The 57,671-nt window shown below is 42.7% G+C and carries 53 protein-coding genes and 2 tRNA genes (3 of these 55 only partly in view); 28 read left to right on the forward strand and 27 right to left on the reverse strand.

Features of this window, described 5'->3' with window-relative positions:
- Window positions 1–751, forward strand: partial view of an esterase/lipase family protein gene (locus EL162_RS08090; protein ID WP_126331357.1) — the end only. 1,385 nt of this gene lie to the left of the window's left edge; the window shows 751 of its 2,136 coding nt (coding positions 1,386–2,136); the start codon falls outside the window, past its left edge; its stop codon occupies window positions 749–751.
- A 60-nt stretch (window positions 752–811) separates the two neighbouring features.
- On the opposite strand, the gene adk is transcribed toward EL162_RS08090, so the two are convergent.
- From adk to EL162_RS08120, 6 genes are all read right to left on the reverse strand, one after another.
- Window positions 812–1,465 (reverse strand): adenylate kinase, encoded by a 654-nt coding sequence (gene adk / locus EL162_RS08095; protein WP_197719017.1) that lies wholly within the window; start codon window positions 1,463–1,465, stop codon window positions 812–814.
- A gap of 277 nt (window positions 1,466–1,742) precedes the next feature.
- Window positions 1,743–2,999, reverse strand: coding sequence for a c-type cytochrome biogenesis protein CcmI (ccmI, locus tag EL162_RS08100; protein WP_126331358.1), 1,257 nt, complete (start codon window positions 2,997–2,999; stop codon window positions 1,743–1,745).
- Between the two features lie 8 nt (window positions 3,000–3,007).
- The gene (locus EL162_RS08105) at window positions 3,008–3,529 is read right to left on the reverse strand and encodes a cytochrome c-type biogenesis protein (RefSeq protein ID WP_126331359.1); all 522 of its coding nucleotides are present in this window, start codon (window positions 3,527–3,529) and stop codon (window positions 3,008–3,010) included.
- A gap of 9 nt (window positions 3,530–3,538) precedes the next feature.
- Window positions 3,539–4,117 (reverse strand): DsbE family thiol:disulfide interchange protein, encoded by a 579-nt coding sequence (locus EL162_RS08110; RefSeq protein WP_126331360.1) that lies wholly within the window; start codon window positions 4,115–4,117, stop codon window positions 3,539–3,541.
- Between the two features lie 2 nt (window positions 4,118–4,119).
- Window positions 4,120–6,120 (reverse strand): heme lyase CcmF/NrfE family subunit, encoded by a 2,001-nt coding sequence (locus EL162_RS08115; RefSeq protein ID WP_126331361.1) that lies wholly within the window; start codon window positions 6,118–6,120, stop codon window positions 4,120–4,122.
- A 155-nt stretch (window positions 6,121–6,275) separates the two neighbouring features.
- Window positions 6,276–7,598, reverse strand: coding sequence for a DUF445 domain-containing protein (locus EL162_RS08120; RefSeq protein WP_076555068.1), 1,323 nt, complete (start codon window positions 7,596–7,598; stop codon window positions 6,276–6,278).
- Window positions 7,599–7,817: 219 nt separating this feature from the next.
- Here EL162_RS08120 and rsmD point away from each other — a divergent pair, with 219 nt between their 5' ends.
- The 5 genes from rsmD (at window position 7,818) to infA (ending at window position 12,519) form a co-directional block, all read left to right on the forward strand.
- Entirely contained in the window at window positions 7,818–8,435 is a 618-nt protein-coding gene (gene rsmD, locus EL162_RS08125; protein WP_126331362.1) for a 16S rRNA (guanine(966)-N(2))-methyltransferase RsmD, read from the forward strand.
- A 396-nt stretch (window positions 8,436–8,831) separates the two neighbouring features.
- Window positions 8,832–9,950 (forward strand): aspartate-semialdehyde dehydrogenase, encoded by a 1,119-nt coding sequence (gene asd, locus EL162_RS08130; RefSeq protein WP_126331718.1) that lies wholly within the window; start codon window positions 8,832–8,834, stop codon window positions 9,948–9,950.
- A gap of 452 nt (window positions 9,951–10,402) precedes the next feature.
- On the forward strand, window positions 10,403–11,389 hold the full coding sequence (locus tag EL162_RS08135) for an asparaginase domain-containing protein (RefSeq protein ID WP_126331363.1): 987 nt from the start codon (window positions 10,403–10,405) through the stop codon (window positions 11,387–11,389).
- A complete protein-coding gene (truA, locus tag EL162_RS08140; protein ID WP_126331364.1) occupies window positions 11,386–12,213 on the forward strand; it encodes a tRNA pseudouridine(38-40) synthase TruA in 828 nt (275 codons plus the stop codon). Before EL162_RS08135 ends, truA begins: the two co-directional genes overlap by 4 nt.
- Window positions 12,214–12,297: 84 nt before the next feature.
- Window positions 12,298–12,519: a translation initiation factor IF-1 gene (gene infA / locus EL162_RS08145; RefSeq protein ID WP_029102801.1), complete on the forward strand. Its 222-nt coding sequence runs from the start codon at window positions 12,298–12,300 to the stop codon at window positions 12,517–12,519.
- A gap of 129 nt (window positions 12,520–12,648) precedes the next feature.
- On the opposite strand, the gene EL162_RS08150 is transcribed toward infA, so the two are convergent.
- Window positions 12,649–13,620: a porin gene (locus tag EL162_RS08150; protein WP_126331365.1), complete on the reverse strand. Its 972-nt coding sequence runs from the start codon at window positions 13,618–13,620 to the stop codon at window positions 12,649–12,651.
- A 559-nt stretch (window positions 13,621–14,179) separates the two neighbouring features.
- On the opposite strand from EL162_RS08150, the gene EL162_RS08155 reads away from it, so the two are divergent.
- Window positions 14,180–14,869, forward strand: a complete 690-nt coding sequence (locus EL162_RS08155) for a MiaE family protein (protein ID WP_227516547.1) — start codon at window positions 14,180–14,182, stop codon at window positions 14,867–14,869.
- A gap of 377 nt (window positions 14,870–15,246) precedes the next feature.
- On the opposite strand, the gene EL162_RS08160 is transcribed toward EL162_RS08155, so the two are convergent.
- The 3 genes from EL162_RS08160 to EL162_RS08170 form a co-directional block, all read right to left on the reverse strand.
- Window positions 15,247–17,229, reverse strand: a complete 1,983-nt coding sequence (locus EL162_RS08160) for an iron ABC transporter permease (protein WP_126331366.1) — start codon at window positions 17,227–17,229, stop codon at window positions 15,247–15,249.
- Between the two features lie 225 nt (window positions 17,230–17,454).
- Complete coding sequence (locus EL162_RS08165; RefSeq protein WP_126331367.1) at window positions 17,455–18,408, reverse strand: TroA family protein; 954 nt, start codon at window positions 18,406–18,408, stop codon at window positions 17,455–17,457.
- A 38-nt stretch (window positions 18,409–18,446) separates the two neighbouring features.
- Entirely contained in the window at window positions 18,447–19,208 is a 762-nt protein-coding gene (locus EL162_RS08170; RefSeq protein WP_078310009.1) for an ABC transporter ATP-binding protein, read from the reverse strand.
- Between the two features lie 297 nt (window positions 19,209–19,505).
- Between EL162_RS08170 and EL162_RS08175 the strand changes: the two genes are divergently transcribed.
- Window positions 19,506–21,680: a TonB-dependent receptor gene (locus EL162_RS08175; RefSeq protein ID WP_126331368.1), complete on the forward strand. Its 2,175-nt coding sequence runs from the start codon at window positions 19,506–19,508 to the stop codon at window positions 21,678–21,680.
- Window positions 21,681–21,760: 80 nt separating this feature from the next.
- Window positions 21,761–23,374 (forward strand): multidrug ABC transporter permease/ATP-binding protein, encoded by a 1,614-nt coding sequence (locus tag EL162_RS08180; RefSeq protein ID WP_078310006.1) that lies wholly within the window; start codon window positions 21,761–21,763, stop codon window positions 23,372–23,374.
- A gap of 72 nt (window positions 23,375–23,446) precedes the next feature.
- Here EL162_RS08180 and metH read toward each other — a convergent pair whose 3' ends face one another.
- Window positions 23,447–27,208 carry a methionine synthase gene (gene metH / locus EL162_RS08185; protein WP_126331369.1) on the reverse strand — a complete coding sequence of 1,254 codons (3,762 nt, stop codon included), beginning with the start codon at window positions 27,206–27,208 and terminating at the stop codon, window positions 23,447–23,449.
- Window positions 27,209–27,420: 212 nt separating this feature from the next.
- Between metH and truD the strand changes: the two genes are divergently transcribed.
- Entirely contained in the window at window positions 27,421–28,569 is a 1,149-nt protein-coding gene (gene truD, locus EL162_RS08190) for a tRNA pseudouridine(13) synthase TruD (protein WP_126331370.1), read from the forward strand.
- Window positions 28,570–28,596: 27 nt separating this feature from the next.
- On the opposite strand, the gene EL162_RS10040 is transcribed toward truD, so the two are convergent.
- Complete coding sequence (locus tag EL162_RS10040) at window positions 28,597–28,764, reverse strand: hypothetical protein (protein ID WP_170161438.1); 168 nt, start codon at window positions 28,762–28,764, stop codon at window positions 28,597–28,599.
- Window positions 28,765–28,885: 121 nt separating this feature from the next.
- Entirely contained in the window at window positions 28,886–30,175 is a 1,290-nt protein-coding gene (locus EL162_RS08195; protein WP_126331371.1) for an adenylosuccinate synthase, read from the reverse strand.
- 552 nt (window positions 30,176–30,727) lie between these two features.
- On the opposite strand from EL162_RS08195, the gene EL162_RS08200 reads away from it, so the two are divergent.
- Complete coding sequence (locus EL162_RS08200; RefSeq protein WP_375537699.1) at window positions 30,728–31,987, forward strand: magnesium and cobalt transport protein CorA; 1,260 nt, start codon at window positions 30,728–30,730, stop codon at window positions 31,985–31,987.
- A gap of 43 nt (window positions 31,988–32,030) precedes the next feature.
- Here EL162_RS08200 and EL162_RS08205 read toward each other — a convergent pair whose 3' ends face one another.
- Window positions 32,031–32,321, reverse strand: a complete 291-nt coding sequence (locus tag EL162_RS08205) for a YeaC family protein (RefSeq protein WP_076555082.1) — start codon at window positions 32,319–32,321, stop codon at window positions 32,031–32,033.
- A 7-nt stretch (window positions 32,322–32,328) separates the two neighbouring features.
- Window positions 32,329–33,303 carry an NAD(+) kinase gene (locus tag EL162_RS08210; RefSeq protein WP_076555095.1) on the reverse strand — a complete coding sequence of 325 codons (975 nt, stop codon included), beginning with the start codon at window positions 33,301–33,303 and terminating at the stop codon, window positions 32,329–32,331.
- A gap of 277 nt (window positions 33,304–33,580) precedes the next feature.
- On the opposite strand from EL162_RS08210, the gene EL162_RS08215 reads away from it, so the two are divergent.
- From EL162_RS08215 to EL162_RS08245, 8 genes are all read left to right on the forward strand, one after another.
- Entirely contained in the window at window positions 33,581–34,303 is a 723-nt protein-coding gene (locus EL162_RS08215; protein ID WP_126331372.1) for a Bax inhibitor-1/YccA family protein, read from the forward strand.
- Between the two features lie 179 nt (window positions 34,304–34,482).
- Window positions 34,483–34,866: a TonB-dependent receptor plug domain-containing protein gene (locus EL162_RS10325; protein WP_259772320.1), complete on the forward strand. Its 384-nt coding sequence runs from the start codon at window positions 34,483–34,485 to the stop codon at window positions 34,864–34,866.
- 17 nt (window positions 34,867–34,883) lie between these two features.
- Complete coding sequence (locus tag EL162_RS08220; protein WP_259772321.1) at window positions 34,884–36,827, forward strand: TonB-dependent hemoglobin/transferrin/lactoferrin family receptor; 1,944 nt, start codon at window positions 34,884–34,886, stop codon at window positions 36,825–36,827.
- Window positions 36,828–36,895: 68 nt separating this feature from the next.
- The gene (locus EL162_RS08225; protein WP_126331373.1) at window positions 36,896–37,477 is read left to right on the forward strand and encodes a biliverdin-producing heme oxygenase; all 582 of its coding nucleotides are present in this window, start codon (window positions 36,896–36,898) and stop codon (window positions 37,475–37,477) included.
- A gap of 398 nt (window positions 37,478–37,875) precedes the next feature.
- Window positions 37,876–37,951: transfer RNA gene (locus EL162_RS08230), tRNA-Val, on the forward strand.
- Between the two features lie 4 nt (window positions 37,952–37,955).
- Window positions 37,956–38,032: transfer RNA gene (locus EL162_RS08235), tRNA-Asp, on the forward strand.
- A 201-nt stretch (window positions 38,033–38,233) separates the two neighbouring features.
- Window positions 38,234–39,736, forward strand: coding sequence for a 30S ribosomal protein S12 methylthiotransferase RimO (gene rimO, locus EL162_RS08240; protein WP_126331374.1), 1,503 nt, complete (start codon window positions 38,234–38,236; stop codon window positions 39,734–39,736).
- A gap of 165 nt (window positions 39,737–39,901) precedes the next feature.
- Window positions 39,902–41,107 (forward strand): sugar transporter, encoded by a 1,206-nt coding sequence (locus EL162_RS08245; protein ID WP_076555365.1) that lies wholly within the window; start codon window positions 39,902–39,904, stop codon window positions 41,105–41,107.
- A gap of 270 nt (window positions 41,108–41,377) precedes the next feature.
- On the opposite strand, the gene EL162_RS08250 is transcribed toward EL162_RS08245, so the two are convergent.
- A complete protein-coding gene (locus tag EL162_RS08250; protein ID WP_126331375.1) occupies window positions 41,378–42,685 on the reverse strand; it encodes an aminotransferase class V-fold PLP-dependent enzyme in 1,308 nt (435 codons plus the stop codon).
- A 45-nt stretch (window positions 42,686–42,730) separates the two neighbouring features.
- Window positions 42,731–43,375: a 2OG-Fe dioxygenase family protein gene (locus EL162_RS08255; protein WP_126331376.1), complete on the reverse strand. Its 645-nt coding sequence runs from the start codon at window positions 43,373–43,375 to the stop codon at window positions 42,731–42,733.
- Window positions 43,376–43,639: 264 nt separating this feature from the next.
- Here EL162_RS08255 and EL162_RS08260 point away from each other — a divergent pair, with 264 nt between their 5' ends.
- From EL162_RS08260 to EL162_RS08290, 8 genes are all read left to right on the forward strand, one after another.
- Window positions 43,640–44,389 (forward strand): YebC/PmpR family DNA-binding transcriptional regulator, encoded by a 750-nt coding sequence (locus tag EL162_RS08260; RefSeq protein WP_126331377.1) that lies wholly within the window; start codon window positions 43,640–43,642, stop codon window positions 44,387–44,389.
- 93 nt (window positions 44,390–44,482) lie between these two features.
- Complete coding sequence (locus EL162_RS10045; protein ID WP_170161439.1) at window positions 44,483–44,623, forward strand: hypothetical protein; 141 nt, start codon at window positions 44,483–44,485, stop codon at window positions 44,621–44,623.
- Between the two features lie 93 nt (window positions 44,624–44,716).
- The gene (locus tag EL162_RS08265) at window positions 44,717–45,553 is read left to right on the forward strand and encodes a DNA-methyltransferase (RefSeq protein WP_197718972.1); all 837 of its coding nucleotides are present in this window, start codon (window positions 44,717–44,719) and stop codon (window positions 45,551–45,553) included.
- On the forward strand, window positions 45,553–46,332 hold the full coding sequence (locus tag EL162_RS08270; protein ID WP_126331378.1) for a DNA-methyltransferase: 780 nt from the start codon (window positions 45,553–45,555) through the stop codon (window positions 46,330–46,332). The genes EL162_RS08265 and EL162_RS08270 overlap by 1 nt, the downstream gene beginning before the upstream one ends.
- 10 nt (window positions 46,333–46,342) lie before the next feature.
- Window positions 46,343–47,599, forward strand: coding sequence for a hypothetical protein (locus EL162_RS08275; protein ID WP_126331379.1), 1,257 nt, complete (start codon window positions 46,343–46,345; stop codon window positions 47,597–47,599).
- Window positions 47,600–47,613: 14 nt separating this feature from the next.
- Window positions 47,614–49,155: a threonine ammonia-lyase, biosynthetic gene (ilvA, locus tag EL162_RS08280; protein ID WP_126331380.1), complete on the forward strand. Its 1,542-nt coding sequence runs from the start codon at window positions 47,614–47,616 to the stop codon at window positions 49,153–49,155.
- Between the two features lie 132 nt (window positions 49,156–49,287).
- The gene (locus tag EL162_RS08285; protein ID WP_126331381.1) at window positions 49,288–49,737 is read left to right on the forward strand and encodes a hypothetical protein; all 450 of its coding nucleotides are present in this window, start codon (window positions 49,288–49,290) and stop codon (window positions 49,735–49,737) included.
- A gap of 67 nt (window positions 49,738–49,804) precedes the next feature.
- Window positions 49,805–50,206 carry an Hsp15 family ribosome-associated heat shock protein gene (locus EL162_RS08290; protein ID WP_126331382.1) on the forward strand — a complete coding sequence of 134 codons (402 nt, stop codon included), beginning with the start codon at window positions 49,805–49,807 and terminating at the stop codon, window positions 50,204–50,206.
- A gap of 57 nt (window positions 50,207–50,263) precedes the next feature.
- Here EL162_RS08290 and EL162_RS08295 read toward each other — a convergent pair whose 3' ends face one another.
- Entirely contained in the window at window positions 50,264–50,965 is a 702-nt protein-coding gene (locus EL162_RS08295; RefSeq protein ID WP_126331383.1) for an IS1 family transposase, read from the reverse strand.
- A 142-nt stretch (window positions 50,966–51,107) separates the two neighbouring features.
- Between EL162_RS08295 and EL162_RS08300 the strand changes: the two genes are divergently transcribed.
- A complete protein-coding gene (locus tag EL162_RS08300; protein WP_126331384.1) occupies window positions 51,108–51,458 on the forward strand; it encodes a hypothetical protein in 351 nt (116 codons plus the stop codon).
- 419 nt (window positions 51,459–51,877) lie between these two features.
- On the opposite strand, the gene EL162_RS08305 is transcribed toward EL162_RS08300, so the two are convergent.
- The gene (locus tag EL162_RS08305) at window positions 51,878–52,321 is read right to left on the reverse strand and encodes a hypothetical protein (RefSeq protein WP_126331385.1); all 444 of its coding nucleotides are present in this window, start codon (window positions 52,319–52,321) and stop codon (window positions 51,878–51,880) included.
- Between the two features lie 3 nt (window positions 52,322–52,324).
- Complete coding sequence (locus tag EL162_RS08310; RefSeq protein WP_126331386.1) at window positions 52,325–53,605, reverse strand: hypothetical protein; 1,281 nt, start codon at window positions 53,603–53,605, stop codon at window positions 52,325–52,327.
- Between the two features lie 83 nt (window positions 53,606–53,688).
- Window positions 53,689–54,186 carry a hypothetical protein gene (locus tag EL162_RS08315; RefSeq protein WP_126331387.1) on the reverse strand — a complete coding sequence of 166 codons (498 nt, stop codon included), beginning with the start codon at window positions 54,184–54,186 and terminating at the stop codon, window positions 53,689–53,691.
- A 3-nt stretch (window positions 54,187–54,189) separates the two neighbouring features.
- The gene (locus EL162_RS08320) at window positions 54,190–55,053 is read right to left on the reverse strand and encodes a VENN motif pre-toxin domain-containing protein (RefSeq protein WP_170161440.1); all 864 of its coding nucleotides are present in this window, start codon (window positions 55,051–55,053) and stop codon (window positions 54,190–54,192) included.
- Window positions 55,054–55,142: 89 nt separating this feature from the next.
- The gene (locus EL162_RS10050; RefSeq protein WP_170161441.1) at window positions 55,143–55,436 is read right to left on the reverse strand and encodes a hypothetical protein; all 294 of its coding nucleotides are present in this window, start codon (window positions 55,434–55,436) and stop codon (window positions 55,143–55,145) included.
- A 9-nt stretch (window positions 55,437–55,445) separates the two neighbouring features.
- Window positions 55,446–56,501, reverse strand: a complete 1,056-nt coding sequence (locus EL162_RS08325; RefSeq protein ID WP_126331389.1) for a VENN motif pre-toxin domain-containing protein — start codon at window positions 56,499–56,501, stop codon at window positions 55,446–55,448.
- A gap of 311 nt (window positions 56,502–56,812) precedes the next feature.
- Window positions 56,813–57,262: a hypothetical protein gene (locus tag EL162_RS08330; RefSeq protein ID WP_126331390.1), complete on the reverse strand. Its 450-nt coding sequence runs from the start codon at window positions 57,260–57,262 to the stop codon at window positions 56,813–56,815.
- Window positions 57,252–57,671: the 3' portion of a hypothetical protein gene (locus tag EL162_RS08335; protein ID WP_126331391.1), read on the reverse strand. The gene runs 81 nt beyond the window's last position; the window shows 420 of its 501 coding nt (coding positions 82–501); the start codon falls outside the window, past its right edge — the gene reads right to left on this strand; it ends in the stop codon at window positions 57,252–57,254. Before EL162_RS08335 ends, EL162_RS08330 begins: the two co-directional genes overlap by 11 nt.
- A protein-coding gene (locus EL162_RS10410) for a polymorphic toxin-type HINT domain-containing protein (RefSeq protein ID WP_126331721.1) crosses the window boundary here: on the reverse strand, window positions 57,641–57,671 show its final stretch. Its footprint extends 275 nt past the window's final position; 31 of the gene's 306 nt are visible here — the last part of the coding sequence; its start codon lies off the right edge, out of view; its stop codon occupies window positions 57,641–57,643. The genes EL162_RS08335 and EL162_RS10410 overlap by 112 nt, the downstream gene beginning before the upstream one ends.

The following is a 57,671-nucleotide window of genomic DNA, read 5'->3' on the forward strand; positions in this document are numbered from 1 at the left end:
CTCAACCAATTTGCCGATTTTGGAAAATCGTTATCAAATCAATCAACTGATTCGCCAAGCGTTCGCCAGCGTCGATCCTGATGGCACAACCGCCGCCAGTCGCAATGCGATTTTGATTGGGCATAGCATGGGTGGCGTCATCTCTCGCCTTTTGGTTTCTGATGATAACTTAAATCAGTATTTAGATCAACTAAGCGATGGTGAGCAGGACAAACTGTTTAGCAAGCTGTCCATTGATCAAAAGCAGCTACTGGACGAACGATTGGCACTGTCCACGCTGCCTCAGGTGGATACGGCAATATTTTTATCCGCCCCATTTCGTGGTACTGACTATGCTGATCGCTGGTTTACTCGGGCAGCCAGACGCATTATTCGCCTGCCTGTCGATTTGACCAAAACAGTCAATGCAGCCATCAGCGAAGGCAACCAAAGCGTGCTGGGTGCTTTGTACCTACAAAATGGTGCCAGTCAGCTGTCCGACCGCTCAGCCTTTATGACACTGACAAAAGATGTAACAATCAGCCCAAAGGTACGCTATCATACTTTGGTTGGCAACAACAAAGCCAACACAGATTCAGCAGCAGATGCGGTTGGTGCAGCTATCTCGGACGGCATTGTCCCTTATAGCAGCTCGCATTTGGCAGGAGCAAGTTCAGAAACCATCATTGCAGGCAAGCACAATATTCACGAAAGTCCAGAGACCATTGCCCAGTTACGCAAAATTCTCTATGAACATCTTGCCAAACGCTAAAAAATGCCCATAAAAATGCCCAAATGTATCAAACATTTGGGCAGATGCCAAAAACACAGCTTAAGATTTTAAAACAGCAAAAATCTCATCACGCACCACAGAAATGGGTTTGGTACCATCAAAATTATGATACGCTGGGGCATTTTCGCCCGATGCTGCCACTTGTTGATAATGACCGATTAAGGTTGCTGTCTGGGCATGATATACCGCCAAACGATCTCGTACGACCTCTTCTTTGTCATCATCACGCTGCACCAGTGGCTCACCTGTAACATCATCAATGTCGGCAACCTTAGGCGGATTATGCAACACATGATAAGTGCGGCCTGATGGCAGATGAGCACGGCGACCTGACATACGGCTGACAATCTCATCGTCAGGCACACTAATTTCAATAACAAAATCAATATCAACACCTGAGGCTGCTAATGCTTCGGCTTGTGCAATGGTGCGTGGAAATCCATCAAAGATACAACCACCAGCACAATCAGGCTGACTGATACGCTCTTTCACCAAATTAATAATCAACTCATCAGAAACCAACTGACCTGCATCCATGACGCTTTTGGCAATCTTGCCAAGCTCACTGCCTGCCTTGATTGCTGCACGCAACATATCCCCTGTTGAAATCTGCGGAATGCCAAATTCTTTGGCAATCAATTGAGCCTGCGTGCCTTTGCCAGCACCTGGTGGCCCAAGTAAAATAATACGCATCATCTTCATCTCCAAGATTATCACAACAACTCGCACCGCTTTTGGCTGCTAGCAGTGCGTACAACCCTTTACTATAAAACACATCGCCAAATTGTTCAAGTAATTTATGAAAAAACCGCTCAATCATTAAGGTTTTGGAGCTTTTCTCCAGCCACTTGCCGTGATGATTGCCCGCTTTGGTATTTTTTAAAAACAAGCAATCACAACCAACATTCATCAATTGTAGGCTGACAAAACCAGCAAACCATCTGCCGCCATATGCCAAGAGCAAATATTGCTATGGCACAAGCTGCGAGATGGTCAGTGCAACCTCTGTCTGCTTATCCAGCACCACAGGATTGGCGAACAAATCGCCCGATTGAGCAATCGCTGAACCAGCTCGACTGATACGAGCATTCACCACCAGCGTAGCAGCTGATTTGCGTGCCGATGACAGAGTGCGTTCTGGCATCATGGCATCAAGATCGCTTAGGCTGACCTTAACGCCACTGGTTCCTTGTATCTGGGCGACAGATACTCGCTTGACAGCAAATGGAGCACCGCCTGCCTGATCGCTGATGGAGACAAACAGCACCTCATCAGGCTTAACCTCTTTTAGCAAATTCGGAGCAATATTAACCACCACTGACACGCCTTGTGCGATAGCAGCTTCTTGCTGATTAATATTGGCAATGAGCTTATCCAAACTTGCCAACGCCTCGCTACGATCGCCAGAGCTTTGGGCGATATTGGTACGCAATCTGGCAATCCATGCTTTTGCTTGGGTGTAGTTACCTGCTCGCGATTCACCCATTGCCATCATCATCATCGCCCCTTCGTGATTTGGCGTTTTTGCCAAAATACCCTCCAAAGCAGCACGAGTGGCAGCATCCAGTCGCCCTTCATTGACAAATACGCTGGTCTGTGCATAAATCAAGGCAATCTCATCGTTATCAGGCTCCAAGCGATTGGCTCGTGCCAGTGCTTCCAAGGCCTGAGGCTTGGCATCAAGCATCAAAAATAGCTCCGACAGTCGCATCCAACGATTGGCATCATAAGCATAGCGATGAACATTGGTCTGCATGGCACTGATTAACGCTGTCGAATCTTTGACCGCCCATTCTGGTGGCACATCAATTTTGCCCGTCAGCAAATCATCAGCAACTTGTCCGACTGTATCTTGTGCCTGCCACAGTGCATAGACAGGGGTACGGTCAGCAACCAGCACATAAGCGGTTGCTGCCAAGATTGGAATCCAAATCATCACAATCGCACGACCCTTCACGCCGACAGGTGCATGAGTTTCGGCAACAGTTTGTGCGTCAAGCAATTGGCGTTTTAGCTCGGTAATTTGTGCTTGGTAACTGGTTTCATCAATCACGCCTGCCGCCTTGTCGGCATCAAGCTCAGCAATGCGTTCGCCAAAAATTTGTACATTAATTGCCATTAGCTGGTTATCAGAGCTTCGCTTGGCACGCAACCAAGGAAAAATCACCACCAGTGATACAATGACCGTCAATACAGCACATAATGAAAAAAATAAAATCAAAGTCATATCAAGCCTTAGTTATTGCCGGTGGATTGATTCTTGTTGCTAGCATCAGGGGCGGTTATGCCATGATGAGATAAAATTTTGGCAATTTTTTCCTCTTCGCTGGCGGATAATTTCGCCTCAGGGTCTATCGCCACGACGGCACTGCGTCCTTTTTTTGCTCGATAGAGCCAGCCGACAATCAGCACAAGCAGCAAGATGGGCGGAAAAAACCACAAAATCCAAGTTGAAGGTCGCACAGGTGGTCGATAGCTAATAAAATCACCATAACGCTCAAACATATACTTGCGAATTTCGCTATCAGAACGCCCTTCTTTAACCATTTCATAGGTTTTTTGTTTTAAATCTTGGGCAATTGGGGCATTTGATCCAGCCAGATTCTGATTTTGGCACTTGGGGCAACGCAGCTCTTCAATCAAGCCACGATACTGTGCTTCTTGTTGTGGCGAATCAAATTGATACAAATCAACCTTGATATTTGCCACAGCTGGCAAAGTTATAAAAGCCAATAAAATTATTAAAAATAACTTCATAAAAATCCCTTATTTACACGCCTGCAACCGTGCATTTGAATCCAAAGACTTATCGCGAACAGCTTGGAGACATTGTGCAATCGCCTCCCAATTGCTATCATCAACCATGCCAACAATGTGCTTATACACGATGCCATCATCGCCAACCACATAGCTCTCTGGTGCACCTGTAATGCCCAAATCCAAAGCATATTGACCTGACAAATCCTGCACCGAATACAAAAATGGATCTTGATATTTGTTTAGATAATCTAAAGCATTGGCAAGCTCATCTTTATAATTCACGCCAACAAGCAGCACGCCTTGCTCTCGCAGCTTCAACAAAAATGGATGCTCAGCATAGCAGGTTGGGCACCAAGAACCCCAAACATTGAGCAAAAATGGCTGCTTGGGCAAATCTTGATTGCTCATCATGCGTGTCGTGTCGGACAATAATGGCAAATTAAATGCAGGCAAAGGCTTGCCAACCACACGGCTTACCTCAATGTCTGTTGGCTTGCCCAAACGAGTAAATAACATCACAATCAGCACTGCAAAAACAACCAGCGGAATGATAAAAGTTAATAGGCGTTTGTTTGATTTTGTCATGACTACACCTCCATCTTGGCAGTTTTGTTGGCTTTGTTTAAGCGATAACGCTTATCAATAATGGCGATAAATGCACCAAATGCCATAATAATCGCTCCCAGCCAAATCCAACGCACCATCGGCTTGACATAGATACGCACCGCCCAAGTATTATTATCAATCGTACCATCTGCAGCTGCGATTGGCTCACCCAAGGCAACATACATCTCGTTCAATAAACTTGAGCGGATCCCCACCTCGGTCATCGGCATCATGCTGATGATGTAGTTGCGTTTTTCAGGATACAGCGTTGTGATGAGCTGATTGTTTTGTTTGATACTGATTGTTGCTCGTGTGGCATCGTAGTTTGGACCTTTGATTGATTCAAACTTTTGCAAATCAAAATCATAACCTTGCACATGCACACTATCACCAACGCTCATTGCCACATCTTTTTCTAGGCTCATGCTGCTTACGCCTGCAACGCCAAGTACACAAACCAGCACCCCAATATGAGCAATCTGCATACCCCAGTAGCTGGGCGTTAATTTGCCAAGTGCCGCAAACAATCCCGTGTTGCGATGACGCAGCTTTTCCTTAATGTCAAGCAGCATAAAACTTAGCACCCAAAGAGACAATATGCCCGAAACATACAGCCCAAAGTCCACCTTAGGCTCTTCGGCAAGCTGTGATAATAAATAAGCCACCACCGAACCTAGCACCACACCACTTATTGCACACGCCATCACAGATGCGAGCAATGGGCGACTGTCGTATTTATAACGAAGTACCGCTCCAACACCCATGAAGCCAAGCAACACCCAAGTCAAAGGCACAAATAACGCATTAAAATACGGAGGACCAACCGACACCTGCCCCAATTTTAGGGCATCGGCAATGATTGGATACAGTGTGCCAAGCAGCACAACAAGAGCTGCAACAAGTAGAACAATATTATTAATCACCAATACAGTTTCGCGAGATTTTAAGCGATAACTGCTCTCAACGGTCAGCTTCCAGCCACGCAGTGCAAACATGAGCCAACCAAAACCAATCACCACCGCTAAAATGACCAAAATCGCAAGGCCTCGCTTGGGGTCGGCAGCGAACGAATGCACCGAAGTCAGCACACCCGAACGCACCAAAAAAGTACCAAGCAAGCTCAAGGCAAACGCAAAAATCGCCAGCATAATTGTCCATGCCTTGAACACGCCGCGTTTTTCGGTAACAGCCAACGAGTGCAACAAAGCAGTTGCCACAAGCCACGGCATCAAAGAGGCGTTTTCAACAGGATCCCAGAACCACCAGCCTCCCCAGCCCAGCTCATAATACGCCCACCATGAGCCAAGTGCGATACCTAAGGTCAAAAATGCCCATGCTACCAGCGTCCAAGGACGACTCCAGCGTGTCCATACCGCATCCAAGCGACCTGCCCACAATGCCGCCATACAAAAAGCAAATGGCACAGACAGACCAACATAACCCATGTACAGCATCGGCGGATGAAAAATCAACCCAGGGTCTTGTAGCATCGGGTTCAAATCCGCCCCATCAACAGGTAAGTTGGGCAGCACACGCGTATAAGGCGATGAGGTAAAAATCATCATCGCCATCATCATCGTCTGCACCCCTGCCAGCACCGACAGTACTCTGGCACGCATATCCAGCGGTAATCCACGGCTAAATACCGACACCAGCATAGACCAAGCGGACAGAATTGTCATCCAAAGCAGCAATGAGCCTTCATGCCCACCCCAAGTGGCAGAGAGCTTATAATACCAAGGCATCAGGCTGTTGGAGTGCTTGGTAACATAAACCAAGCTAAAATCATTATATAAAAAACCAGCAACCAACCCAGCAAATGCCATCAGCATTGCCAAGAATTGAGCTACAGCAAGACTGGGTGCTAGCCGTTGCCACTGTGCTTGATGCCGCATGACACCGATGGCAGGCAGCACCATTTGCAATATCGCAAGCATAAACGCCAGCAATAACGAAAAATATCCAAGTTCTGTTATCAGCATATCTTATTACTCAGTTTGCTGTGCAAAAATTTTGCAGGGCTTTTAATTTATTGTTGGGATTATCATTTATAACGCAGCGACTTGCTCTGATAATAGCAACCAATTATTTGGGAATTATCATACAGCCGCCGCTTGTGTTTTGTTGGTTTATATTGTCAAAAAAACACCACCACCAGATGCAACCACCCTGCCAAAAAGCCTGTGATACCACCCAGTATAATTAAGGTTAATTCATCTTCTTGAAAAGCAGGTCTTAACAAATTCTGAAATTCTTTTGGTGTTAAGGCACGAATACGGCTCTCAAACAAACCAAAAATTTTGCTGGCACGAGAAGTGTTGAGCTTAGGATCACGAATCGGCACCATCGTTGCGTCAATGGATTTGTCCAAAATCGTATCTTTAAAGGTATCCAGACTGCGTTCGTCCATGCCCATCTTCAGCGTCGTGGCAACCATTGGGTCTTCAAGCATGGTGTACAAATGCGATTTCATCAAGGTGCGAGTTTTATCCGCTCTTGCACCATACATCATCTCATGCATGATATTTTCAAGCGTAACCAATTCTTTGACGACAATTTCGGCAAACACGGTCGAGACTTCATCTTGTCGCTTCATAAATCCACCCTGCCAACTGTAACGATGCCAATGGGGACGCAGCCAAACGATTCGCTTTTGCCCATCGACCATCTCATAACGAAACAGACGAATAAACGACACCATGCGTGGCTCAACAGGGTTAAATACCATCCAAATCGCAATCCAATTGGTCAATGCACCCCAAATCATCGCAAAAAATGGCACGGTCCAATGCTGCGGCACAAAATAAAACAGCACCATCTGCACCACACCAAAACCAAAGCCAATTAACGCACTGATTTTCCAGATGAAATTAATTTCTTTTTTGCCAACTCGCAAAAACATATCCACCATCAGCTTGCGATCGTTTTCCATTTTGCTAACAATCATTTGTCGCATATCCACCAGCGATTCAACATTATAAGTCAAATCCATCACCAGTGCCTTCATGATGCTGGGCAGTCTTGTGTGCACATGCGAATAAATGCGGCGGCGAATGGCATACGGCATATGTGTCCATAGGGTATAAGACCGCTCAAGCATAATCTCATCAATGAGGTTTTCTAGGTTTTTATCGACAGTTGCCGTGATAAACTCTGCCATCTCCTCAGGCTCCATCGCCTGAAAAAATTCATCAAGCGAGCCCAGTTTTGATAAAGTCTGATCGACAATCACCCCTGATATTTTGCCTGCTTTGGCAGGTACAATGCCTTGCCAGCCAAGACCTTGCAAACCAAACGGCATATTTTTGATACGAATACCAACAAATCGGATTGGGTAAAACAGCATCTCCAACGCCATCCAAACATGAGCCCAAGTAACAAATGCTGTTACAGGCGGAATCGTGAGCATGGCAATAAATTCAGGATGTGCCGCAAAGGTCTGCCAAATCGATGAAAACATAGTTTTTGGTCTGCTTATACGCCTCATTATCTATCAACGGGCGTTTTGGTTATCTTTTGGTTACAATAAAGCGATTTTGTAGCATGGATAAATCCCAACCATTGTACCATATTTGCCCAAAAATAAATCATCAGAATAAATAGCAATCCAGACTATCACAAAACCATAACATACGGTAAAATACTGGCAAAATTATGCAAACAACCAGACAGCTTTATTATGAAAAAACGCACCACGCCACATCAACACACCAAACCAAAGCAACAGCTTGGCAAAAATCAAGTCCGTATCATTGCAGGACAGCACCGCCGTCGCCAGCTGTCATTTGTCGATGCTGAGGGTCTACGCCCAACACCTGACCGCTTGCGTGAGACCTTGTTTAATTGGCTGACGGGCTATCTGCAACAATCTTCTGTGCTTGATATGTGTGCAGGCAGTGGCTGTCTTGGTTTTGAGGCACTCTCGCGAGGGGCAAAATTGGTGATATTTATTGAGCCTTATACCCCCCAAAGCCGCCTACTTAAAGAAAATGCCACCTTGCTACAACTGGAGAAACAAGCCGCCATCATCAATGATGACGCACGCACCGCCCTGCCAAAGCTAACTGGCAGATTTGATATTGTGTTCATTGACCCACCTTATGCGGCAAATTTATGGCAAGAGTTGCTTGAACAGCTTATCCAACATCAGCTCATCGATGCAGACAGCTTGATTTATCTTGAAGCAGACAAGTCGCTGACAGCGGTACTAAGCGAGGATTTGTGCCAGCGATTTACTGTACTCAAATCAACCAAGGTAGGTCAGGCAAACGCTTTTTTGCTACAAATGATTAATTAATAACTATACATTAATATAATTATTATCAAATTTTCCTTTAATCACCAAGACAAATCAAAGATTAGTATCGTACATTTGCAAATGATGGGTTTGTTTGGCGAGATTAAATAAGGTTGATTGGTGGTGTTGTAAGTTTGCCACTGGCAATGTGGTGCTTTAACATCATAAACTTCCACATTGCCAAACCCAGCACTCTCAAGCAAACTAAGCTCAGCAACCAAAGCCAAGCATTTGGTACAATCACGACAAATTACGACAATTTTTAAAAATTCATCACAAATGTACAAAAATTGCTTGATTTTTTGCTCATAACAAGGCATAGTTAAACATTGATTTTTCCAATTGCTTTAATTGGTTGTTTTGTTAATAAGAGGTAGTGCAATTATGGCAGAAAAAATGACTGTCGGCTTGGTGGGCTGGCGTGGCATGGTAGGTTCGGTATTGATGAATCGCATGGTTGAAGAAGGGGATTTTACACATATTAATCCTGTGTTTTTTTCAACCAGCAATGCTGGCGGAAAAGCCCCCAACTTCGGTACTGATGCAGGTACACTAAAGGACGCAACCGACATCAATGAACTGGCAAAATGCGATGCCATCATCACCTGCCAAGGTGGCGACTACACCAAGCAAATCCACCCTGCACTGCGAGATAGTGGCTGGACTGGTTACTGGATTGATGCTGCCAGCTCACTGCGTATGCAAGATGATGCTGTCATTATCCTAGATCCAATTAACCGCGAAGTGATTGATGCTGCTTTGGCAAATGGCACCAAAGATTTTATTGGTGGTAACTGCACTGTTAGCCTTATGCTGATGGCGATTGGCGAGCTGTTCCGCCGTGGTTGGGTGGAATGGGTATCAGCCATGACTTATCAAGCCGCCTCTGGTGCTGGTGCTGCCAATATGCGTGAACTTATCAGCGGCATGGGCGTGTTGCACAATGCCGTTGCCGATGAGCTTGCCGACCCTGCCTCTGCCATCTTAGAAATTGATAAAAAAATCGCCGCCGCCCAGCGTAGCGATGACTTCCCTAAGCAAAATTTTGGTGCAGTACTGGCAGGCAGTCTGATTCCATACATTGACAGTCAGCTTGAAAATGGTCAATCACGAGAAGAATGGAAAGGTCAAGCCGAAACCAACAAAATACTTGGCAAAACAGCCGATGATTTGATTAATGTTGATGGCATCTGTGTGCGTATTGGTGCAATGCGTTGCCACAGTCAGGCACTGACCATCAAGCTGACCGAAGACATCGCCTTGGAGCAAATCGAATCAGCCCTGCGTGAGAGCAACAACCCATGGCTTGATGTGGTCGAAAACGACAAAGCTGCCAGCATGGAACGCCTGACACCTGTTGCGGTTACTGGTTCATTGAAAGTTGCTGTCGGTCGCCTGCGTAAGATGAATATGGGTGGCGAATACCTAACCGCCTTTACCGTTGGCGATCAGTTGCTGTGGGGTGCCGCCGAACCATTACGCCGTATGCTTGCCATCTTGCAAGGTCGCATTTGATTTAATCAGTGTTGATTTATTTTTAAAATTACAGCCCAAGCCTATTTTGTGCTTGGGCTTGTTTATGCCATCATGGCCAATTAATCAATTATCATGCCCAAACACCAAAAACCAAGCATGATAAGATTACAAACTGCCGTCCGATATCCGGCAAATAAGCCGTCTGATTAGTGTGGTGGATGTGGTGCAAATCACTACTGCAACAACAAACAAAAATTGTTAGATTAACCAATCCATCAACTCAACCAGTGCAAAACTTCCGCCCATTATCTGTCAATAAACCAGCTCTTGGCAGTGCCTATTTTATAATTTTATTAAAAAAAATACAAAATAAATAATTAATATTAAAGATAAACACAGCAGAAAACTGGTTTTATTCCTTGCTTTTGATTTATAATAATAAATCACGATATCAGCCATAAATTTTTTTAACTTTTTATTAATTGTATAAGATGACAAACTTAAATTGCTGTTTAATTTATGCGGGTGGGACTTTTGGTAGCCATGGCGTGCCATTATCCCCCTTGCCAGCCACTGTATTTTTGCCGATTTTACATAATCAGCTCAGCCAGCACGGCTACCATGTGCAGATACTTGACAATCGGATTATTAAAGATTCAAGCACACTGACCGCAAGCGACTTTGTGGCTTTTTATCAGCTGATTTTGCACGCCTATCAACAAGGGCAAAGACGCTTTGTGCTGATTACTGGCACAGACACGCTGAGTTTTTTGGCAGCGTTTTTGGCAAACGCACTGGCAGATTTTTCAGACATCAGCCTTGTTATCACAGGCAGTATGCAGCCTCTGCTCATCGCCACTTCGCCTGATTATCAGACAGATACCGCAAGCGATGCATGGGCAAATTTGAGTGAAGCCATTGACTTGGCAATGACACATTTTGGTGTCTTTGTGCAATTTTGTTATCACAGCTTTGATGCCCGCAATACCCAAAAAATTGACAGCCAATCCGATAATGCCTTTATCGGTGCTACTGCTCAATTTGGGCAAACACGCACACACAGCACAACAATTGATGAGAGCTTGGCAAAACTGCCCATGTTGATACAACAAGCAGACAATACTGTCATTGAGGCAATATACGCCCTGCCAAACAATCCTGACATCTTGGCAAATGCACTCGCTGGCATACATCGGCACACTCGGGCAGTCATTTTGATTGGCTTTGGTGCTGGCAATCTACCGCAATCTGAATCACTCATCGCCGCCATCACCAAACTGCAACAGCAAGGCATCGCCATCATCAGCACCACCATGTGTGCCTACGGCGGTGTCAATGATAACTATGCCGCAGGTGCTTGGCAATATCAACATGGCGTTTGGTCGGCAGGTACGCTCGGTGTCGCTGGTATTTATGGCAAGGCACTGTGGCTGGCTCTGAACAATCAACTGACACAGGCACAATGGGTGCAATCATGACAACACAAACTCTGGCGGTGGGTATTGAATTTCTGGGTACACGCTATCGTGGCTGGCAACGCCAAGCCGAGGTGCTGGGCGTGCAAGCGGTCATTGAACAAGCATTATCAACCATCGCCAATGAACCAATTGAGCTGATTGCCGCTGGTCGCACCGATGCAGGCGTACACGCAAGCAATATGGTGGCACATTTTATCACCACGGCAGAACGCACGCCCTATAACTGGTTGCGTGGAGCAAACAGCTTATTGCCTGATGACATCGCCCTGCGTTGGCTAACCCCCATGCCAGCTGATTTTCATGCTCGCTTTAGTGCCATTGCTCGTAGGTATCGCTACATTACACTTAATCAGCCCTACCGACCTGCACTGCTTCGTCATCAGGTAACGCATGAATTTGCACCACTTGATACCGCAGCGATGATTGCCGCCAGTCGCCTTTTTGTCGGCAGGCATGATTTTAGCAGTTTTCGAGCAGCTGCCTGCCAATCCAACCAGCCAGTACGCACCGTCAGCCATGCCAAACTGTTTGAACATGGAGCATACTTGGTGCTGGATATTCAGGCAGATGGTTTTTTGCACCACATGGTACGCAATATCATGGGGGCATTATTTGCCATCGGTCGCAATCAAATGAACATTGATGATTTACAGGCATTAATTGCCGCCAAAGACCGCAGCCTTGCACCACCAACCGCAGCAGCAGATGGACTGTATTTTATCAATGCTTATTATCCTGAGCATTTTCAGGCCCTGCTGCCAAGCCTGCCGCTTACGCCCGCTTGGCTCAATCTGCCTGATGACAACTCCATGCCTAAATACTGATAGGTGATAAAAATCAAATTGTCTCTGTATTTTTTGGCAAAAAGTGCTATAATAAGGCAAATTTTTTATTGATTAGTTACAACTATGGCAAAAAAAGACGATATTATCGAATTTGAAGGTGAAGTCATTGATACTTTGCCAAATACCCTGTTTAAAGTACGCCTTGATAATGGTCATGAAATCATCGCTCACATTTCGGGCAAAATGCGTAAGCACTACATTCGCATTTTGACAGGCGATAAGGTAAAAGTAGAAATGACCCCTTATGATTTGAGCAAAGGTCGCATCACTTATCGTGGCAAATAACCAAGCCCGCCCAAAAAAGACTTGATAATCATCAAGTCTTTTTTATTTGTGATGTGATTTTTATTACTTGGCATCATTTATAACAACAAAAAAGCCCATCAGATGATGAGCTTTTTTGGATTTGGCTGATTAGAACTTATATTCTAGACCGCCACCGATGCCATAAGCATCAGCTTTTGAATTAGCTACATTTTTACCATCGTTTGATCTTAGGTATGCAGTGTACAGATGACCTGTGGTGTTGCGGTTAAACGCATACTTACCACCCACTGCCAAACGCTGAGTTTCAGCATCTTTTAGACCCTTGGCATTATCCACCAAATCCACTTGACCATAAGCAGTCCAAGGAGTTTGAGCGACTTTATGCGAAGCACTTACAGTGATGGCATTTTCGTTATTATCAGTGTTTAGGTTGGTATTTTGGTATAATGCACCTACTGTGGTGTTGCCATTTAGCTTATAATCACCACTGACACGAATTGCTTTTAGCTGCTTGCCAGCTTGGATATAGCTTGCACCTGCACGGTAGGCTTGACCTGCTGGCTCATATTGTACTGCCACACCAGCTGCATCACGACCAAGACTATCAGTCGAATTATTTTCATCAAGCGTGTACATGGCTGAAGCAGTGAAGCCATTATAGCTTGGTGATACATAAGCAAAGGTGTTATTGGCACGCGGTGCATCAAATGCAGTCAGTACACTATCACCGCCCAATACACCGCCATCAACTACAGTGGCATAATCTACACGACCGTCAATTGCTTTTAGACGACCTGCCAATAGTGTACCGTATTGTTTGTTTGATAAGCCTAGATAAGTATCACGGCTTCTAAAATTCTTGCCATCATCCGCATCAACATCCACACCATACTCAAGTTGATACACAAGGTCAGTATTTTGGGTAAGTGCTTCAGAGCCTTTTAAACCAATGCGTGAACTATTAGAGTTCAATTGTGAACGAGAATCTTTATAGATGCTGTTGTCGTCGCCACCAGCTACATCAAGTGTTAAGAACACTTTACCATAAACGGTTGGTGCTGCTTGGGCAGCTGTTACAGACAAAGCAGCGATAGCTGTTGCTAGTACAAGTTTTTTCATGGTTTTCTCCACTAAAATGGGCGTTGCCCAGTAAAATTGTAATTATTCGCATACATTGGCGATTGCTATGTATCGTTAGAAATTATTACTTAAACATTTTGGCAACAAAATTTACATTGTTGAAAATATTCACAGCAAGCAATTTCCTGCTTGACTATAGAATACCAATTTTGAAATATTTTGCAATACCTTTTTTGTGATTAATTTTGTAAATTTGGCAAATTTTTTTATTTTTTATTATTTATCAATGACTTATAAAAAATAAAAATTTCACCAATTGGCGAATTTTTCTGAAATTTATCACAAAATTGAGGTATTTTTAGCGATATTTTTGGCAGTTTTTGGCAAATTTTTATAACTTGTTACAAACTATCCGATGCCATAGCTTGACAATTAAGTAAAACTTTCGGCAAATATCAGCGGTATTTTTTGATATTAACAGATAAATGTTACGCCATCATGACAAATGTTTTTGGCGAATTATCACACTGGCACGATACCACTTGGGTGCCGTTATGGTATAATAAAACCACAATAACAATAGGTATAACACATGGCAATGACCGATATTACACACGAAGATGACTTGAGCGTCATCACCACTGGCACACGCACGCCAACAGACATCAGCCATATTCATGAATTTTTGGGCTGTCGCACTTCGCCAGCGTGGCTTGCTGTCGCCAAAGACAATCTACCCTTGCTGCTACAAGACCACGCCAACTGTGAAAAAAAGGCGGCTGGCACAGCGATGAATTTGATTTTTCGTTATGAATTTCATCGCTCATTACAAGAAAAACTGGCACAACTGGTGCGTGAAGAAATGCTGCACTATGAACAGGTGCTTAGTCTAATGAAACAAAGAGGCATCAACTGGCATTATCTGCCTGCTGGTCGCTACGCCAAGGGGCTGCTCAAGCACAAACGCACGCATGAGCCTGCAGCCATGACTGATGTACTGATTATCGGTGCTTTTATTGAGGCTCGCTCTTGTGAGCGGTTTGCCGCCCTGTCCGAGGTGATTGATGATGAAAAACTGGCACGATATTATAAATATCTGCTAAAGTCAGAAAGTCGCCATTATGAAGATTATCTGGCATTGGCACGCTCCATCACCGATGAGAGTATCGATGAACGAGTAGCGTTTTTTCGCGAAGTAGAAAAAGAACTGATTGACTCACCAGACAGCGAGCTAAGGTTCCATAGTGGTGTACCTGATGAGACATTGCTTGCCAGTATCACAGCATAAACCCAAGAAAGCTTAGGTATTTTGTTTTAATTACCCAGCATTTACACAACCAACACCACCCTGCCAGAAATTCAAGCAAGGGTGGTTTTGGTTTATGCTACTGCAGCTTTTTGACTTTTGATAAATCATCGCAATCAATGATATGCTGATAAATACACTAATATGACAAGATAAATTAAGGCAATTGGCAACAATGGCAAAAAATTCTCGAAACCAACCACCTGATTGTAACATCGCCCTTGATCCATCCTTGGAATACATGGGCGAAAACAAGGGTGGTTAAATATTTATTTACTGTTTTTATTATAAAAATAAAATTAACCCCATGTTGTCAAGATTATTTAAATGCTCTTTGTTTTATGTGTTTTATCATTCGCTTATCTATTTTTTATCATCAAATAAATAAAATACACACCGCCGATTAAACTTGCAATCACACCCATAGAGATCTCATAAGGAAAAATCAGATAGCGACCCAAATAATCCGCCAAAACCATCATTACCGCCCCAAGCAGTGCTGCCAGCGGCAGCTGCTCGCGCAGTCGCACCGCACCTAGCGACTGTGCCAAATGCGGAATCATCAAACCAACAAAACTCAAAGGGCCGACCGCCAAAGTGGCAGCCGAACTCATGAGTGCCACCAATGTCAGCACAACCAGCTGATAAAATTTCAGACTTACACCCAAACTTGTGGCGACATCATCACTTAAGCTGATGATTTGTAAGGGTTTGGTAATCAAATAAGCTACCACAAATAACAGCACTGATAAGAAAATCAGCCACATACCACTATCAAGACTGGCATAATAAGTCGTGCCAGCCAGCCAAGAGAGTATGGCCTGGATTCGCATATCACCAGCAAGTTTAATGACAGCAAGAATACTGCTGGTAAATGCCGAAATGGCAATACCCACAAGTAACAAATGCACAGGGCTAAGATATTTGGCCAAAATGAACAATAAAGCACAAACAAGCAATGCTCCCAATGTGCCGCCGATAATCAGCACGCCAATATCGGCAGCCAAACCCATCATCGGTGCCAATACAAACATCACCACCACACCTAACGCAGCAGCCGAGCTAATCCCCAGCACTTCAGGGCTTGCCATGGAGTTTTTGGTTAAGGCTTGTAAAATCACACCAGCACAGGACAATAGCACCCCTGTTGCCATCGCAAATAGTGTACGAGATAAACGAAATTCTTCAATAAATGCCCAATTCATGATGAGTAAGCTGCCCAGCTGACTTTGTCTCGGCATAATCAATAACGCCATCATCAGCACCGCAATCAATAGCAGCACATATCGCCACCAAACAATTTTGCGTGGCAGCAACTTTTTGGCATTGCTATGCTCTAAGCTATGTTTTTGAGATTTGATGATCAAATAAATAATTAACAACGATCCAAAAATGCCCGTAATCACCCCCTCGGGGAGTAAAAAAGCAAGCTGGCTGCGTAGCAGTGCGGTAGCATTTTGAGCAATAAGCAATAATAGTGCACCGTAGCCAAAGCCTGACCACAGACGATGAGCCAGGCGGCTGCCTGACAGCATATTTGCCAAGGTCGCTGCCCCAAGCCCTACAAAACTTAGCATACCTAACTGACTGACAACACTAGCAACCATCAGTGCTGCCATGACAAGCACGCCACCTTGCACGGCTTTAACTGGTACACCAAGGCTGGCTGCCTGCTCTTCGTCTAGGCTGACAATCACCAGTGAGCGATACATAAACATAAGCACACACAGCGAAAAAATCAGCACGCCTGCCAAAAGCCACACGCCTGAATAGCCGCTTTGTAGCACTGAGCCTGCACCCCACAACATAACCGACAGTGCTGCTTCTGAATAAAACACCGTCAAAAACGCCGCCACAGATGAAAATAAGATATTTACCACCAAGCCTGACAGCACCAAGGTGTTTGCCTGCATACCACCTTTTTTTGCCATCAAAAAAACAAGCAAAAGGCTGAATAAAGCACCAATAAAACACAGTCCAAATTCACCAAAGACAAAAGCGGTGCTTGGTAAAAATAAAGTAGCCAAAAGCAGTGACATATTCGCCCCTGCACCCACAGACAGCGTGGTGTCTGATACCAAAGGGTTTTTTATCAGCTGCTGCAATAAAACACTGGCAAGCCCAAGCACCCCACCTGCCAAGATTGCCATCAGCATGGTTGGGACGATTTGTAGCTGTGTCGCCATTTGTGCCAATGATAATGTATCTGGCGGTATAACCAACCAAACAAGTGGCAAGCTCCACAGTCTATTGATTAAAAAAACACTGCTTAATACCGCAATCGTCAGCATGGATAGTACAAGCAAATGGTGCGACACTGGTTTGAGATATCTGTCATTCATGATGGGCTTGGCTAGTATTTTCACTGTTTGAAATTGATTATATTTTTTAAACCACAATACTAATCTGAATCAATACTGGTTTAATGGTATATCAATCGGCATCTTGCTGGTGCTTGGACTGATTTTTAATCGTTACTTATCTGCTTTAATTTGCTTTATTTTACTCATCTTAACTACCAGCGTTTTATCTGCCAATATTGGACATAAAAAGCAAAGCATTTATTTTCATGACGATACGCCCATCAGTACCACCCCATCTAAGCGCTTGGCAAAGCTATATAAAGAAGGTATACCGCCATACATCCAAATCGGCTCAAGCACACCCATGCAGCGAGTTTTCCCAAAGCCTAAACGCTGCCAAATGGCATTATTTTGCAAATTTTGTTGTAAAATTGCACTATAAGGCTTAACAACAAGCAAGCAGCTATCCTTGGGCAACTTCGCCAAATCATTCAGTGTAATCGGCACAAAACCCCACTGATTACTTTGACCCATTATTACCAGCGACAGCCCCATCTGCTTAGTTGCTGGATAAAAAATACTACTTTGACCATATAGTCGTAAATTATTTTCATCAACAAACTGCACAACAGCAAGCGAGCGAATACTTGGGTTTCTTTGAGTAAATCGCTCGCCAATCGCCCGTATCTCATCTTTGGTACGCGTAATATAAATTTGTGCCTGTGCTTGCTTATTTACTGTTTTAGCAATCTGCCAAGTTGCCCTAGCAAAGCCATCCCAAGTAGCCATCGTCTCTTGACTATTAAAATCCACCGTAGTCAGCGAGATGTTTTTATACTGTGGGCGGATTTGAGCATAAAACTCGGTATCAATGACTTGTTCAATCAATCCTTGCTCTACAAGCCGAGCTAACAACTCGCTATTTGGTGTAAATCGTAAGCCCAAATCAATTACTTGCTTGGGCAAGGCAGGCTCAGCCACCCATTCATCATAATTGCGCACCTCACCAATTGCCACAGGTATAATATCCAGTGCCAAAAGATTCATTGCTACTCCCCAGTCGGGTGTCATCACCTTAATCGGTTGTGTATCATTTAGTGCAGTTGGCGTTTGAGCATTGTTTTGAGTGCTTTCTTGGGTATTTGTATGGGTATTTTTATTAATGTCAGGCGATTTATCAGCATTTGGTGTGCAGGCAGATAATAAAAATACAGTCATTAGCACGCCAATTTTTAGGAATTTTGATACAGCATTGATCATAACACTGCCACGCTTTGACCGTTTGGGTGGGTTAATAAAGTAAAATCTACCTCAAAAATATGTCGCAAAGCCGTCTGATTCATCGTTTCGTTCACACTTGCTTGGTGACAGATTTTACCACGCTTTAAAGCGATAAATTCATCACAATATCGTGCTGCCAAATTGATATCATGGATAATCAGCACGATACCGATGTTTTGTTCTTTGGCTAATTTTTGAATCAACTCAAGCACTTGTACTTGATAAACAATATCTAAGGGAGCTAAGGGCTCATCTAATAATAAAAACGGTGTTTGCTGAGCTATGCACATAGCAAGCCAAACTCGCGTTTTTTGACCGCCTGAAAGCATATCAACACTTTTATCCAAGAGCGTCCGACTGTCCGTTTGATCAATCGCCCAATCAACCATTTTCTTATCATGATCATTGGCTTTTTGTAGCCATTTTTGGTGCGGATGGCGACCAAGCATGACCAGTTCTCGAACACAAAATCCTTGAGCTTCCGGCAATTTTTGTGGCAGATAAGCGATATTTTGAGCAATTTGCTTGCGTGTGTATTTGCCAAGTGGCTGACTGTCTATGTATATCCGCCCAGAGGTTGGCAAAGTTTGTGCAGACAGTGCTTTAATCAAAGTTGATTTTCCTGAGCCATTATGCCCAATTAGTGCATAAACTTTACCACGCTCAATGCAAATATTGACATCATCAATCAGAGTTTTATTATCTCTGATAATACTAAGATTTTGAGTATATAGCATAATAATTTATGATGGCGACACGGTCAGATGGGCTAATTTTTATTTAATTTTAATAAAATTGCTGGCAGGCTGGTTTTTAGAGTAATTTTATAAAAATAAAATAATAATAGACGAAAAAATGATTATCAATTATAATATCACACTCATAATGACAAATCAATCGCTTTGTTTTTGATGTCATTTTCCTTAATCACAACCTGATAAAAACAAATCGTCATACTTGTGCCCCAAAAGCTCATATTGTTATGATTTTATCATCATCTTGTGGTTTTTATTTCCATTTTTATTGGATTTTTTATGCAAAAAACTCTGTTAAATACCGCAATCGGAGCCGTGCTATTTAGCACTTCTGCTCCAGTGCTGGCAAATACAACGCCTGACCAAAACATACCCTCTGTTACGCTTGCTACCGAAATAGTAGTGGTTAGTGCTGACGCTTCTAGTTCTGGTTTAAAGCCTGCTTACGCTGGTGGTCAAATCGCCAAAGGCAGTCGCGTGGGCATCCTAGGCAACAAAGACTATATGGATACGCCGTTTTCAGCCACAGCCTACACACAAAATTACATCAAAGACAAACAAGCCAACAGTGTTGGTGATGTACTCAAAAATGACCCAACCGTTACCGTCGCTCGTGGCTATGGTAATTTTCAAGAAGCCTACTTGATGCGTGGTTTTGTAACTTATTCTGACGACACCATGTACAATGGCTTGTATGGTATCTTGCCACGCCAATACACTTCAAGCGAAATGTTTGAACGCATTGAGTTGCAACGCGGTGCATCTACAGCATTAAACGGCATCTCACCTGGTGGTGCAAACACAGGTGGCACCATTACTTTGCTGCCAAAACGAGCAAGCAATAACCCAAAACGCGAGGTGAGTGTCGCCTATCAAACCGATAGTCAAGTAAAAATCTCCACCGATATTGGTCGACGCTTTGGTGAAAACAACCAATTTGGCGTGCGTACCAATGTCGCTGTTGCTAAGGGTGATGGTGTAGTCAAAAATGAAGAGAAAAAACTTGGCTTGGCGACCGTTGGCTTAGATTATCGCGGTAAAAACACTCGCTTATCAGCAGATGTCGGTTATCAAGATATTACCGATACTGCCAAAAGAAGCAGTGTTGATGTCAATCAAGCTGGCAAAATCCCAAATCCTGTCGATGCCAATACCAACTGGAGTCAGCCGTGGACAAATACACGCTCCAAAGATCTGTTTGCCACCGTGCGAGCTGAACAAGATTTGAGTGAAAACATGACCGCCTATGCCGCTTATGGTTTTCGCAACGGTAAAGAGTACAATGTGCTTGGCGGCGGCTTTTTATACATGAATGACAAAGCCAGCAATGACGGCAGTGCCTATTACACCAGTTTTGACAACAATCGTGAAGACAATGTGCAAACAGGCGAGTTAGGTTTAAAGGGGCGTTTTTATACTGGCAAGCTAAGCCATGACTGGACAGTAGTTGCCAATACCTATCGCCATGACGAAAAAAATGCTACCGTTTGGGACTGGCAAAATCGTCAAGCCACCAATATCTACAACCCTGTTTTAAGCGAACAAAAACCACAGCTATCGACAAGCGTATGGCAAAGTGGCGATTTAAACAACCCAGCGAAAACCGCCAAAACCAAACTTGATAGCGTGGCAATCGCCAATACCGTCTCGGCATTAAACGGTAATCTACAGGCAACGCTAGGGGCTCGCTATCAACAAATCCAATCCGAAGATATCACTTGGCAAACGATGTATGATGATAAAAAAATCTCACCAGTTGCTGCCATCAATTATCGTTTTAGCGATTGGTCTGTTTTTGTCAATTATAGTGAAAAACTCACCGCAGGCAAACAGGTGAAAATCGATCAACGCAGCCTAATGCTCAAACCTTATGTCTCTAAACAAAGTGAGGTTGGCATGAAATATGATGGTGGTAATATCGGTGCAACCTTTGCCATCTTCAACATCAAAGAGCCAAGAGCTGCCTTGGCCAATGGCACGGTTGATACAGCTGGAAATAATGTCCATCAAGGCGTTGAGATCTTAGTCTTTGGTCGCCCTGCCGAAAACCTACGCTTGATATCCGGCATGACTTTACTTGATGCCAAACAAAAAAATACAAACGATGCTTTTGATGGCAAGCAAGTCATTGGTACAGCACGCTTGCGTGCCACAGCAGGGGTGGAATATGAGGTTAAAGCGGTCGATGGCTTAAGCCTAACAGGTGATATCGCCTATACCGATTCACGCTATGCCAATGCCGACAACAGCCTAAAAGTTGGTGATTACACTCTATTAAACCTAGGGGCAAGCTATCGCACAAACCTTGGCAATACAGACGTTACCCTGCGTGGTACAGTTGAAAATGCCACCAATAAAAAACACTGGGCATCAGTCGGTGGCTACCCTGGTCAAGGCTATTTGGTCGCTGGTGAACCACGCACTCTTAAACTGTCGGCAACTTTTGGTTTTTAACCCAATACGCCTACCATAAAAGGAACTGGGCAATCTCCCAGTTCTTTTTCTTTATTTCCATCAAATTTAACTTGATACCAATGATAAAAACCACTTCTTTGACAAGCATTATTTTAACACACAACCGAAAACTGCTTGCCTTATCCGTACTGCTAAACCTATTGGCAGCAGCTGTCAGCATGGGGGTGATTGCTTTTATTAATACACGCCTACTTGGCAATACAGCATTGACCTGGCATAGTCTACCTATGTTTTTATTACTCATTATGGTTTTGCTTGGTATGACTTTTTTATCACAATACACTCTAACTTACCTAGGGCATCAATTTGTGTATCAGATGCGGCGTGATTTGGTAGCTCAAATTTTAGGCACTTGTGCTGAGCAGCTGGAGCAGACAGGCAATAGTCGGATTTTAGCAAGTTTATCAAATGACATTCGCTCATTAAACATGGCATTTGTCCGCCTGCCAGAGCTGGTATATGGCGTGGTTTTTGTTTTATCTGCCAGCTTATATTTGGCGTCTTTATCATGGCAGCTGTTTATTATTATCACTGTATGGATTTTTTTGGTGGTTTTTGTTAGCCTTAAACTGGTTGATCGTGTGTATCATTTTTTGGGCAAACTTCGGCGTACTGACGATTTATTATACCAAGATTATCAAACCATGCTGACCGCCAGCCATCAGCTTAAGCTTAATGACAAACGAGCCAATGCTGTTTTTGAGCAATTTGATCTGCATGCACAACAATTTCGCCAAACTATCATTCAAGCAGACACACATCATCTATCGGCAATTAACTGGTCAAATATCATGATGTTTGCAGGTATTGGTGTTGTACTTGTCATTGCCAATGTATATCAGATCACCGATATACAAACCGCCACCACTTTCGCACTGACGATTTTGTTTTTACAGGCTCCGCTACTAAGTGCAGTTGGTGCTTATCCTGTGTACCAAGCTGCCAATGTGGCACTGACAAGCATTCATCGACTAAAACTAAGCGATCTGCCCTTTAGCACCCATGCAAAACAAACAATCCACCACAACTGGCAGAAAATCCGCTTTGATGGTGTCAGCTATCGCTATGCTGATGGGGATTTTAGTATCCAAAACGCCAGTTTTTATTTGCAGCGTGGCGAAGTGGTATTTTTGGTGGGCGAAAACGGTTCTGGCAAATCCACCCTTGCCAAAGTGCTTACTGGACTGTATCGTCCCACCACAGGACAAATCCGAGTGGATGATCAGGTCATCACAACAGATAATTTGCCAGCCTATCAGCAGCTATTCACCGCCATTTTTGGCGATTTTTATCTGTTTGATGAAATTTTTTGTGATGATAAAACAATCATTGACGAATGGCTTGATTTACTGCAAATGCAGCACAAGCTACAAATTGATGGCAGCATCATCACAAACACCGAGCTGTCAGCAGGTCAAAAAAAGCGTGCAGCACTGTTATTGGCAGTCACCGATAACAAACCTGTGTTGTTGCTTGATGAATGGGCAGCAGACCAAGATCCGCACTATCGCCGTGTTTTTTATGAAAAAATCATCACACGCCTAAAACAGCTAGGCTTTACTCTCTTTGTCATCAGTCATGATGATCGCTATTTTAAATACGCCGATCGGATATTGAAAATGGATCAAGGCAAATTGATAGAAATGGATAAAGCAGCTGTTTTAACTGACTGATTATCTGGCAAGAGCCACCCTGCTGTCAAAGCGAGGGTGGTTTTGTGATAAAATACACCAAGGCTACATGATTTATAAATTCGGATTGAGCCATTTTTCGGCAGTTTTTATATCCCAACCCTTACGCCGTGCATAATCCTCCAGCTGATCGCGGCTGATTTTGCCAACATTAAAATAAGTGCTGTCAGGGTGGCTATAATAAAAACCCGATACCGATGAAGGCGGCCACATGGCATAGCTTTCGGTAAGATAGGTGCCGATGACATTGGTCGTATCAAGCCAGTCAAACAGCTTGCCCTTTTCGGTATGCTCAGGACAAGCAGGATAGCCCGGAGCTGGACGGATGCCGATGTATTTTTCACGAATCAAATCTTCGTTGCTTAGGCTTTCTTGTGCTTGATAGCCCCAGTATTCTTTGCGAACCAGCTCGTGGAGTTTTTCGGCAAAACTCTCCGCAAAGCGATCGCACACCGCCTGCACCATGATGGCGTTATAATCATCGCCTTTTGCCTTGTACTCATTTGCCAGCTCTTCGGCACCAAAGATAGATACCGTAAAACCGCCCAAATAATCATTACCCTCTGGTGAAATAAAGTCAGCAAGACTGTAGTTGGGCTTGCCTGTTACCTTATCAGACTGCTGCCGCAAATGCTCAAAATGATACGCCTCATTGCCCTGCTCATCATATACCGCAACTGTATCAGGGGCGATGCGGCGGGCTTTTTCAAGGCGGATAACTGCTTTGGCAACCACCAGTTTTTCTTTAATAAATCGTTCAATGGTCGCTTGGGCATTGGCAAATAGCTCTTTTGCCTCTTCGCCCACCACTTCATCATCAAAAATCTTCGGATACTTACCCACCAGACCCCATGAAATAAAAAACGGCGTCCAGTCAATATACGGCAGCAGCTCGCTAAGCGGATAATCCTCAAAGACAATCTGCCCCATCTTGGCTGGCACTGGCGGCGTATAACTCTGCCAATCAAAGGCAAAAGCCTCCTCAATTGACTGCTGATAGCTAAGTTTTGCCCCCTTGGGCTTACGATTGGCAAGTCGCTCTCGCACTTCGGCATATTCGGCACGGATTTGGCTGACGAATTCCGCCTTTTTATCTTTTGATAATAAAGTTGTTGCCACGCCCACCGCACGGCTGGCATCTGAGGTATAGACAACAATATCGTTTTGGTAATTTGGCTCAATCTTTACCGCCGTGTGTGCCTTGGAAGTTGTCGCACCACCAATCATCAAGGGCAAATGAAAGCCCTGCTCTTGCATTTGTTTGGCGACATAGACCATCTCATCAAGGCTTGGAGTAATCAGCCCTGACAGACCAATGATATCAACATTTTCACGCTTGGCAGTTTCCAAAATCGTCTCGCACGGCACCATCACGCCCAAATCAATGATTTCATAGCCATTACAGCCCAAAACTACGCCAACGATATTTTTGCCAATGTCATGCACATCGCCTTTTACTGTTGCCAGTAACATTTTGCCCTTGGATTCGCCTGCGACTTTTTCTGCTTCAATATATGGATTGAGCCAAGCCACTGCCTGTTTCATCACACGAGCAGATTTTACCACCTGTGGCAAAAACATCTTGCCCGCTCCGAACAAATCCCCCACCACATTCATGCCGTCCATCAGCGGCCCTTCGATGACATCGAGCGGACGAGGGTATTTTTGGCGAGCCTCTTCGGTATCTTCGTCAATATAAGTGGTAATGCCCTTCACCAAGGCGTATTCAATGCGTTTTTCCACCGATTCTTCACGCCACGACAGGTCGGCACCGCCTGATTTGGCTTGGCTGCCTGAGTGATAATTTTCGGCAACTTCCAGAAGTTTTTCGGTGGCTTCATTATTTTTATTATTGCGGTTTAAGATAACATCTTCGATGGCATCACGAGCAGCAGGGTCAATCTCATCATACAACTCAAGCATGGCAGGATTGACAATACCCATTGTCATGCCGTTATTGATGGCATGGTACAAAAACACCGCATGGATTGCCTCGCGAATTGGGTTGCCACGGAAACTAAACGACACATTGGACACGCCCCCTGATACCATGGCATTGGGTAAATTTTTGGTAATCCAGCCCGTTGCATTGATAAAATCTACACCGTAGTTATTATGCTCCTCAATCCCTGTTGCCACCGCAAAGATATTTGGGTCAAAGATAATATCCTCGCTTGGAAAACCCACCTCATCAACCAAAATATCATAGCTGCGTTTACAAATTTCTATCTTGCGTGCTTCGGTGTCTGCCTGCCCCACCTCATCAAACGCCATGACAATCACCGCCGCCCCAAATCGCATACATAGGCGAGCTTTTTCAACAAACTCATCATAGCCCTCTTTGAGCGAAATTGAATTGACAATCGGTTTGCCTTGTGTGCATTTTAACCCTGCCTCAATCACTTCCCATTTTGATGAGTCAATCATCAAAGGCACACGGCTAATATCAGGCTCTGAGGCAATTAGATTGACAAAATGAATCATCGCCTGCTTGCTGTCAAGCATCGCCTCATCCATGTTAATATCAACAACCTGTGCCCCGCCCTCTACTTGGTCTCTGGCAACATCGAGTGCCTCGCTGTATTCTTCGTTTTTAATAAGGCGTAAGAATTTTTTTGAACCTGTTACATTGGTACGCTCACCAACATTAACAAACAAGCTATCACGCGTGATATTAAACGCCTCAAGTCCTGATAAGCGACAAGCTGGCTGATATGCTGGCAAATCACGAGGGGCAAAATCAGCAATCATCTCAACCATCGTGCGGATATGTTCAGGCGTTGTACCGCAGCAGCCACCGATGATATTGACAATCCCCGAGCGTGCAAAATCTTGCACCATTGTCGCTGTCTCAATGGCTGTTTCGTCATATTCACCAAATTCATTTGGCAAACCTGCATTGGGGTGAGCCGATACAAAAGTCTCGCAGACATCAGACAGTGCCTTGATATGCGGCTTGAGTGCATCTGCACCCAATGCACAGTTAAAGCCTATCGAAATCGGCTTGGCGTGTCGCACCGAATTATAAAAAGCCTCTGCCGTCTGACCAGACAGCGTCCGCCCCGAAGCATCGGTAATGGTGCCACTGATCATAATCGGCAACTCAAAACCAATCTGCTCAAACACCCCCGTTACCGCAAAAATCGCCGCCTTGGCATTGAGCGTATCAAACACCGTCTCAATCAAAATAATATCAGCACCGCCTTCGATGAGTGCCAGCGTACTTTCGGTATAATTATCAACCAGCTCATCAAAGCTGACATTACGAAAGGCAGGGTCATTGACATCAGGAGAGATGGAGCAAGTGCGAGAAGTCGGCCCGATAACCCCAGCGACAAAGCGAGGCTTGTTGGGAGTTTTGGCGTTGTATTCATCACAGGCTAGGCGTGCCAATCGTGCTGCTTCGCGGTTAATCTCATAGGTCAGAGGCTCCATGTGATAATCCGCCATTGAGATTTGTGTGCCATTAAAGCTGTTGGTCTCAATGATATCCGCCCCAGCTTCCAGATAGCTTTTGTGAATGGCAGTGATGATATCAGGCTGAGTTAGCACCAATAAATCGTTATTTCCCTTGACATCGTTCGTAATATTGGCAAAACGCTCGCCACGGTAATCACTTTCGGTCAATTTATAATTTTGAATCTCCGTCCCCATTGCCCCATCAAGGAACAAGATTCGTTCAGCAAGTAGCTTGCTTAGGCGTGCCTTGTTGCCAGCTTGTACATCACGATATACAAACTCACCCTGTGGCGTGCGGATAAAATTGTCAGGATTGTGCGGTTTGTGGACGGTGTTATTATTACTTGCAACGCTCATATCAAATCCAAATAAAATAAAATCCACTTATTATAACAGCTTTTGTGTATCAAATAAGCCTTTTTGGCAAATTATCAAGCCAGCCATCATGGTGATAATCTATACGCCTTGTCGCATGACAGTGTAGCATGACTTGCTCGATAACAAACAAAGGTTGGGCAAAATCATCAATAATGCTATACTAAGCAAATTGTCATTTTGGTAAATCTACAATGATGCAGCTACCCATACCCTACAGCCGCCCCATCAGCTCAGCACAGCTAAAAGTTGATGCAGCCGATTTCATCGTCCGAGAATTGCTTGAGATTGACCACAGTCAAAATGGCGAGCATTATTGGATTTATCTGAGCAAAACCAATCTAAACACTGCCTATGTCGCTCACCTACTTTCACAATGGGCGGGCGTGCCGATTCGTGATATCGGGTATTCTGGGCTAAAAGACCGCCACGCCATCACCTATCAATGGTTCAGCATTCGTCTGCCTCACAAGCAACTGCCAGAGGTTAGCTTTGAGCAATTTGCCAGCACCAAGCTTCATGATGGCGAAAGCGTGCAAATCATCGATGACAATTGGCATCATCGCAAACTCAATCGTGGTACGCACAAGCACAATCAGTTCAGCATTCGCCTAAGGCAACTACAAGGCGACAAAACCGCCATTGATGAAGCCTTGGGCAAAATCGCCACTTGTGGCGTGCCGAATTACTTTGGTTTGCAGCGTTTTGGTCATCAAGGCAATAATTTGCCAAAAACCCAGCAGTTTTTTGATAAGTTGCTATCAAGCCCACACGCCTATCGCCCCAACAAAAAATTTGCCGAACGAGATGGGTTAATGATTTCCACCGCTCGCAGTATTTTGTTTAATGCCATGCTTGCCAGCCGTGTACAAGATGGCACATGGAATCAAGCCATCAAAGGCGATGTGCTTAACCTTAGCGGCACAGGCTCAATCTTTGAGCAAGATGACACGCCAAGTGGCGATATCATCAGCCGCATACAATCGGCAGACATTCACCCCACTGCTCCGTTGTATGGTGTTGGAACGCCACGCCATACCGCTGATGCACAGCAAAAATATGCCGCCGTACTTGGACAAAGTGAACTGGAAATTTATCAACAAGGATTAATAAAAATACAAGCAAAACTGAGCTATCGACCGCTAAGAATGATGGTGCGTGATTTGACTTGGTTGATACAGGGTGATGAATTGCAGCTGAACTTTATCCTGCCCAAAGGTAGCTTTGCCACCGTTGTGCTGGCAGCATTGGTGGTGGATTTGCAAGAGAATGCCGCCCATGAAGCAGACAATAAAACACGGTCAGCGTCAGTGCCTAACCGTGTTAAAAGCTGTCCCTTATGATGATTTGTCATCAAAAAGAACAGTTATTTATCTTTTAAACATATCCGCTTGGCGGTTTTTCTTGACATACTCAATCATACAATCACGAAGCAACTGGCTGGCAGTGCGATTATTGTCTCGTGCTGCTTGCTTAAACTGTTCTACCAGATTTTTGTCCACACGCATATTAAAGGTGGTTTGCTCATTATGATTCATCAACTTCTCCAGTTGTTATCAATTCATCGGGCGATTTGGGCAATATACCAAAGGCATATCCACCAAAATCAGGCATAAATCCAACCAACTGTCAGACTTATGCCACTTGCACACTCAAGAGTTAGGCATCATAAGGGTCGCGAAGTACGATGGTCTCATCACGATCAGGGCCTGTAGAGATGATATCAACAGGACAACCCACCAATTGCTCAATGCGTTTGATATAAGCCTGTGCATTGACTGGCAACTGCTCAAACTTGGTGATACCGATGGTTGATTCGCTCCAGCCTGCCATGGTTTCATAAACTGGTGTTACTTTTTCATAATATTCAGCATCATACGCACCAGCACACTCGCCTGCAGGCACTTGATAATCGGTGCAGATATGAATTTCTGAAAGTCCATCAAGCACATCAAGTTTGGTCAAGCAAATACCGCTCATGGAGTTTAGCACCACTGCACGGCGTAAGCTGACTGCATCAAACCAACCACAGCGGCGGGCACGACCTGTCGTTGCTCCGAATTCATGCCCCACTTTGGCAAGATGTGCACCCACATCATCAAACAGCTCAGTCGGAAATGGCCCAGAGCCAACTCGCGTTGTGTAAGCCTTGGTAATGCCCAGCACATAATCCAAATACAACGGCCCAAGCCCTGTGCCAGTAGATACGCCGCCTGCAGTGGTATTTGAACTGGTTACAAACGGATAGGTGCCATGATCAATGTCCAATAGCGTGCCTTGAGCACCTTCAAACATCAAATTCTCACCTTGTTCACGGCGTGTTTGTAACTCTTGGGTTACATCAACCACCAAGTTTTTTAACTCAGCTGCCCACGCTTGGCACAATGCCAATGTTTGCTCATAATCAATGGCATCTACCTGATAATACTGCGTCAATGCAAAATTATGGTATTCCAAAATGTTTTTTAGTTTTTCTGGCAAATCACTGCGGAATAAATCCGCCACTTTTAAGGCACGGCGTGCGACTTTGTCCTCATAAGCAGGTCCGATACCGCGACCAGTTGTGCCAATTTTATCATTACCACGCTTAATCTCGCGTGCCTGATCCAATGCCACATGATAAGGCATAATCAATGGGCAAGCAGCCGAGATACGCAAGCGTTCACGCACAGGCACGCCCTTGTCAATCAGGCCATTCATCTCTTTTAACAAGGCATCAGGAGCAAGCACCACGCCATTGCCAATAAAGCAAGTTACCCCTTCACGCAAAATGCCTGATGGAATCAGGTGCAGTACGGTTTTTTCGCCGCCAACAACCAGCGTATGACCTGCATTATGTCCGCCCTGAAAGCGTGCCACAGCGGTGGCTTTTTCGGTCAGCAAATCAACAATTTTGCCCTTACCTTCATCACCCCACTGACTGCCCAGCACCACGACATTTTTACCCATAGCGTTTCCTTAAAACAAAAATAAACTTAAAAATCTATCAAAAAATTATAAATAAACAGTCAAGCCCGCTCAATCAACTGGCAAAATACACCAAAACTTAGCCACCCAAATCCAGCCCATCTATTATCATAACCATATAGTGCAGTGTATTATTAAGGTTTATTAATAAATAAGCAACAGATAATCAGATGATATGCTACAGTCAAACTTAACCAAATTTTAATAATAAAAGCTCACAATACAAACCTAAGCCACTTGCCCAAATGCAATCATCGATAGATTGGGCTGTATGAAACAAAGCCTGTGATATCATCGTGAGAATTTTCCTATTTAGTTTATCACACCCTGCCAACCTTGCAAGGTAAATTTGCAAAAAATTTATGATTTTAAGAAAATTCACCCCACAACCATGCCAAAGCACCACAAAAACAAAGGTTGGCCAAAGCACACACCAAGAAAACAGATGAAATTTTGCCAGATTGTTGCTATAATAATAAATTTATGCTCATGTTGGCACGCCTAAGCTAATTGGCACACAATCGGAGGGTTTTGATGACACAGCGTATCGATGAAAATCACCACGCAAGCAATAAGGCTTTGGCTTTTGAAGAATCAGAACCTACCCAAGCCGAACTGTTTGACACGCTTGATATCACCAAAGATGGCAGCGACAAGGACGATGAATCCATCGAGAGTCTGCACGATACCCAAGACAGCTATATCTACGGCGATGCTGATGCCACCGACCAAGACACCATCGAGACGATGACTGTCTATGATCCTGATGCCGACCGCCTTGAAGATATCGAGCAATCAGGTGATAATGAGACCATTGTCTGCTATGCCTATTCACGCAAAACAGGCGAGCCGATTGAGCCGCTTGCCATCGAAGATGTCAGCCGTGCCCTGACCAATAACAACCAGTTTATTTGGCTTGGGCTTTATGATCCCAGTCTTGAGACAGTGCAAGAGGTGCAAGATGCGTTTGATTTGCACGAATTGGCACTCGAAGATGCTTTTGCCGATCATCAACGCCCAAAGGTCGAAAGCTATGGCAACGATACCATCTTTGTGGTGGTGCGTACCGCCAAACTGGAAGACAACCAAATCCGCTATGGCACAACTGCGATTTTTATGGGCAAAAATTTCATCATCAGTGTGCGTCGTGGTGCCTCCAACTCCTACAGCCCTGTGCGTGAGCATTGTCATCGCCGCCCTGAAAAACTGCGACTGGGCCCAATTTTTGTCCTGCACGCCATCTTGGACTTTATTGTTGATAACTATCTACCAATCACCGACCGTTTGGGCAACTATCTGCGTGAACAAGAACGCAATATTTTCTCGCATGAATTTAGTAAGTCCACCCTAAAAAGCCTCTATGAGCTTAAGTCGCAATTGGTGCATATGCGTGCGGTCATTCTGCCTGTGCAAGATGTATGTAACTTTTTTATTAATCACAAAAAAAATGAGCTGATTTCGGCTTTTCCTGCTGCAGCCAAGCCGTATTTTCGCGATGTGAACGATCATCTGCTACGCTCGATTGATGCCGTCAATGGGCTTAACGAAATGCTGTCGGTCGCCATGGATACTTATATGGCGATGGTAACCATGGGGCAAAACGATGTGGTGCGTAAACTTGCCGCTTGGGCAGGTATCGCCGCCGTACCCACTGCGGTTGCTGGTATTTATGGCATGAATTTTGAATTTATGCCTGAATTGCAGATCAAATATGCTTATTTTGTTGTTGTCGGTGCAGTGCTGGCAGTGTGTTTGTTTTTGTATGCCAAATTCAGAAAAGCTGGCTGGTTGTAACCCAGCCATTTTATTTTGGATAATTAACCACAAAATCTACTGCTTAATTTTTAAACACAACCACTTGCTCTTGGTGCGGATAGTGATGATCATGCTCAACATCGCATGCCTCGCCTGCCACCGTGCCATCATCTTTTACTGGACGATGGATATAGCCTGTGCGTTCAGAAACTGGCAAATACTCATGCTCCCAAACCATCACCGCCTGCATACAAGTGGCTCGCTGAGCATCTGTCAATCGCTCACCATTTTCCCAGCGACCAATTTCGATGGCGGTGCGGAATTTTTCAACAATTTCTGGTGTTAAGCTGTTTAAAATATCTTGTTTATTCATAATTAACCTATTTATCTAATGAAAATTCCTCGCTGTACACATTCCATTTTAATTTGGTGCGACAGGCTTCATAAAAACTATAACTCTCTGGGTGTAGTAGCAGCAGCGTCTTGTCATGCTTGGCAATCAGCAGCGTCTGGGCATTATCCAGTGGTGCCGATGCCTTACCATCAGCCCCTACCATCGGCTGTGTGCGGTTATCCTTGTGAATATTGATGGCAATTTGGCTACTTCCCGGCACCACCAATGGACGACTTGAAAGTGTGTGCGGGTGCATTGGCACAAGGCAAATCGCATCTAGCGTTGGGTGAATGATCGGCCCTCCTGCTGACAAGGCATAAGCAGTAGAGCCTGTTGGTGTCGCTACAATCAGCCCATCAGCGTGCTGACGATACACATCATGCTGGTTAATTGTCAGCTTAAAATCAATCGTATGCACCGACTTACCTGCGTGCAATACAATATCGTTTAATGCCACATCTTCATGAATCACCTGAGTGCTTGGCGTGCCATCTTCATGATTTTGTACAATCTGAAATTTTAATAAAAATCGCTCAACCAGCCAATATCGCCCATCTAGCACCTGCCCGACTTTTTCGGTAAGCTCATCAGGATTGACATCAGCCAAAAATCCCAGCCGTCCTCGATTGATGCCCAAGACAGGCACATCAGTTCCAGCCAGCACAGAGGCAGCTTGTAGCATTGAGCCATCACCGCCAACCACGATGACCAAATCACAATGCTCGCCCATTTTTTGTCGTGGCACTATCTTTAGCTGCACGCCATCAATGCGATCAAAATCAATCATCATGCCCTCAATCGCCGCCGTCTCAGTATCAATAATGACTGATAAATGACGCGACTTTAGTAGCACAATCAGCTCATTGAGCGTCTCAACGATACTTGACTTGCCTGCACGCCCCATGACACCGATGCGATGAAATGGCGGTCTTTTTGGGTGATTATTCGTAAAATTTGACATGATACCACTTCTTATAAATGTGTGCCTATCATACCCAAAAACACCGCCCAACACAACCTGCAATGCACTTTTGCCCCTTGTTAAGCCAACAAAAAAGAACAAAAGGCTGACTGTGCTTTTTATTGCCAATACACATTTTACACCTTTGCAATAGCCAAACACACAAGTAGCCTTGACAAATTTCAATAAATTCACGATAATCTTAACCATCACAGTGATTATGCGCAAACCATGCCATTGCTAGCAGTGGCATATTTACCAAAATTAAGGAAATATTATGGCAAATCCAATTATCAGTCGCACCGAACTCGCCACAGGCGTGGTTGCCATGAGTGTGCGAGGCGTTGTCGCCAAAAGTGCTTTTTTGTTAAGTTTGGCTGCCCTTTCGGGGTTTGGCGTATTTTTGTACGCCCTATCGGTTGGCATTTCTTCATCAATGCTGCACACGATGGCGATTGTCTCGGTCTTTGCAGGCATGGGTCTTGGGCTTATCAGTGCCTTTAAGCCACAATTTGCCAAAGCACTTGCTGTGCCTTATGCACTCACCGAAGGCGTATTGCTTGGCTCGATTAGCTTAATCATGTACCGCATTTATCCAACCGTACCGCTATCGGCATTATCAGCAACCTTTATTACCGCTGCCGTCATGCTAACTTTGTATGTAACAGGCGTGATAAAAGTTACCGAAAAATTCCGCTCCATCATCACCTCAGCGGTTATTGCCATCGGTATTTTGTACCTTGTTCAGCTTGGTTTTCGCCTATTTGGCTCAAGCCTGCCATTATTGTTTGATGGCGGCATGGTGGCAATTGGCTTTAGTGTTTTTGTTACTTTAATCGCCTCATTTAGCCTATTGCTTGATTTTGACAATGTTGAAAAAGGCGTGGCATTCGGCATTGACAAGCACTATGAATGGGTATATAGCATTGGTATTTTATCAACACTGGTGTGGATGTACATTGAGTTTTTGCGTTTGATTGGTTATTTGCAAAACGATTAAACCATATCCCATCTGACAACCCTGTATTCGTACAGGGTTTTTATTTTTATCAGAAAATTAAACGAAAAAATGTTGCCAAAATAAACAAGATTTGTTATTATTTGAAAATAAATGATAATCTTTATCATTACTATTTTTATCTTGATAGTGAAATTTTAATTCAAGGATTGGTAATTATTATGAAACCATCATCGCTAAAACTCTCGCCACTTGTGTTTGGTATATTAACCGCCACAACAGGTTTTGCCAACACCACCCAACCTACCACCGTGCCAAGCGTGCAGCTTAGCAAAACCGTCGTCATTGCCAAACGCAACAAAGCCACCAACACAGAATCGCTTGGTCGTGATGAGCTTGATAATAACATGGTGCGTGATGTGCGTGATTTGGTACGCTACTCCACCGATGTCGGCATTGCTGACAATGGTCGCCACCTAAAAGGCTTTGCCATGCGTGGCGTTGAGGGCAACCGAGTCGGCATTAGCATTGATGGTGTCAATCTGCCAGATTCCGAAGAAAACACCCTGTATGCTCGCTATGGCAATTTTATCCATCTCGGCTAAGCATTGATACAGAGCTTGTGCATAATATCAGCCTTGAAAAAGGAGCGAATTCTTTTAATTCAGGCAGCGGTTCATTGGGCGGCACGGTACAATACCGCACGCTTGATGCTGGCGATATTTTAACTGGCGATGATACATTTGGAGGCATCGTTCGCACAGGATATGCCAGCAAAAATCGTGAATGGACGCACACCATCGGCACCGCCTACCAAAATGACAACTTCGAAGCACTGGCACTGTACTCACAGCGTCAAGGTCATGAGCTAAAAAGCCGTGGCGAAGGCAACTTGACACTGGGCAGCGAAAGCCAACGCCCAGACCCTGCCACACACAAAAACCGCAGTTATCTGGCAAAACTGGCATGGCAAATCACACCAAATCATCGAATTGGTGCCAGCATTAATGGGCAAAATGGCAAAAACTACACCGATGAACGCTCTTATATGCTGCTGTCCTCTATGTGGCGTGAGGCTGATGATAGACAAAAACGCACCAACAGCAACCTGTTTTATGAATACAGCCCACCAAGCGATTGGCTTGCCAAGTTGCGTGTTGATTACGACAAACAAAAAACCGATTTATCGGCGATTAATTATAAAGGCACGCACCCTTATGATTGGCGAACCAACACCCAATCTGCCGAGAAAAATTTAGACGAAATTTTTGACCGCCGTATGCAGACCGACTTTGACCGCCTGAGTTTGCGTGCTGATTTTCAGCCCTTTGGCAGTACCATTGGTGAGCATACTCTCTCTACCAAAGCCTATGTGGCACGCCGCGACTTTAAAAACATCAACAATGACCGTGGCGGTGTTGGCACAAATTACGCCTACCAAAATACCTATACCATTCAGTATCCGATGCGTACTGAGCAGCTTGGCATCTCTATCAAAGACAGTGTGCGTCTTACTGAACGGCTGTCAGCCGCTGCAGGCTTACGATACGACCAAGAGACCATCAAACCCCAAGAGCTAAATGCTGCATGCAGTCAGGCTTGCACCAGTGAAGGCAAACCTGATGGCAAGACTTTTAAGGTTGCCAGTGGTTTTGCAGGGGTTAATTGGCAATTTAGCCCAGCTTGGAAAACAGGCTATCAAATCAGCACAGGCTACCGTGTGCCAACCGCCTCAGAGATGTATTTTACCTTCAAAAATCCATACGGCACTTGGAAATCAAACCCAGAGCTTAAGCCCGAAAAAAGCCTAAGCCACAGTTTATCTTTGCAAGGTTATAATAACAAGGGGTTGCTTGATTTGGGACTGTACACCTCTTCATATCGAGACTTTTTGTCCGAACAGACCAGTTTGATTGTGCAACAAGAATATGGTCGTACCTATCAAACTCCGATGAATCAAACAGTCAATATTGACAAAGCTCGCATCTCTGGACTGGAATTGCAAACTAAGCTGAACTTGGATCAAATCTTTCCTGTAGCCAAAGGCTGGAAATTTTATGGCTCATTAGGCTACAGTCGTGGTAAACTATCCACAGGCAATAGCTTATTGTCAATCCAACCCATAAAAGGTATCGTCGGCATTGATTACGAAGCACCAACAGGCAAATGGGGTGTCTTTAATCGCCTTAGTTATTTGGGTGCAAAAAAAGCAAATGATGCCAAAGTTGAGGACATCAAAAGCCGCTGCCTTGCTTATGAATTTGACTGGTGGACTGGCGAAAATGTCTGCAATCGTACCGAATTGTACAAAGAGACCATTACCGCACCTTATTTGAACAAATCCGCTCAAGTATTTGATATTTTTGGTTTTTATAAACCAACAGAGCGTGCCACTGTTCGTGCTGGCGTTTATAATGTATTTGACCGCAAATATCATACTTGGGACGCATTGCGTGGCATTAACAGCTACGGCACAACCAACACGGTTGATAGACAGGGCAAAGGCTTAGAACGCTTCTATGCACCTGGTTGCAACTTTGCCGTATCGCTTGAATATAAATTTTAACCCGCAGTGGCAGGCTTGCAGCCCAAGCCACAAGCCTGCCCAAACCCACTCACCAAAGGAGAGCATACATGAGTGATTTAACTTTTGCTGATAAGCTAAAAGAACAAACCCGCACCGTGCATGACAGTGTGGATAATTTGGTAATGTCAGTTAAGCCTTTTGACAGCAAAGAAAACTACATTAATTTTTTAAAACTGCAATCCGTCTTTCATCGCATTGTTGATGATATTTATAAAGACACCACCCTAAACCAAGCCATCAACGATTTGGCACAAATGGCTCGCTATGATGCCGTGCTGGTGGATTTGGCGGATTTGGGACAGGCGAAATATCAGTTTGCCGAGCCTTTGCCAAAACCCACTGGCAATCAAGCCATCGGCTGGTTGTACTGTGCCGAGGGTTCAAATATCGGTGCGGCATTTTTATTCAAAGATGCCAAAGAAAAGCTCGGATTTGACGAAAAATTTGCCGCCCGCCATCTGGACGCACACCCTGACGGTCGTGGCAAGCATTGGAAGGCGTTTCGCGAACACTTAAACAACCTAAATCTTGATGAAAATGCCCAAAATGAAGCCATCGCTGGTGCGATTGATGCTTTTGAATTTTATAAGGCAACATTGCGTCAAATTTTTCATCAAGCCCAAGCATAACCACCCACCCGATCGCACCATGTTTGGCAGCCGCTCAGGCACAATATTTTCGCTTGGGTAAAAACCATCTGGTCGGTTTTGTATGATTATACAGGGTGATTATTGCACCAACCTTATTGCCAAACTGGATTTTTCCAGCTTGGCAATTTTATGTGCTGCTTTATTGCGTTTATTTGGCCTAAAATTAAGATAATTAAATCCTTTAAATTTCAACAAGTTACGAACTTTATCAACAAAAATACCAAATTTTCCCCAAAAAAAGTTTGACAGTTGATAAATTTCGTATATAATACGCACCACAAAGACGATGAACAAGGCGAAAATCAAGTTCTTTAAAGTTTTTGAAAATGTTACTTAAAATGCGATACCTTGACACAGTATCATAAAAAAGCATTTTAGGGTGGTTAGCTCAGTTGGTAGAGCATCTGCCTTACAAGCAGAGGGTCAGCGGTTCGATCCCGTTACCACCCACCACTTAGCAGCGGTAGTTCAGTTGGTTAGAATACCGGCCTGTCACGCCGGGGGTCGCGGGTTCGAGCCCCGTCCGCTGCGCCATTTTTAGTGTGGCTTTTATTAGCTTTTCACTTTCTCCCCAAGTCTCCCCTGTCTTGGGGATTTTTTCTTGTCAAAACATCGGTTTTTGGCAAGCAGCAACTGCCAATTTACACCATCTCATCAAGGATGTTTTGTAATAAATTCTATGCTAAAATAAGCATTTATAAAGCACTTAGCAATAACCAGCAAATTGAGCCAGCCATGTCCAGCACGCCAACCGTATTTAATCCAAAAGCACAAAAAAACACAGAATCGGCCTACCATCATCAAGCCAATCATAACCAAAATCGCACTGTCGCCCAGACAGCAAATGCCGTCAAACTATCATCAAGCAACAATCCCAAAATCGGCTTTGTTTCGCTGGGTTGCCCAAAGGCACTCGTTGATAGTGAACGCATTATTACAGAGCTGACTCGTGAAGGATATCAAGTCGCCAAAGATTATGATGGTGCGGATTTGGTGGTGGTCAATACTTGTGGCTTTATTGAATCAGCTGTGCAAGAAAGCCTAGATGCCATCGGCGAAGCAATTAACAAAAATGGCAAAGTGATTGTAACAGGCTGTCTAGGCAAAGATGCCGAAAAAATTCGCACCATGCACCCTGCAGTGCTTGCAGTTACAGGGGCTCATGCTTATCAAGAAGTGGTAACGGCAGTAACTCATCATGTGCCCAAGCCCACCAAAAGCAAAAACTACGACCCCAAAATTGATCTCATTGATGATGCTGGCATTAAACTTACGCCCAAACATTATGCTTATCTAAAAATTTCTGAAGGCTGCAACCATCGATGCACTTTTTGTATCATTCCATCGCTGCGTGGCGACTTGGTTAGCCGACCGATTGATTCGGTCATGAAAGAAGCGGTTGCCCTAAAAAATTCAGGGGCAAAAGAACTGCTTATCATCTCCCAAGACACCTCAGCCTATGGCGTGGATTTAAAATACAAAACCAGTTTTTGGGACGGTCAGCCACTCAAGTCAAAATTTTTTGATATGTGCCAAGCCATGTCCAAGCTGGGCATTTGGGTGCGTCTGCATTATGTATACCCCTATCCACATGTTGATGCCGTGGTAGAGATTATGGCACAGAGCATGGCAAATTCTGCTGGCACAGGCGGTCTGCTGCCCTATCTTGACATTCCCTTTCAGCACGCAAGCCCCAATGTCTTAAAGGCGATGAAACGCCCTGCGATGAGCGAAGATACTCTTGAGCGTATCCGTGCATGGCGTGCGATTTGCCCTGATATTGTCATTCGCTCAACTTTTGTGGTTGGCTTCCCAGGCGAAACTGACGAGGATTTTGCCTATTTGCTTGACTGGTTAAAACAAGCTCGCCTAGATCGTGTGGGCTGCTTTACTTATTCTGAAATCGAGGGTGCTGTCGCCAATGATCTACCCAACCCAGTGCCAGAGCATATCAAACAGCAACGCTATGAAGCACTGATGGCATTGCAGCAACAAATCAGTGCTGAAAAACTCGCCGAAAAAGTCGGCAAACAACTTGTGGTGCTGGTTGATGAGATCGACACAGAGGAAAATATCGCCATCTGTCGCAGCTATGCTGACGCACCAGAGATTGACGGTCATGTTTATCTTGATAATATCAACCACACTGCCAAGGCTGGTGATATGTTCACAGTACTGATTGATGAAGCAAGCGACTATGATTTATTCGCTGACTTTGGCTCTGCTGTGCCAGTTTGATGTTTAATAAGTCGCTACGGCTTATTTGCTTGCGGCGACTTTGTTTCTGCCGTACTTATCTTGCATAATGATAGATTGTATATTTGCCAAAGCCATCGCACGGCACATCTTGATGGCTCTGCTAACAAATAATTTCCTGCCACAAACAATAAGCCAATGAACACCATGAATCAATTTTCGCTCGATAATAAACAGCCGACCAGTCTGCTGCCTGTGGTGATTTTGGCTTTGTCAGCATTTATTTTTAATACCACAGAATTTATCCCTATCGCCCTGCTGACTGACATCGGTACAAGTTTTGGCATGAGTGCCGATGCCACAGGGGTGATGATGACCATCTACGCATGGATTGTGGCACTGCTATCACTGCCGATGATGCTAATGACAGCAAAGATGGAACGCAAAAAACTGCTGATTGCCATCTTTGCCCTGTTTGCCATCAGTCATGGCGTGTCCTATCTTGCAAACAGTTTTGGCACTTTGCTCATCAGCCGCACTATGGTGGCAATTTGTCATGCACTGTTTTGGTCAATCACAGCAAGCCTTGCGGTTCGGCTTGCCCCAGAGGGTATGCAGACTCGTGCTTTAGGCCTGCTCGCCACAGGGGGTGCGTTGGCAACCGTGCTTGGTCTGCCAATAGGCAGGCTGCTTGGACAAGCATTTGGCTGGCAGACAACTTTTGCTGTGATTGGTGTGGTTGGTCTTGTGATTATGCTTACGCTTGCGGTGGTTTTACCAACACTGCCTGCCAAAAACACAGGTAACTTGGCAAGCCTGCCCGCCATCGCCAAAAACAAAGCCCTGCTGCTGGTCTATGCCATGATTGTCTTGACAGTTACCGCACACTTTACCGCCTACAGCTACATTGAGCCATTTATTCTGCACATCAGCAATTTTGGCAATCGTTTTATTGGCGTGGCTTTGTTAATTTTTGGCGTGGCGGGCATTGTCGCCAGTGTGCTTTTTGGGCGTTATTATGAAATTTTACTTAATAAATTTATCCTTATTGGCTTTGTTGCTATGATTGTCAGCTTGCTGACTTTGTTGATATTTGCCCAAACTCTCACCATCTGGACACTGCTGATTTTTGTTTGGGGTGTGGCATTTACCGCTTTGGCATTATCCTTGCAACTGCGTGTGCTAAAACTCGCCCCAAACGCCACCGATGTTGCCATGTCAATTTTTTCAGGGATTTTTAATGTTGGCATTGGTGCAGGTGCGATGATTGGCAGTCTTAGTATTGCTGCATATTCTCTGGGTAATATTGGCTATGTTGCCGCCCTTATTACCCTATTGGCAGCAAGTGTTTTTATGTTTGTGTATTTTGGAGAATCAATAAAACATCTGTCAAATAAATCCACAAAATTCTAACCATCAACCTTATATCACTTATTAACGATTAACCGTGCCGCAAAGGACAAATCATGCTAAATTTTATCCTGCCTGCAACTCTATTAACTATTTTTTAACAAAATTAAAATATAAAAATCCACAACCAATCATTATCTGCATGGCGAATAAAACAAAAATAAATTAGTTTTATTTAAGATAAAGATAATTTAAAATTTAAAAATACAAGTTGCTATTATGCACCCAGCCAAATTGGTGCCGACTGTCAGCACAATGAATATCTTAACAAACCTAAGGCGGCGTAATCTGATACAGCTCACAAACAGCCTGATCAATCAATTCAAACAATCTATCAATCTCGGCAAAAGTCGTATAATGCAAACAGCCCAGTCGCAGCACTGTCCCTGTGTCGGCAAGTCGCTCGCTTAAATTTTTGGCATAAAAATTCCCAAAACCCAAAGCAATGTTATAACCAGCCAACCATCGGCTTAGCTTTGCACCATCTTGGATAACGCCTGCCTTAATGACATTAAAGGCAAAAGTTGGCGTGCGATTGCTGGCAGATTGCTTGCCATAAAGTTGTAAAAACGGACGCTGTTTAAATTTCTCCAGCAGATACTGACTTTGTGTCTGCTCGTATGCCATCACCTTGTGATAGGTTTTCTGCCTGCTTGTTGCCGTCAAGTCATATTGCGACTGCGTACCCACTTCATCAAAAGAAGGCAAGCCGTCATCAAGCCCCAGTGCCGACCAATATCGCATCATCGCCACAAACCCTGCCTGCGACTCAAAGGACTGCGTGCCTTGCTCATACGACATCGGCACCACATTGGTTGCAGGTTCAACCTTGTATGGGCGAAGCTGTGTCAATAAAGCGTGCTTGGCACACATCATGCCCAAATGTGGCCCACCGATTTTATAGGCAGAGGCAAATAATAAATCCGCACCCCAAGCCTCAAATTCACTGGCAATATGCACTGCAGCATGTACCGCATCGATACTTAGCAATGCTCCGACTGCCTTTGTCATCTGGCTAATGCGTGCTATGTCTGTCATTGTGCCAATTAAATTAGAAGCAGCGGTTATCGCCACCAAACGCGTTCGCCCATCAATCAACTCCTCTGCCGCCTGATAATCCAAATCGTTCAGCGTATCGTTCAGCGGTATCATTCGCACCTCTACGCCAGCATCATCCGCTGCCTGTTGCCATGACGAAACATGAGAATAGTGATCGAGCGAACTTAGCACAATATTATCACCCGCCTGCCAAGTGCGTGCAATCACCCTTGATATCATAAACATCAAACTGGTTGCATTCTGTCCAAAAACAATCTGTGCCTTTGTTCCACCACCCAGCCACACACGAGCTTGTTGGCGTGCCAAATCATTCACCGCCATCGTCCGAACAGAAGCCTGATTATAACCGCCCATGTTGCTATTGCCCAAGCAAAGATACGCCACCATCGCTTGCATGACGCAGTGCGGAACTTGCGAGCCACCCGGCCCATCAAAATAAATCGGCACATTGCCCACATCATCTGCCTGCATCAATGCAGGAAACTGCTTGCGAATATCCATCAATAGCTGTTGTGTAATCATTTAATTACCTAATAAATCTATTAATTTAAAATAATCAAAAATTCATCAATTGGGACGATTTGCTGTAACCACAAACAAATCCCAATAACCAACATCATCTTTATTAGCAATACTCACACTAGAAGCACTGTGCCACAGCGTGCGATCATTGATGATACAATAATCTGCAGGCTCTGGCGATACGCAAGCAAGTGGCGTATCATCGGTTTTATGCTGCCACAGCATTATTGCACCGCCTTGTTGATTGTGGCGAGCGATGGTAAATACACCCACAAAATCAAAGCCGTCCTGATGCACGCCCTCAGGGGTAGCTTCGGCAGGCGTGCTGTTATCTTGGGCAATGATTCGCATCTGATGCACCTCAAGCTGACAATTGCTTGGCAGATTGCACGCTTTGACAAAAGCATGGCAAATCTGCCCAAAGCCATCAGATTGCACGGTTTGTTCGCTCAAATTCTCATAGCAACGCAACACATCGCCCTGAAATTCATTAAGTTTGCCCGTCTGCACAAAGCCATCACTGGGCAGCACAGTCAGCTGACCCTTGGCAAAAGCCAATTTGGAATATTTGCGAAATCGATACGCACCATCTTTATAATTGCTTGATTTTAATTCATCAAATGAGGGCTGCACAGCACAAATTGCCTGTTTGTCAAGTTTTCCTAATTTCATTAATAATACATCAGACATAACAACTCCTTTTTTTGTGATGATTGTGGTATTTGTTGGTCAATTTTTGGCATACCTGTTACCAAACCAAGCATATCACAACAAAAATTTATATTCAACAAAAAAATAAGTTATAAATTCATCAGGGCGGTTTGGCATTTTGATATTTTTTCGTGATAAAGACTTATCAAGCCAGCAAAAATTTGCTAAAATTGTTATTTTAATTACAAACAAATTATTTGTTAATTTTCTTATTAATTTATTAAGTTATTATTAAGGTGTATTATGGCAGGTCATAGTAAATGGGCGAATATTAAGCATCGCAAAGCCAAGCAAGATGCCGCAAAAGGCAAGATTTTCACCAAAATTATCCGTGAAATCGTCTCTGCCAGCAAAGGCGGCGATCCTGATCCTGCCAACAACCCTCGCCTGCGTGCCGTCCTTGAAAAAGCCAACGCCGCCAACATGACCAAAGATGTCATCAAGCGTGCCATTGAGCGTGGTCAAGGTGGTGGTGAGGGTGATAATGTCCAAGAAATCACCTACGAAGGCTATGGCGTAGGCGGTGTGGCGGTCATCGTTGAGACCATGACTGACAATGTCAATCGCACGGTGGGCGAGGTGCGTCATGCCTTTAGTAAGCATGGCGGCAATCTTGGCACCTCAGGCTCAGTTGCCTATCTATTCACCAAGCGAGGCGAGATTGTCTTTAATGATACATCGCTTGAGGATAAAGTGATGGAAGTTGCCCTAGAAGCAGGAGCAAGCGACATTGAAAATGACGGCGAAAGCCTGCTGGTCATCACCGAGCCGAACGACTTTGGTGCTGTGGTTGATGCCTTATTAAATGCCGAGCTTAAGCCTGACAATATGGAAGTTACCCTATCGCCAAGCACAACTGCCGACATTGACAATATTGACGATGCCCAAAAAGTACTAAAAATGATTGATATGCTAGAAGATTTGGACGATGTTCAAGAAGTCTATACCAATGTTAATTTTAGCGATGAAGTGATGGCTCAGCTCGATGCTTGATTTGTCATTGAATTTATAAAGCAAATTGGGTATGATAACTGATAATCATATCCAATTTTTTAATAAAAACGGTGTCAAATTTAGGAAAATCAAATGATTGCACTAGACCTGTCGCCACAAACTCTGCAAATCATTGAACAAGCTACCAAAAAATGGTCAAATATTCAAGATTTTTCACCATCAGTGCCTACAAAAAAGCTCTACCAAACCGCAACAAACTTGGTAATTCAATAGGCATTGTGTGATGAGTGGGATTAACTAATTTCTTATTTGATTTATATTATTTAAATTTTATAAACTGTTTTTCATTAAAAAGATTAGAGAAACATGAATACTGTATTTTTTAAAGATAGTCGCAACATGAAAGAAGTACCTAACAATAGCGTACACCTTATTATCACTTCACCCCCTTATTTCAATATTAAAGATTATGCAAAAGATGGTTATCAACAAAATAGCCATAGCAATAAACATACTAGTCAAATTGGTGATATTGATGACTATGAAAATTATTTAATAGAAATGTTGCAGGTATGGAGAGAGTGCGAACGAGTATTAACGCCAAATGGCAAACTGGTTATTAACACCCCCCTTATGCCAATGTTAAAAAAAGATATGAACACGCATTACACAAGGCATATTTTTGATCTAAACAGCGACATCCAACAAACTATTTTAAAAAATACCAATCTTTTTTTGATGGATACTTATCTGTGGAATAGAACCAACTCATCAAAAAAACTAATGTTTGGCTCTTACCCTTACCCAAGAAATTTTTATGCTCAAAATACCACAGAGTTTGTTACCATTTATGTCAAAGACGGCAAACCCAATAAAGTTTCTGATGAAATCAAAGAAAAAAGCAAATTAACTCAACAAGAATGGGTGGAATTTACCAAACAAATTTGGGACATTCCCATTCCCAATAAAAATGATTTAGCATTTGGTGTACACTCGGCAATTATGCCAGAAGAAATTCCAAGACGATTGATTAAACTTTATTCTTTTTATGGCGACACTGTCTTAGATCCTTTTGCTGGCAGCGGAACAACATTAAAAGTTGCCAAAGAGCTTGGAAGAAAATATATAGGCTTTGAACTTATGGAAAAATATAGTGAAATTATTGATCTTAAACTTAGAGATGCGGATTTAAGGCTCTGGTAATGGATATTAATAAAATTTATCACATGAATTGCTTTGATTTTTTAGAAAAAATACAAAATAAAAGCATTCAATTGGCCGTCATTGACCCACCTTATAATCTTAATAAGGCAGATTGGGATAGCTTTGATGATCACAATGAATTTCTGGCATTTACCTACCGTTGGATTGATAAAGTTTTAGATAAATTAGATAAAAATGGTTCCATCTATATATTTAATACACCATTTAATTGTGCATTTATTTGCCAATATTTAGTGAGCAAAGGTATGATTTTCCAAAATTGGATTACATGGGACAAGCGAGATGGTATGGGTAGTGCTAAAAGGCGTTTTTCCACAGGACAAGAAACAATTTTATTTTTTTCAAAATCCAAAAATCATACTTTCAATTATGATGAAGTACGAGTACCATATGAAAGCACTGATAGAATAAAGCATGCTAGTGAAAAAGGTATTTTAAAAAATGGTCAACGCTGGTTCCCCAATCCAAATGGAAGATTATGCGGAGAAGTTTGGCATTTTTCGAGCCAACGCCATAAAGAAAAAGTTAATGGAAAAACCGTCAAATTATCTCATATTACCCCAAAACCACACGACTTAATAGAACGCATTATTAAAGCAAGTTCCAATCCTAATGATTTGGTACTGGATTGCTTTATGGGAAGTGGCACAACAGCAATAGTTGCCAAAAAATTGGGGCGTAATTTTATTGGGTGTGATATAAATACTGAATATGTGGAGCAAGCCAACTTAATATTAAATCAACTGGAAATAAATTAAGGAAAAAAATATGAAAAATTATGTCAGAAATATTAATCTTGGCAATTCATCATTAAAATTTATTGATGAAAGATTACAATCTGAAAATTATCGTGGCATTCATTTAAGTCAGCATAACCGCTATGATTTGCCAAAATTGATGGAAATTTTAACACTATTAAATAGATACGCCCCCAACCAATCTTTAATGCAAATCAGAACAACCGATATTAGCAAAAGACCTTATAATATTCCAGAAGAGCAGTCTTATGCTGAATTTTGCAACGAAGCTAAGAACTTAACCAATATTGGGACGCAGGATGCGATGCGCAAGAATCTATTCGTGGATTTTGCAAGAATGGGATTGATCAACCGATATAATGCAAACAAAGAATTAACCAATCCATTTAAAAAAAGCACAACAAAATACGTCTCCTTATCCGAGATGGGATTGAAGCTAATAGACCAAAAATTAGATATCTTAAACAAAAATTTAATTTTTTCCAAGTCTCTGAATAGGTTACTAACTGGTTTTGTGGAAGATGTTTTAAGCTTGCTAACCAATAGTGATCTAAAAGAAATCAGCTTTGATGAATTTATGCTGTTTGTTTCGGCAATCAATTGTAATTTTTCTTTTAGCATTTCCATAGAGCAATGCGAAAGTTTGATAAAAGAATACCGATTATTATCACGAGTACAAAAAAATGCAGTGATTGATACTCTAAAATCAGAGCTTATTCCAGACAATTTTAACGGCGATAAAAAAGACAAAAGAGATTATCATAATTGGGCAAATGAAAATCAACAAATATGGGCTTTATTTGAAAATATTCCTTTTTTTATTATGGAAAAAGATAGTAAAAAGCTTATTTTGATCACTTCTGATATTGATTTGTCCAAATATAGTAAATCAAAGATGAAACGTTCACAACAAGCAAAAAATGATTATTTTAAACACCATAAAGTAAATAAAACCAAAGGCTATGAATTAGATCATATCATTCCTTTGCTGGAAGCAGAAAGTGTAAATGAATATCATTATTTGGATAACTGGTTGAATTTATTATATATTGATGGTAAAACACATGCTATCAAAACCCAGAGTGGCTCACGTTACTATATATTCTCATTTGACAGCAATAACTTTGATCAAGTACATTTTGCTAACACACAAGAAGAAAAATTAAGTATTTGCAATGGAGATCAGGCACTGTTTAATAAAGAACAGGTGCCTAGGATATATAATTACAATCAAAATTTTCTTCAAACCAAAACCAATAATTCATAATCTAGGAAAACCCTATGCTCGCCCCTTATATCCGTGCCATCTTACAAGCCACTGTCTATGATGTTGCTGTGCGGACACCGCTTGAGCCTGCCCACAAGCTCTCAAAACGCTTTGCCAACAATATCCGCATCAAGCGAGAAGATTTGCAGCCTGTGTTTAGCTTTAAGCTGCGTGGTGCGTATAATAAAATCAGTCAGCTAAGTGATGCAGAAAAAGCAAAAGGCGTGATTTGTGCTTCAGCTGGCAATCATGCTCAAGGCGTGGCATATTCTGCCAATCGGCTTGGGATAGACAACCTCATCGTCATGCCCACCACCACCCCCGACATCAAGGTGCAAGCAGTCAAATCCTTTGGCGGCAATGTTTACTTACACGGTGATAGCTTTGATGAAGCCAACCGCTTTGCCATCAACAAAGCCCAAAGTGATGGCTTGACCTACATCGCCCCTTATGATGACGAATTGGTCATCGCAGGTCAAGGCACGATTGGGCTTGAGCTTACTCAGCAATGGCGAGATATTGATTATGTCTTTGTGGCAGTTGGTGGCGGTGGCTTAATGGCGGGTGTGGCGGCATTTTTGGGCGAAGTTGCTCCGCACATTAAAGTGGTCGCTGTCGAGCCTGAAGGAGCAGCTTGCCTAAAAGCTGCTCTTGAAACCAAAGAACGAGTTCGCCTGCCGCAAGTATCGTTATTTGCTGACGGTGTGGCAGTTGCCCAAATCGGCAAAAAACCCCTTGAAATCGCCAAAATGACAAAATCTGACGGCACGGGCACAGTGGTCGAACCAGAGGTCATCACCTGCACCAATGACGAAATCTGTGCTGCAATCAAAGATATTTTTGAGGAAAATCGTGCCATTGTTGAGACCGCAGGTGCTTTGTCCATCGCTGGCATGAAAAAATACATTAATAAGCATGGCTTAAAAAACAAAAACTGTGTTGCCATCATCTCTGGGGCAAACATGAACTTTGATCGCTTGCGTTATATTGCTGAACGCACCGAGATTGGCGAGCAAAAAGAGGCGATTTTTGCTGTTGCCATTCCCGAAAAAACAGGGGCGTTTTTGGAATTTTGTCGCACGCTACAAGGACGCAATATCACCGAATTTAACTATCGCGTTGATACCAGCAATCCTACCGCTCCAGCCCATATTTTTGTTGGTATTGGCCTTAAAGAAGGTCAAAAAGAACGCAGCACCATCGCCAAACTTTTGACCGAAAATTACCATGCTTATGACCTGACCGATGATGAAACTGCCAAAACGCATATTCGCTATTTGATTGGTGGTCATGCCAATATCCAAGACGAGCAACTGTTTCGGGTAATTTTCCCAGAACGCCCCGGTGCATTGTTAAATTTTCTTGAAAAATTAGGTCAGGACTTTAACATTACTTTATTCCACTATCGCAATCATGGAGCGGCTGAGGGGCGGATTTTGGTGGGCTTACAGGCATCGGCTGGCTCATCACGACAAATCATGGATGCCCTCACCGAGATTGGCTATGAGTGCGAAAGTTTGACGGACAATGTCGGCTATCAGTTGTTCTTGAAGTGATATGATGACTATGATGATAGACAAATTGACGGTCAAACACTTATGCCAGACCGCCAATTTTTAAGACAGCGTGGTGCCAAAAATATCGCCGTTGATTTCACCGCTTTATCAGAACCCTTATCCATCTACCTAATGTCAATTATTTTTTGTATGTTCTTGGCAATTGGTTGGTATAAAGGTGATATTGGTTTTATTATTTTAAGCGTGATAATTTTCATTAGCAATTTATATTGGCGTTTTCAAATAAACAAGCATCATGCTGATGAAGTTTGGGAAACGCCTGATGGCTTTATCATCATTATTAATAATGATTATGAAGAAATTCGCTTTTGTGATATAAAAAAAGTTGAATACAAATTCCGATATTTAATAGATAGCCGAAATTATATCGTTGAATTTTATTTCAAACAGCCTAATAAATTTGGCAGAAAAATCTTTTTTGTAACTTGGGAAGATGCGTGCAATTATAACCAAGAATCACAAATCTTTCGGATAAAAAACCAAGCCACCACCGATTATATCCATCACCTGCAAGAAAAAATCAAACAGGCAAGCGACAATCAGTCCATAAGTGAGGAATAAACATTTATACTCTCCAGCGAGTTTTTGACGATAGTTGATGACAGCACAAACCACAAAAAGGCAAACAATGAACCCATCTGAACTCACCAAAGTGCGTGCCGATAAATGGCTGTGGGCGGCACGATTTTTCCGCACTCGCAGCCTTGCCAAAGAAGCCATCGAATCTGGCAAAGTGCAGATAAACAATGCCAAAATTAAAGTCAGTCGCGAGCTGCAAATCGGCGATACGCTCACCATTCGTCAAGGTCATGCCACACGCCTAGAAGAAAAAACCATTATTATCAAACAGTTATCAGAAAATCGAGGCAATGCCACCATCGCTGCCACCTTATATGAAGAAACCGAAGAAAGTCGCGTCCGCCGTGAATTTATGGCACAGCAGCGAAAGCTGGATAATTTGGCTCGGCCTGATACTCGCCCCAACAAAAAAGATAGACGAGAGTTGCAAAAATTAAAAAACAATTTTTAAGTATTTTTGCATAAATCCCAGCTGATTTATATTTTTGTCCCTGGTTCAAAAAGTATGCTACACCCACCCATAGTTGATATAATGAAACACCAAGTCAAATGCTTTAAGATGATTGGTTAGGTTTTTAGAGAAACAACACGTTTTTCTAAATGCTCGCCTAGCAAAGGTTCTAAGCCTTGTGTTATTGCCTTCAATACCAACGGTGAAGCGTTTACCCACTTGTTTGATAGAGTGCTTAAAAGCCGTCAGAAAGCTGTCCCAATCATCACAAGCAATTTTATCAAAACTTATACCTAAACTCATCAGTTTTGACCTTAACTGTTTGGCAGTAGCAAGGTTTCTTTTGCCCCATACATAGGCAACAATCTCACCTGTGTGTCTATCGTACGCATAGATGAGCCAAACTTTGTTTTTCTTGTTACCCACATAAGTCCAAAACTCATCTATCTTTAAGGTATTGTAATGCTTTTGTCTTGGTTTGATTTGGTGATTACTGTTTGCAAGCACACTAAGCACTTTGCCCTTACTCACTTGTTCAAGTATCACAATGTCAGCAATGCTACAACCACGAACTAACATTAAGCGTATTTTGTTATCTATGTAAGATTGACAACCTTTGTAAGTAAGCTGTAAATGATGAACAAACTGTTTATGACAATCTTTGCAAAAATAGTTTTGTTTGCCATAGCTTTTTATGCCATTTTTCTTTATACTAACCGATAGGCAACTTGGGCAAGTAATGGTAATTTGTGTCTTCATAACCGTAAATTACCAACTTTTGTGCAAGTTGTCTTTTTAGTTTTTGTTACAGCATACTTTTTGGGCTACTACCTTTATTCGAAATGACAGTACTACTGGTGATGTATTGTTCATCAAGCAGTTTAGCCACAAGCATGCCCAGGTGCACACTACCAATATTCATCTTAGTAATGTGGTTGGTGCTACAGGTGCTAGAATACAAGCTTTGCTTGCATTGGCACTCAAAGATATTTGTAAACATGGTGAGTATAAACACCAAGCCATGAGCTACTTATTTGACGCAGCTGTCTGTGAACAGCTAAAACAAGGTATGAAGCATCCACTCAAGCTGACCGCACGAGCAACCTTTACTCCGTGGATGGATGACATCTGGGATCGACATACATTTGATAAACAAGATGCAAATTACTACTGGCACGGCTATCGGGATGTCTGCTTTAGAGTGCAGGCGTATATCAATGAAGATCCCAAGCTAAGAGACATGTATCCCTAAACCGCTTGATCAAGAATACAAACCATCATCGAAAAAAGATGGTGGCGTCGGGTGGGGGTTGGTTGGGTTTATGTCTTAGCACAACTACAGACCTTTGCTTTGTTGGCACATGGGTGCGACATGTGCTTTTGTGCTGACACATATTGTGCCGTCTATCATTGACTATTGCATTAACCAGAATGCGGATATCCATCAGGAGTGATGAGAGTCTGAAGTGGGCAGGGGTGCAATGTACCAATGAAATGGTTTAGACTGGTGGTGTGCTGTGCACATCCTGCCGTACTATATGTCTGTATGCGTAAATTGGTTCAAATCTGTTTTGGTGTGATTAAGCACCAGCCTCACCAAAGCCAAATGAAACTCAGTTAAAAGTTTGACTTGACAGAGGGGGGGGGGTGGTATCTATTGTACTAGTGCAGTCAATGATTTTTGTAACAGTAGCCATCCGGTTCCCAGACTAAATAAAAAGCCAACCACCCTGTATACTCATCTCCTGGGAAAATTGTTAGAGATGTTTTTCCTTTACAAAAAAGCTGATCGTCAGTCAGCTGATTACCGACACTCGCTTCAGTCCATTGATTGGATTGCCTAAGATCATCTACTACTGCCCGATATTGTTCAATCGAAATGTTTTCAAATGTGTACTCAAGAACTGTCGGTCCACTACATCTAAGAACAGGTCTAATCTCTGTTGGCTGCCCCAATGGCTGGGTGATATGGTTCATATCTTTATAAAACTCGTCCATTAATAAGCATCCGGGGACATAAGTATAAAGACTGTGTATAGCTCCAAGTGCTACAAGACCCAGAAAAACATATAATTTGGTAGTATTCTGAAAATAATTTTTATGGTAATTTATCATAGGCTATCTCGATTTATATCTTGCAATCTCTGATTTTTTGAGCACAATGCCTGTGTCAACCATATAGGATGAACCCAATGAGGCCCCTGGCGTGCCTACTCCATATAAGATCATGACCTGGTTTCCACTCGCCACAGAGCCCCCTAGACAGGCAGCATAACAGGCCTGCACTCCAAGAGATGCTCCCTTAATGATATCGTCAATAGCCGCCGCCTTTTTCGCGATATCTTGACGACTATTAATTTGACTCAACGCAACACCAAAACCAGCAGAAGCCCCAGCTGTTTGGAAATTACCCAAATTTGGAGGTTTCACATTTGCACTTACATCAATAGGCATGGACATATACACCTTGCCATTTAGGTTATTTATTATGATAGTTTGTGCAAATCCACCATTGCTAACGCTTAACACTGTTACATGGTTATAATTCCGATGGAAGCGCTCTGCGCTATTTAACACATTTTTAAATGCTTGGTTTGAGGCATGGTTAATATTTGAAGAACCTCGTAAATCTACACCATTCATAACTGCAGCGTTTCTATAGCGCAATTCACTTTCCAAGACTAAAGGTACTTGCTGTATTCTAACCCGCTCTGGTCGTGGTTCTTGATAATTGCTTAATCTATGAGGATCCCAAGTATATTGATATGACGCAAAATCACCCTTGCCAGTATGACTTTGAATGTATGAAACTAAACTTGGATCAACTTTTGGGATATTTAGACTGATGCCAGTACCATGATTATTCCATTGTACGCCAACCAAATTATCATAGCCCAAATCAGGTCTATTTGATGGAACAGCGTTATGACTATCAGCACTTTCATAGAAGCTGCCTTTTTTAAAATTAGCAGCTCTTAGTGCATTAGCAATTTGTTCTCTTGACCATTTTTTATTACCACCTTGTCTTTTATAGAGCTCTTCAATAACCCAAGCCTCTCCCATATTGGCATGCAACTGCCTATTAAACGCATCCACATTCAGTGCTGTGGCAGTGGCTGAGGTATCTGCACCGATTGCAACCCCTGCTGTTAATAATACCAAAGAGGTCAGTTTGCCTGCTGCAGCTTCGGCATCATTTTTATTTATCCCTTTGGCTATAAGTTTATCGATCAGTTTTTCTTCTAGTTTATTAATATAGGGTGCAGCAGCTGCTACAGAACCTGTGGTGATGGCTCCTTGTACCGTACCTGTAGCAAGAATGCCTGTTAGGGTATGTAGTGCTATTCGGTAAATACCTCCTTCTGCCCATTTGTTGGCTTCTTCGGTATTGCCTTGCAAGAGCAGCTTTTGACATTAACAACTGAAGATTTCAGCTGCCATCTTCACTCTATTTTAACACACATGGCATAATTAAGATCTTTTTAATTAAAATCCACTTTAAAAATTTGATATATCATATCAATATCAACACCATACAAAACATCACAACCAAGTGGCTTTATATAATAAAAATTACTCTCTACATCAACTTTGGTTACTTTAAAACTTGAGTTTTTATCACAACGATAAAATGCCTGACCCAAGCCCGAATCTATCATGATCTGATTTTTTGATACCTCTCCATCAAAATCAAGTTTCCAATAAAAAATTCTAATTAATTTGCCCTTTCTAATTGCAAAAATCTTTTCTCTGGTTTCGGTCATCACACCATTTGTAAATATTAGGTAGTCATAATCTCCCATCAAGTCATTGAAGTCATACCTTTGATTTATGGTTATCACTTCATCACCTGTATTAATTTGCTTTAGTATATTTTTCTCAACATTTGGATACAATATATCTTTATAGGCATAAAAAAACAGATAGACAATAAGCAAAAATATAAAAATAAAAACTGTTTTGTTAAAATAGCGTAGCATTGGTCATCTACTTCCCATTATAGAATTTTGCCGATATTGCAACCTGCGTTTTTGTAACGATGGACCAGCCCCTGTATTATCTAGACTGGCAATGCTTTGTACCGCCTTATTGTAGATTTCTTGCGGCAGTCGAACCACTTCTATGTGATAACTATCGCCACTTTTTAATACTTGATACAAGCCGTTGTTATAGTAGTGATCTAGAACCAATTTAGCATAATCTTTATTTTGCAATCCAGGGCTTTTAGCGTATATATTCCTACCCACTTGATTATTAAATTGATCCACAACTTCGTCAGCATTTGCTCTGCTAGAATAAAAAACCTGATCCAAATACAATCCGCCATAAGTTGGACTATTAACATGTTGATCAGTATAGCTGGCTTCGTGAACATTTCCAACCTGAGTGGCAATCTTTGAACCAAATTCATTTGATATAATAGTCTGCCATAGAGCATGCCTATAAGCATTGGCTATTCCACCCTCTCCTGTTACACCGTCTAAATTCTGAGCATTTTTGTTAATTAAATTAACTTGGAAAGTTGCAACTATTGTTGATATATTTGGATTTTGAATTTTGTGAAGATCTTTATCGCTTGCAACAACCCCAATTCTTGAAGCAATAATCGGATTTTGCAATGCAAATAAAACCTCTGATGCAGTCCTGTTATTCTCAACCCCAACTCTCCCAATCTCAGCTCCATTAACTGCATCGGCTACACTACCGCCTGTTGTGCTATAAGCAGTGATGGCTGTGGTTAGATTTAAAATACTGGTGATGGTATCTTTTTGCTCTTGGCTTAGCTCGTTTGGTTTTTTGCCAAATAAGAATTTAGATAGGGCAGGAGCAATAGCTTCACTACCCACTGCTGATAAAGCACCTGTTATTGGGTTATTGCCTGTGGCGTAGCTTGTGGCAGCACCTAGGATAATGTGTAGGATACATATCTGTTGTACTATACAAATAGACTAGGAACAATAACCCATATCAGTAAAATTACTGGGAATAACCTCAAAAACGCTTTGACAATGTGGAAATTTTTATCATTCTTGATATTTTCAGAGTCAATATTGCCCCAAAAAATATCTGAAGCAAATTTGGATATCGTGATGCCACGCTCCAAATAATCTGAAAATTTTTTGACGATACCTATATTTTTACACAGCCTGTATAAAAAGTAATTATAGAATGCAGTATATACAACTATTGCTAAAAATAAACATATAACAAACAAATCTTTCTGACTCATTAGCAACCCCTAATTCTTCTTTTGTTTCTTGGAAGTTGGAAATACCTGATAAGTCTTACTGTACCCAGTGGAACTATTGAGCTGACCTCCAATCCCTACTCCTACTTTCTCTGTTATATACATCTTTTTATTTTCACTGGCTCCATAACAAGCACTAAAACCAATACCATACTTTCCCGAAACACAAGACTCAACATAGAGACCATCAGCCTTCTCTCCTTGATTGAATGATTTGTTTGCACTAGCACTAACAGACCAACCAGTAATGACTGCACCACTAACATTCACTTTCCCATCGCCAGCATAGGTCATCGAACCAGAAACACCCATCCCTGCTGCCGCTGCAACCTCCACGGATGTATCTTTAACTATAGCATCCACCACTTTCCAATAACGTTCTTTTTTAGCCCTTAAGCTTTCAGGCTCCTTTTTATTTTTATTAAATCCATTATTCTCAACCCCCACTCTCCCAACTTCCACTGCATTTACTGTATTTGCAACATCTCCACCTGTTGTGGTGTAAGTGGTTGTGGCAGTTACAAGGCTTACAATATTGGCAATGGTATCCTTTTCATCTTGACTAAGCTCGTTTGGTTTTTTGCCAAATAAGAAGTCAGATAAGATAGGAGTAACAGCTTCACTACCCACTGCTGATAAGGCACCTGTCATTGGGTTATTGCCTGTAGCATAGCTTACGGCAGCACCCAAGATGGCATGAGCCAGTAGGTGTTGCAGGCTTTGTTCTTCTGGGCGATTACCACCATCAATTTCATTTTTAAGTTTATTTTCTTTAAAATATTGCCCAATCCGATAAGCAAGCTCTGGACTTGCCGCTCTTGCCACATCACCTATGATACCATTTGAATTAGGAGTGTACAAGGCTGAGGTGATGCTATCGAAGATTCTTAGGTTGGTTTGTATCTTTTGGGCTTTAGCTTCCAGTTCTGTTTTTCTTGGGTCATCATCTGGTAAGTCTTTGGCTTGTTTAAGGTAGTCTTCTGCTTTTTTGGCGTACTCGCTTTTTATTTTACGGCGTTCACTGTCAAAGGCTTGAGTAATTACCACTTGAGCATTTAGCTCTTTAATTGCTTTGTCTTTGTTAAAATCATTGTTGATGATTTGGTTAAGTTGGTTTTGGGTTTGTTGTTGGTTGAGGTTTTCTGTGTTGATGTAGTCAAGCCCTGCTTGGTCTGTGATGGCAGAGTGAGTGGTGTGAGTTTAGGGGTGGGGTTTTAAAAGCAAGTTGATAGCAAAACCATCAGTTGAGCAGATTGGCTTGGCTGGTGGTTTTTTATGGGGTGGTTATTTGGGGTGGGGTATGTAAACTTGAGTAAAAATTCAAATCTATACTTACTGGAACTGACATGATTTATCCATTATGAGTAATGCAAAAATAAATCATAACTCAAGCTGTCATCCAAATATTCTTTTAATTTTTTCAAGATATAAATCAATGAATCAATATCGTGAATAAATGAATACTTCTCATTATTTAATAATTCATTAATATCTATAGAGTTTATATTTTCTATAAAAGAAAATTTATCTGGAACTTTCCACCAAGCCCCAAGATAATTTTCTTGAAACTCAAAAGTAAAATCACAACCACCATCTAAAAATCTCTCTAATAATTCACATTTTTTATCTTTTACATTTAACAAAAGAATATTCAATATCTCTTCAAAAAAAACACCTGGTATTGTGCATAATAAAAAATCATTATTTTTTTTATAAGAAAATACATAACAAGATAAACCATAATAATTTTCGATATAAAAATTATATATATCAATACCTTTAACAATAGTTATAAGGTCAGTCTCCATCCTTAATGTGTCCTCTGTCTAGTATTTCTCTACTTTCTTTTGTTTCTCTGCCTTGCCTTCTTAGCTTCAAAGCATTATTCCATTTGGATTCTGAAACCCACTGACCATTATTTAGCAAATATTCTGTATCCCCAGCCTTTTGCGTCCTACTTCCTTGGATTTTTCTAGTTACAACCCAAGAATTGGTTTGATTTGCAGGAGTGCCAGGGGTTCTAGTGTGCCATCTAGATTCATATTTAACACCGTTTTCAATCCAAACAGATTTTATTTGAGCATACCCAGATTTTTGGTCAATTTTTGTGATAGCATTGTGAGGAATTTTCACAGGTGAACGCACACTAATTTTAGTAGCAATTTTTTCCGCTTCTGTTTTTGATATTAAATTAAAATTATAATACTCCCTTTTTCC

It is taken from the genome of Moraxella cuniculi (assembly GCF_900637105.1).
Lineage (GTDB): Bacteria > Pseudomonadota > Gammaproteobacteria > Pseudomonadales > Moraxellaceae > Moraxella > Moraxella cuniculi.

Bases quoted from the DNA above. Each gene is read 5' to 3' on its own strand.
- infA (WP_029102801.1), top strand. From the start codon at position 12,298: ATGGCAAAAAAAGACGATATTATCGAATTTGAAGGTGAAGTCATTGAT.
- EL162_RS08105 (WP_126331359.1), bottom strand. From the start codon at position 3,529: ATGAAGTTATTTTTAATAATTTTATTGGCTTTTATAACTTTGCCAGCT.
- EL162_RS08165 (WP_126331367.1), bottom strand. From the start codon at position 18,408: ATGACTGTATTTTTATTATCTGCCTGCACACCAAATGCTGATAAATCG.
- rsmD (WP_126331362.1), top strand. From the start codon at position 7,818: ATGAAAAAACGCACCACGCCACATCAACACACCAAACCAAAGCAACAG.
- EL162_RS08260 (WP_126331377.1), top strand. From the start codon at position 43,640: ATGGCAGGTCATAGTAAATGGGCGAATATTAAGCATCGCAAAGCCAAG.
- EL162_RS08245 (WP_076555365.1), top strand. From the start codon at position 39,902: ATGAATCAATTTTCGCTCGATAATAAACAGCCGACCAGTCTGCTGCCT.
- EL162_RS08120 (WP_076555068.1), bottom strand. From the start codon at position 7,598: ATGTTTTCATCGATTTGGCAGACCTTTGCGGCACATCCTGAATTTATT.
- EL162_RS08285 (WP_126331381.1), top strand. From the start codon at position 49,288: ATGTCAATTATTTTTTGTATGTTCTTGGCAATTGGTTGGTATAAAGGT.
- EL162_RS08180 (WP_078310006.1), top strand. From the start codon at position 21,761: ATGATAAAAACCACTTCTTTGACAAGCATTATTTTAACACACAACCGA.
- adk (WP_197719017.1), bottom strand. From the start codon at position 1,465: ATGCGTATTATTTTACTTGGGCCACCAGGTGCTGGCAAAGGCACGCAG.
- EL162_RS08170 (WP_078310009.1), bottom strand. From the start codon at position 19,208: ATGCTATATACTCAAAATCTTAGTATTATCAGAGATAATAAAACTCTG.
- EL162_RS08275 (WP_126331379.1), top strand. From the start codon at position 46,343: ATGAAAAATTATGTCAGAAATATTAATCTTGGCAATTCATCATTAAAA.
- ilvA (WP_126331380.1), top strand. From the start codon at position 47,614: ATGCTCGCCCCTTATATCCGTGCCATCTTACAAGCCACTGTCTATGAT.
- EL162_RS08205 (WP_076555082.1), bottom strand. From the start codon at position 32,321: ATGAATAAACAAGATATTTTAAACAGCTTAACACCAGAAATTGTTGAA.
- EL162_RS08210 (WP_076555095.1), bottom strand. From the start codon at position 33,303: ATGTCAAATTTTACGAATAATCACCCAAAAAGACCGCCATTTCATCGC.
- EL162_RS08200 (WP_375537699.1), top strand. From the start codon at position 30,728: ATGACACAGCGTATCGATGAAAATCACCACGCAAGCAATAAGGCTTTG.
- EL162_RS08135 (WP_126331363.1), top strand. From the start codon at position 10,403: ATGACAAACTTAAATTGCTGTTTAATTTATGCGGGTGGGACTTTTGGT.
- EL162_RS08265 (WP_197718972.1), top strand. From the start codon at position 44,717: ATGAATACTGTATTTTTTAAAGATAGTCGCAACATGAAAGAAGTACCT.
- EL162_RS08255 (WP_126331376.1), bottom strand. From the start codon at position 43,375: ATGTCTGATGTATTATTAATGAAATTAGGAAAACTTGACAAACAGGCA.
- EL162_RS08160 (WP_126331366.1), bottom strand. From the start codon at position 17,229: ATGAATGACAGATATCTCAAACCAGTGTCGCACCATTTGCTTGTACTA.
- EL162_RS08270 (WP_126331378.1), top strand. From the start codon at position 45,553: ATGGATATTAATAAAATTTATCACATGAATTGCTTTGATTTTTTAGAA.
- EL162_RS08195 (WP_126331371.1), bottom strand. From the start codon at position 30,175: ATGGGTAAAAATGTCGTGGTGCTGGGCAGTCAGTGGGGTGATGAAGGT.
- EL162_RS08330 (WP_126331390.1), bottom strand. From the start codon at position 57,262: ATGGAGACTGACCTTATAACTATTGTTAAAGGTATTGATATATATAAT.
- EL162_RS10325 (WP_259772320.1), top strand. From the start codon at position 34,483: ATGAAACCATCATCGCTAAAACTCTCGCCACTTGTGTTTGGTATATTA.
- EL162_RS08250 (WP_126331375.1), bottom strand. From the start codon at position 42,685: ATGATTACACAACAGCTATTGATGGATATTCGCAAGCAGTTTCCTGCA.
- EL162_RS08110 (WP_126331360.1), bottom strand. From the start codon at position 4,117: ATGACAAAATCAAACAAACGCCTATTAACTTTTATCATTCCGCTGGTT.
- EL162_RS08175 (WP_126331368.1), top strand. From the start codon at position 19,506: ATGCAAAAAACTCTGTTAAATACCGCAATCGGAGCCGTGCTATTTAGC.
- EL162_RS10045 (WP_170161439.1), top strand. From the start codon at position 44,483: ATGATTGCACTAGACCTGTCGCCACAAACTCTGCAAATCATTGAACAA.
- ccmI (WP_126331358.1), bottom strand. From the start codon at position 2,999: ATGACTTTGATTTTATTTTTTTCATTATGTGCTGTATTGACGGTCATT.
- EL162_RS08295 (WP_126331383.1), bottom strand. From the start codon at position 50,965: ATGAAGACACAAATTACCATTACTTGCCCAAGTTGCCTATCGGTTAGT.
- EL162_RS08305 (WP_126331385.1), bottom strand. From the start codon at position 52,321: ATGATAAATTACCATAAAAATTATTTTCAGAATACTACCAAATTATAT.
- EL162_RS08315 (WP_126331387.1), bottom strand. From the start codon at position 54,186: ATGCTACGCTATTTTAACAAAACAGTTTTTATTTTTATATTTTTGCTT.
- EL162_RS08155 (WP_227516547.1), top strand. From the start codon at position 14,180: ATGACCGATATTACACACGAAGATGACTTGAGCGTCATCACCACTGGC.
- asd (WP_126331718.1), top strand. From the start codon at position 8,832: ATGACTGTCGGCTTGGTGGGCTGGCGTGGCATGGTAGGTTCGGTATTG.
- truD (WP_126331370.1), top strand. From the start codon at position 27,421: ATGATGCAGCTACCCATACCCTACAGCCGCCCCATCAGCTCAGCACAG.
- EL162_RS10050 (WP_170161441.1), bottom strand. From the start codon at position 55,436: ATGAGTCAGAAAGATTTGTTTGTTATATGTTTATTTTTAGCAATAGTT.
- EL162_RS08115 (WP_126331361.1), bottom strand. From the start codon at position 6,120: ATGCTGATAACAGAACTTGGATATTTTTCGTTATTGCTGGCGTTTATG.
- EL162_RS08225 (WP_126331373.1), top strand. From the start codon at position 36,896: ATGAGTGATTTAACTTTTGCTGATAAGCTAAAAGAACAAACCCGCACC.
- rimO (WP_126331374.1), top strand. From the start codon at position 38,234: ATGTCCAGCACGCCAACCGTATTTAATCCAAAAGCACAAAAAAACACA.
- metH (WP_126331369.1), bottom strand. From the start codon at position 27,208: ATGAGCGTTGCAAGTAATAATAACACCGTCCACAAACCGCACAATCCT.
- EL162_RS08215 (WP_126331372.1), top strand. From the start codon at position 33,581: ATGGCAAATCCAATTATCAGTCGCACCGAACTCGCCACAGGCGTGGTT.
- truA (WP_126331364.1), top strand. From the start codon at position 11,386: ATGACAACACAAACTCTGGCGGTGGGTATTGAATTTCTGGGTACACGC.
- EL162_RS08150 (WP_126331365.1), bottom strand. From the start codon at position 13,620: ATGAAAAAACTTGTACTAGCAACAGCTATCGCTGCTTTGTCTGTAACA.
- EL162_RS10040 (WP_170161438.1), bottom strand. From the start codon at position 28,764: ATGAATCATAATGAGCAAACCACCTTTAATATGCGTGTGGACAAAAAT.
- EL162_RS08290 (WP_126331382.1), top strand. From the start codon at position 49,805: ATGAACCCATCTGAACTCACCAAAGTGCGTGCCGATAAATGGCTGTGG.